Source organism: Rhizobium sp. TH135 (genome assembly GCF_002855515.1).
GTDB lineage: Bacteria > Pseudomonadota > Alphaproteobacteria > Rhizobiales > Rhizobiaceae > Allorhizobium.
Genome location: NZ_PKRP01000009.1, coordinates 1 through 56299 on the forward strand (window position 1 = coordinate 1; position 56299 = coordinate 56299).

The following is a 56299-nucleotide window of genomic DNA, read 5'->3' on the forward strand; positions in this document are numbered from 1 at the left end:
GGGGACCTCGACACCTATCACCGACTGCTGAAACCGACGGTACCGCTCAGCCGCGAAATCTTCCGCGCCCCAACAAGGTTCTACAAGGCAGGCATCGCCTTCCTTGCCTGGCTGAATGGCCACCAGCGGCATTTCATCATGCCCGCGGGTTTCCAGTCGAGCCGGGACATCGTCCACTATGCCGAGGTCTTCCGGCTGGCCGATCAGGCAAATCTGCTTGCCGATCCGGAGCTTGCCGTGAGAAGGATGCGGGTCTTGCTGGAACTACACGGAGTAAAATGACGGGCATGGAACGGCGGCCGACGATCATCGACGTGGCGCGCGTGGCGGGGATTTCCAAATCCACCGTCAGCCTCGTCCTGCAGAACAGTCCGCTGGTCAAGGAGGAGACGCGCCGCCTGGTCCGTGAGGCCATGGACAAGGTCGGCTATGTCTATAACCGCGCTGCCGCGAACCTCCGGTCTTCGAATGTCGGGCTGATCGGCCTGGTCATCAACGATCTGCGCAACCCGTTCTTCACGGAATTTGCGACCTCTCTGCAGATGGCCCTGTCTGCGCGCGGCTATGCAACGGTTGTCGCCAATACCGACGAAGATCCTGCCGTCCAGGCTCAGGTGGTTGGTGCCATGATCGAGCATGGCGTTTCCGCGCTGGTCCTGTCTCCCGCCTATGGCGATGAAGGCGGCACGTTTGACGCCATCGCGCGTGGCGGCATTCCGACCATGCAGGTGCTGCGCAAGGTCGATCCCCGCGTCGAGCAGTTTCCCTTTGCCGCCCCCGATTATCGCCTCGGCAGCCTGCTCGCTGCCCGACATCTTCTCTCGTCTTCGCCACGCCGAATCGCTTTTGTTGGTGGACTTGCCGACCGCGCCGTTACGCGCGAGCGCATGACGGGTTACTTCGAAGCGCTGGCCGAAGCCGGAATGGAGCCCTTCGTCCTGTCGGGCCGGGCAAGCCGCAGCTTCGGCCGCGAGGCCGCCGAGGACCTGACACGCAGCCATCCGGAGATCGATGCCGCCATCTGTTTCAACGATCTCGTCGCACTCGGCATGCTCTCAGGCTTCGCCAAGCTGAAGCGCAATGTCGGGAAAGATTTCCGCATGGTCGGTTTCGACGATATCGAGGAGTGCAGCCAGGTTTATCCGGCACTCTCCACCGTCCATTGCAGCATCGCCGAGTTCGGCCGCAGCATTGCCGCCACGATCCTGGTCTGGCTGGAGGAGGGCAAGCGCCCCGAGCCTGAAACGCTCACGGCGGTGGAGCTCGTCGTCCGCGACACCAGCGGCCTGCAGGAGATCCCATGATCGATCGACCGGACCTTTTCCTTCGGCGCCTGTTTGATCGGGCCGTCGAAGTCGCCGACCCCATGCGTTCGCTGAAGGATTTTCTGCCAGAAAAGCCGGAGGGGCGCGTCATCGTGATCGGTGCCGGCAAGGCGAGCGCGCGCATGGCCGAAGCCGTTGAAGTGGCCTGGGGGCCCTGCGAGGGCCTCGTCATCACGCGCTATGGCTATGCCCGGCCCTGTCAGGGAATCGAGATTGTCGAGGCCGCCCACCCGGTGCCTGATGAGGCGGGCCTCAAAGCGACAGCCCGCATGCTCTCCCTGATCGAAGGTGCAGGCGAAGGCGATTTCGTCCTCGCCCTGATATCAGGCGGCGCTTCCGCGTTGCTGGTCCAGCCGGTGCCGGGCGTCTCGCTTGCCGAAAAGCAGGCCGTCAACCAGGCGCTTCTCGCCTCCGGCGCGCCGATCGACCGTATGAACACGGTGCGCAAGCATCTGAGCCGGGTCAAGGGTGGACAACTCACAGCCGCAGCGTGGCCTGCTGAGCTTCTGGCTTTGATCATTTCGGATGTGCCCGGCGACGATCCTGCCTTTATCGGTTCCGGCCCGACGGTCGGCGATCCCTCGAGACCGGACGATGCTCTTGCAGTGATCGACCGATGGAAGGTCGCTGTGCCCCAGTCTGTCCGCGAGGCGCTCTCCCGTGGCTCGGGTGTCGTGCAGCCCGACGATCCTCGCCTGGCCCGCACCCGAAACGTGATCTATGCCGCACCGCGTCAGTCGCTGGAGGCGGCCGCAGCGCTCGCGAGAGAAGCCGGTTGCGACGTGCGCCTGCTCGGGGATGCACTGGAAGGCGAGGCGCGGGAGGTGGCCGCAGCACAGGCGAAAGAGGCGCTGGACGCACGATCAGCAATGAAACCGGGCGATCCTCCGATCCTCTTGCTCTCGGGCGGGGAACTCACTGTCACTCGGCGAGATGATGGCATCGGCGGTCCCAATGCAGAGTTCTGTCTTGCCCTTGCTCTGGCGCTGGACGGGGCCGAAGGCATTCATGCGTTGGCCTGTGATACAGACGGTGTCGACGGCGCGGCCGAGGTGGCCGGCGCCGTCATTGGTCCGAACGTGCTGAAGGATGCGGACGACTGCGGTCGCGATCCACGTCTGGCGCTTGAGTGCAACGACGCCCATTCCTTTTTCGCCGCTCTGGACGCGCAGGTCGTCACCGGCCCGACGCTGACCAACGTTAATGACTTTCGCGCCATCCTCATTCAGGTTTAGTTCCATAATTCTGCTTATGCGATGTTGGTTAAAACGTTGATTCATATCGCAAAATTACGAGGTTTTGCGTGCCTCCATCGTTATGGACAGTGGTTGCGGCGGAGCTGGCAGGAGCCGTGGCATTCGCTCATATCGGACTTTTCAGGCCGAGCACTGCATCCAAACTGTCCTTAGGCCCAGGAAACGAGAACTGCCTGAATAGAACTTCGGCAGCGAAGAAGCTGGTATAGGTACTCATGCGACGGCTCTCTCCGGCCCCTCGGAAGAAGACGGCTGAGCACGCGAATAGCCGACGCCGAAGACGCACCAAACCGCGAGCGCTACGCGTGGGACTGAACGAAAGACATCGCGGCCAGTACGCCACCAGCGTGGGTTCTTTAATATTGCGTGCCGCACGCGCGGCCGGATGCGCCTGTGCCGCAAGGCCGCTAGAAGTCAAAACCTCCGCCATGTTACGGGTTTGCCCGGATGTCCGCGTCCGGCCACGTGTGGCGTGCAGCGTCGCGAAGGGCGGCAAGGCCCGCCTTTGCTTCTTCTAGTCGCATGTCAAGCGTCTCGACGGCATAACGGATCGGGTCGGGATCCTGCAGCTTGTTCAACACCCAGGCGGCGCTCCTCGAAACGAGGCTGCCATACGCTGCTTCCGCAGTTTGCACTGCCACGTGAGGGATTTCCCCCTTCTGGAGAACAAGGAAGCCAAGGTCGATGGCGTCACGGTAGGCAACGGAATTGTCCTGGCAACGGTCGGCGTTTGCGAGCAGCTTCTCTGCGAACATTGATTCGATCGCGAGGGTGGGGACGCCGAGGTCGGGGTCGAGATTTCCCGAGAGGGGGATGCGGCTCTCCCGGACAATTTCGAACTTGATTGCCTGGCCCTGGTATTCGACAAAAGTTCTGATGCCGTACTGGTCGGTTCTAACCTGGCGTAGCTCTTTCGCTCCGTCCGGCAGCACGGCAGCGACGCCATGGTCGAAGAACGCGACCCGCAGTTTCCGGTAGCCTTCCATGTCCGCGCATAAGAAGTCGACGTCGAGCGACCTGCGGTACTCGTTGTTCTTCAGGACGATCGCGGTTCCGCCCCCGAAGTAGCACTGGCATTCCGCTAGGAATGGTGCATCCATTCCGGCAAGCAGCTCTCCGATGATCTCGTGCTCGGGTTTAAGATAAGCCACTATCGCCTCGCGTTCATGGATGCTCGGATGAGATGGCAGCACAGCGCTTTTTTGAAGCGAGGAAGCTAGACGAGCATCACGCCGTGGCCGCATTCGTCGGTCAGCTCTCTAATAAGCAGCTGTTCCCGCGGCGTCAGGTTGTCTGCGTCTACGAGGCGCCAGTTCCGCTCATAAAGAGCGAATGCCTCGTCCGGTGCGATAGGGCGCACGGGATTGCGGTTCCACGCGAGCAACTTAAGCTCCGGGAATTCGGCGGGAACGATCTTGTCGCCAAAGTGCATCATGATGACAATCTAACTCATTGAACACGGTCGATCAACACGACAACGTGTCGCCTCATCCACGAGTTCCTCGCATATGGTCCCCCGCGGAGCAAACGTCAACGTCAGTAGTCGTCGATCTTGCTAGGCTACGCAGTCCCCTGCTCTGGGTCCGAACCGACAGCCGCTGCATCGGATGTGATGTCGGCACCCCCGCTTTCTTTTGGAGGTGTCACACGGGCGAGGACTCCGCCTCCCCTGCCTCCTGCTTTAGGATCCAGCCTCCGACCGAAATTCGCATGGACGAACAGGAAAATGGTTTCGACGAAGACCTGTCGCATCTGTGGACCATGACCCTAGTGCTGCCGCATGTGGAGCGTCTCGACGACGACCAGATGCTTGTCTACTTCCCCGATTATGAAGCCATAGCCAAGTTGCAGGTAAGGAGCCCTGAACTGAACGCAAACAGGGCACTCTTAAGGCGTGACCGGTCGTGTCCCGGCTGCGGGAGATCGAAGAGCGAGATCTTCCGCAGGTCTGAAACGGCAGGCTCGGGTCGGAGTGAGCGGCAATGCCGGGCTTGATAGAAAGCGGCTCATCGCCGAACAATATCGGCTGTTCAGGGAGCATTCTGATCAATATCACTGGCAAATGTGCATTTCTAGTGCTGCGGGCAACAGTTCATCGGGAGGAGCTTAGATCGAATGGCGGCTGTGGTTTTGGAATTCGATGACGACGGCGCGCGGTTTCGGCATGGTGCCGAGGAGCGAGAGGCTGACGGTCAGCTCGACACTCTTCTCGATCAGCGCGCTAGCGGAAGCCTGTCGGAGAAGAAGTTCCATCTGGCATTGGCTGATCTGGTGGAGCACTATCCGAATTATATTGATGGTCATGCGCATCTCGGCTTCGTGATGCTTGAGCGAGGCAAAGCCAAACAGGCGCTCGACGCCTGCGAACGAGGGCTAGGAATTGGCCTAGCGGCTATCCCGCGGACTTACCGGGGCCGCATCGAATGGTCCTGGTTGGAAAACCGGCCTTTCTTGCGCGCAGCTCATGGTGTCGCTCTTTGCTACCAGAAACTTGGTCTACGGTATCAGGCAATCGAAATAATGGAGCATATGTTGCGCTGGAATCCCAGCGACAACCAGGGCATCCGCTACCTGATCGGCTCGGAGTATTTGCGCACGGGCAACGAGAAGAAGGCCCAGAAGATCTTCAAGCAAGAAGCGGACAGCTACCCTCCTTATCGCTACGAGGCTGCCTTGGTTGAAATCATGTCTGGGAAAATGGTCGAGGCCGCAACGATCCTGCGCCGGGCCTTTATCGAGAATCCATACATTGCCGAGATCTTAACGGGCATGCCGAGCCCCTTGCCAATGGCCATCTGGCATGGATCGAACCTGTCGGAGCCCGAAACCGCAGAGGCCTATGCCGAACACTACGACGCTCTGTGGCGCTCGACTCCGGAAGCGGTTGCATTTCTGCGCTGGCTCCATACCCATCCGAAGGTGATGCGTGAGCGCGGGGACATTTTTGCAATCAAGGAAGCGCTGCTCTGGGAACAAGAGTTCGAAAAGCGCAGTGCATTGGGCGCCCAGGAGGAAGTCTTGATGGCCGCAATCGACGACAAGCTCTCGAAAGCGATCGTTATCGAAAGGCGCGATCGCCGGGGCCAACCCGTCAAACCCTGGCTCTATCCTCAACTGCAGCCGCGTTACGGGGTGTGAGACTGACGGCCGGCGCTCGACCGCGCTGCTTTGGTTCCACTAAATGTTTGGCCTAGCCATCGAACCCAAACCGTCGGAGCTGCTACCACTCCCTCCCCTCACCCGGCGGGACTCGATCCGCCACCGCAGCGCGCTCCATCGGCATGCGAGCGACCGGCTCGGAGCGCTCTAGAGACTTATCGATCGCCGGAAGGATCCGTGCGCCTGGGAGCGTCCATTTCTACTCCCCGGTGTCGCTCCCATCTTTTCGGGCTACATTGCTCCTAACAGGGCCTGTAGGCGGTCACTTGATGCATTCATGGTGCGATAATGATCTATGCTGGAATTGAGCGAGCTTCGGACGCCCACCCTCACAGGCCACCCTACCCCCGTCTTGAAATATACCCCGGGTGGTGAGACATGAATAATCAGCTACGGACAGCGGGGCTTCTACTTTGGTAGTCGCCGTCAGCATGTGCGCCCTCGAGGCCGGTACACCACGGTAAGGCACACCCGCATTCCTTTCAAAAGGCTCCTGCTCTGCGGAAGCCTTTTTTCATTCAGGGAATTCGCTTCGCTTCATGCAAGCATTTGCGCAGAATAGTGTGGATGTTGAAACGCTGCTTGATACGGCTGAACGCCACCTCGCGCGAATGGCAGCTGGTGATGACTAGATAAACGTCCGCGGTGATACCAGATGCCGGGTAAAGGTAGAAAAACACGACCTGATGGCCACCTACCACTTCACGCTGTGGCGTAGGCAGACATGTCCTTTTTGACAGCCGGCATACCTGGCGTCCACGTTTCCTGTGCCCGGGCTGCTCCCAGCGAGACCTGAGGTTGCTATACAAGTGCCGCAAGCCTCCAGTTTCGCATTCGCCGACGTCTTACCCGATCTGTTACGACCGCCGAGAATAATGCAGGTGGGCTGGAGCAAAGAGTTCAGACCTCAGGCGGCAGAGACGCGCTTGCTCTGCGCATGTTTCGCCTGATCTTCGGCTTCGTTTTGAAGGTCACGAGCGGAGAGCGGCAGGCCCAAACGACGGCTCTCGGCCATCGCTTCGCGGCCGATCTGCTTCAGGGCTTTCTTGTTTTCGTCAAACTTCTTCAAGAGCATTTGCGGTCGCCTACAGAAAGGATATAGCGCAGAGCAACCCCGTCCGCAAATCATGGCTTTGCCGTTTGAAGGGACGCTCCCAAAGAGCACAAATCAGGCGCCAAATGAAGGCGCCAGGCGACGCCATCGAAAGTTGCAGGTCTGCTCTTTGCGCGTGTACAACGAGGACGGTACCTTTTTGAATCCGTCGCACCGGAAGGATGATCACGCCATGACAGACGAAGTTGTCGACCTTTCGAAAACGCTGGTTTGGACTGTTGGAATGATCACGCAAGCCGGTCCTGATGAACGTGAGAGAGTAGCCAATGCTTATCGCGAAGCGCGGGACCTGGTTGAGCAGATCCCCAAATCCGAGGAAGGCGCACGGCCTCGTATTGTCGCTTGCTTCCATCGCTCGGATAAATACCGCGCTGTCGAAGATATAGCCTGCGTTGGCTGGATCCTGACGGCGATCGAGGAACGCGTCAATGAAGGCGACCTTCCCGATTGGCGAAAGCTTCGTAAGGTCGTGAAGAACGCGGTGAAGCTCCTGTCGGCCCCTGCCCCGACACTGCACTGAATGCAGTCAGGTCCGGCACACATCCGATGGTTAGACATCGCTTTTGGCTTGGTGATGCGGAACGGTCTTGGCGGGGTAAGTCGGTCCCGGCTTCCGCTTCGCGGCGCTATGCTAAGCCTCCTGCGGCTTCCCTTCTTCCGTCAAAACCGTGTCGAGAATTCCCGCTTTCCCGCCCCTGAAGGAGGGGCGGCGCTATGCTGAAAGCTCCGATGTTCTTCATTGTCTTCCTCGGATCTCGGACTGGCGCCGATCGATCCGAGCGGTGTCTTCGCCAGATGGGGGGAAGGACGCCGCATGAGCGCCAGCTGTTCGCCAAAGGCGGCCGGCGCGCGGTGGAAACCAGAGCCAACCCATTGAGTGCAAGTTATGGCGCGGCTTTCGCCGCGCCATTCCCTTTCTGCTTCTCGATCGTCCGGGGCTCCATGGCAAGCACAAGATCATGCACCATCTTCAAGGTCGTATCGTCGAGCTTTTTCAGGTGGTCGACCGTTTCCTCCATCAGCTGGTCTCTCAGGGCTTCGCGTGACTCGGCTTTGGAGTGAGAGGGCTGTTCGTTGACTAGAGGATCGAAGAACTCTTCCGGAGTAACATCGAGGACCTCGAACACGTGGAGCAGGCGTCCGACTGTCATCAAGGAGGAGGCGTTTTCGTAGCGGGCGTAGGTAGCCTCCTTCACCCCTAGCAGCATAGCCACTTTGGCTTGCGCAAGTTGTCGATCGGTTCGCAGGTCACGCAGCCTTTGCGCGACAAGCAGATCCAGTTGCCTGAGATCGATGATCTTTCCGTCGAGCCGTTTGCGATAAACCGGATGATCTTTGTTTGGATCGTCAACGCGTTCAAGTCCGAGATAGTTTACCCACTGCTCGAGTCCGAAACCTGCCATTGCCACCAACCACACTGGAAAATAATCGTTATTCCTCCGGGACAATTAAAGATGGTGCCTCGAAAGTCTACCCCGGATCGCTGCTTTGGCGCATCGCTTTGCGACCCCGCTCTATGCCTTCGGCACGGAGCCAGCAGGCACTGTCTCCGCCCATTCGGGTGACGATCGGTTGCGCTGCGGCTTCGCCTTCCATCACATGCATCTTGGGCAAAAATCGGTTCGGAACATTTACAGCTTCGCCCGATCGACCGATATTGCCGGCTGATCAGGTCAGGTCGTGGCAGATCTCTAGCCCTTTTCTGTCATGTGCCTGCGGAGGCCGCCCTGCCTCGTATCTGGGCGGTCTCCACTCTCCCAAAGCCTCCTTCACATTCATCAGCATCAGGAGGATTTGTCCGGTCCACGTCACGATGAAGCAGTGACGCCGGAGGCGTCCTGTCTGTCTCCTCGATGAGGGAAAGAGGAGCGCCGCCCCCTCTCCCTCACAAGGGGAAAAAACGGTCTCCCCGTCCTTCCTTCGCGCAGCCTTGCGGCCGCGCTTACGTGCAGGAGCGCCGCTGACGCGCCGCCCCTTCGGCTTTGCCTCGGGCGGGCGAACCCCCTCCGTTTTTATCCCCTTGCCACCCTCTCCCCCGCTGCTCCGCGCGAACTCGGGAACAGGAGCGGGGCTCCTGCCCACGAGGGGCATGAGAAGACCGCTTCGCGGAATTGGAGAAAGGGTGAGAACTATGGCCACAAACGCAAACGTTTACCTGCTGGACCCGGAAGTCGGGACCATTCAAGCTGCCGAGGTCGCAGCACCTAGCGCATTCTCTCAGACCTACGGGCTGATTGGATGCCAGCTTGTCGAGGTGGTGCCATTCGACACGAACCACGTTCTTATCGTCGATGAGGAGGGTTTGCGGGACGGCTTGACCGCCTTCACCGTCTTTGACGGCTACCCGCAGCCATTGGCTGGAAAGATCGTTCTTGCCAGCCTGGACGGCGCGCATGTCCTACCGCCGCAGATCAGCATTGAGGAAGCAGCGGCCCGCCTGAACGTCTGCAAGCCGGTTCTTGATCCGGTCTTTGCCAATGCAGACGAGCATTCCCCCAATGGGGTCATTCTGGGCGGCGCCTTGATCGGGTTCCAGACCCGTATCACCCGCACTCACCCAACCGTCATGGCGGGGGTAGTCCGATGATCATCGCTGTTGTCGAGGACCGCACCCTGTCCATTCTCGCCGGAACCTTTGCCGCGACCATCGCGGCGAAGGACATCGAACATAGCTTCCATGCCCTTACTCATTTTCCGGAGCGGCGCACCCTTTCCGAACTCGAAGGGCTGGCAGAGCGTCTGAACGGCTTTGCCGCCTACATGGTGGAGCTGTGGGAGCAAGCAAAACTCCCCCTGCCGGATGCTGAACTAGAGGCCTTTGCCCGTCGTCATGTCGAGATCACCGCCAAGTATTGGGCAGCGGAAGGCCGTTGCATGAACTGGTTCATCACCGGACCTGCCCGCTTTCCCGTCGCCCGCAATGAAAAGCGGATGCGAGTTTCAGACGCCCGCCGTGCTGACATCTCAGCCCATATCGCGACTGCGAAAAAAGCAGTGAAGCGCAAGGCGTTCCCCCACGGGAGCGATGACGAGCCGATCCGAGCCAGTGACCCGGCAGCCATGCAGCGCATCGCCTCGCGGATCGAAGACCTGGCACTGTCCATCGACCGGATGAAACGGGCGAATGTCATCATTCGCCGGATGGAGAAGGATCAGGCGAGCGAAGCCGACATTCTGGCCCGTGTGGTGGCCGAAACCGGCATGGACGAGGAGAGGGCATCGCGTGGCGTTACCCTTGCCCCGTGGCAGAACCGACGCGGCTTTTCCACCACCAACACCCGCGCCGAACTGCGCCGTATGCAAACCCGCCATGCATCGCTTGCTGCGATGAAGAAGCGCGGCGACCGCGCCGAGGACGTCGAGACGGAGGCAGGAGCCGTCACGGTCAAGGAAAATACCGACATGGCCCGCATTCAGTTGCTCTTTCCTGGCAAGCCGGACGAACAGACGCGGCGCACCCTGAAATCTCACGGGTTCCGCTGGTCCCCTTCGCAGGGGGCTTGGCAGCGCAACTTGAACGAGGCCGGGCGCTATGCGGCCAAGTGCGTCTTGAAATCGATCAGCGGCGACAGCGCCGCTTGATCAGCTCCGGAGAACAGAGGATCCCCACATGAATGAGCAGATTTTTACAGTCATGGAGTTTTCCGGCCGAGGCGACGCCATGTTCGGCGGCAGTGCCGCCGACTGGAGCCTATACACCCAAGAAGACGGCTCAAACGCTTTCATGAGTGCCGCCGACGCGCAGCGCCGCCAGCTGGTGAAAGCCTATTTCCCGACCAAGAAGGAGGCAAGTGAGGCCGGAGAGGCAGCCAGTCAGCGCAAGGCCCTGATTTCGGCCTTGCCTGTTCGGCGCGTTGACGAGATCCCCTATGCGCAATTGCGCTGGATTGTCGGAAACATGCACGTTGGGACCAGCGATGACGACTTGAAAGCCGACATCAAGGGACGCGCGAAGTCGGGCATGACCGAGAATCCCGACCTTCTGGCGCAGGCGTGCGCCTATGCACTGGCAAGCCACCGAGCCAATCAGGGCTTGGTTGCTCATTTCCGGCTTTAGGAGGCGAGGCATAAAAAGCAACGGCCAGCGCCGAAGCGTTGAGGTCTTCGACACGCCCTCCGGTCTAGGAGGGAGCCACACGGTTGAGGTGGTCGAGGACCTTGGAAACAATAAGGTCAAGGTGCGGGTCTGGTATGGACGCGCCACCGCGACAGGTTGGGAAGCGTGGAAGGATTGGGACGGCTACCGCTTTGAGACCGACCGCGCCAGGCTAACCAACAAGCGGTCAATGCCGCTGTTCAAATAGGACCTGGGCCGCATTTCGATGCGGCCCGACATCAGGAGGGACACCATTGAGCCGCTACACCGTGACCGTGAAAACCGAGGAAGAGACCGACGAGAACGCCGTAATCGGCTATGATCCGCCGTTGCGCACCTTCTTTCTGCAGGCATTTCCCGACGAGGAAACCGACGAATATGCCCTGTGGTTCGGGACGCTTCTTGAGCAGCACCCAAGCCTTGAATCGATCATCGAGAGCGCGCGCCGGTTTGGCTATGAGATCGAAGGGCTGTCACAGAACGCCATCGTCGCGATGACAAAGGAAGCAGGAAGGCCGCCGCCGCCAAGCCTTGGCGAGCGGTTAGGGCTGGTACGCTGACAATTGTTGGATGCATTTTTGCGGGGCTGGTTCGGAAGAACTGGCCCCGTAGCCATTTTGGCCGTTGCGAACCTGGCCGCATCGAGCGGGCTGCGGTCCGCCCGAAGGGAGCCCATGCCCCTCCCCTCGGCTCCCCTCCCGCCCGATTGCTGCCGCTGAAGCGAGGCCGGGATCGGAACGTCAGGGGCGTCCACGAGCGCCAGAGTTCTCAGAAATCGACTTCAGCTCTTGGAAAGATAATGAGCTCCTGGTCGCGATCAGATAACCGGCCAGATAGGTCAGCTTCAGATATGCTTCACCGTCGCCTCTTGGCTCATAATTGATGATTGCCAAGCGGCTCGCCTTCGCCTTTTTTCCCCCTTGAACTGCCGCTGAATGCTGATCAATCAGCTCACGAAGCGAGGGTTTTTCTCCTGTCGCACCAGCTGCGATCTCCGTTCCCACTTTGTTTGACGTGGACAATGCCGGAGCCGTTTTGGTGCATCGAGCGGCAATTGCTTCACGGGACGAACGCGAACTGGATGACGACAGTAGCATGGCGGATGCCTCACCGATCTAGTTGCATTGGGGATCGTCTCAGACCATCAAATCGTCCACAACGCACGATAGGATACGAAACAAGACGAAATCTTGGGCTGTAAGTCATTGGAAAAAAACGGTAAGATTTTTGTTCCACCGCCGGCGGATGGAAGCGATTTCAAGGAACTGTTCAAGAAAATGGCTGCTGCGGGTGCCGGACGCCTGTTGGGTGAAGACGGTTTTCCCCAAGGCCCGTGGACGCCGGAGCTGCTGGCGGATGCCATCTCAAAGATCGACGCCAACCGTGTCGGAGTGGATCTTCGCACCGTCCAGCTCTGGTTTCAGGAGAATGACAAAGGCATCAGCCCGGCCAACATTCGCTGGCTGGCACGCATCTTCGGTTGCGACGATCGCGAGGCGACGAAAGATTGGCTGAATGAGCTCAGCTCGGCCCAAGCGCGCCTGACCGCCAGGCGGCGAGATCAAAAGAAGACCGGTGGCTCGACTGCGACTGCCCTGCGTGTGCCTGACACGTCAGCGCCAGAAAAAAACCAGGTTCCTCTAACGCCCGTCGTCTCGGTGGACCTTCAAACCATGCCAGCGGAGCGGCCAAGGGGTTTGGCAATCAAGACCGAGGCGATTTTCTCGCATGGATCACATCTGAACTTGCCGGCCTGGATCTTCGCCGGTTCGTCCGCCCTCGGATTCCTCTCTTACATTTTGGGGATCCACAGCATCACCTATGTGCGCTCGGATGGTATCGAGAAGCAGGTTGGCTTCCTCTGGGCACCGAATTGGACCTTCCTGTTCATGGTGCTGTTGCCACTGTTTTTCGCCGTCGTCATCGAGCTTCTGGGTTTCTGGAAGCATGATGGCCGGCTCAGGCTACTGGCGGAGGCTGATCGTGTTAGAAGCGGCGACGCCTGGACGCTACATTTGCAGGCCAACTCACAGACCTATTGGGCAGTTTTCCTGATCTGCATATTATTCGCGGGCGTGGTGCAATGGATCGGCGTGCAGCTTATCCCTCTGCTTGAGCAAGCGCAGGATTTTGCCCCAAGCTGGGGGACGATCGGTATCATCAGGCCGGATATCCTATCGACGCCGGCGGCAATCGTATTTACCGCCCTTGCCTATCTCTACATGTCCACAAGCTTCTACCTGCTGTTCGCTGGCCTGATCCTGCTGCATACGATCATCCATGATCTATGGAAGCTTAAACGCGGAACTGAACTCCTTGGCGAGCAGAGAGCCTGGCCGGACACCAGTGAAATCGGTCTGCGGATCATGCGCGGGGTCTTCAGATGTTCCGTGCTCGTCGTCCTTGCTGCCATCTGCATGAAGGCACAAAGTGCCTATCTTGCATCGCAGGGCCCGGATTTCGTGACATGGCTGGTCCGCGATGTCTGGGCTGCGCTGGCAGATTACGACGATGGAGATAGGACCTTCGATTACATCATGCCCACACACTACAGCAGCTTGCTCGTCGTGCTTTCGACCTGCAGCGTCTTTGTGTATGGAGCAATCCGCTTGGGGGATGATAGGCGGCTTCGTTCCCCCCTGTGGAAGATGTCTGCGGTGATCGGTTTGCTTTTCGTCTCATACATGTTGATCGACGCGTTCGATGGTTTCTCTGTTTTGCTAATCGTTACCGCACTCATTGCGACCTATGGTCTATTCGATCCGGCGTTTGAGCCAGCTTGGCGTGCCCGTGAGATAAGAGGCGACAGCCGTGTTTCATAATTGGCTGGATCGTTGGGACGAGGGTCGCGCACAGCGCGGCGAAGAGGCCAAGAAGATCACGGACTTCATTCTGGACGCCGATCGTGCATTTCCCGGCATGGGGGCGGCTGAAACGGTAGAGGAGTTTTGCGTTCTCGCGGAAACGGCCGCCGCTGACCCGGACTTTTTTGAGCCGCCTGATGCGAGCGATCATAGCTTCGAGCTGCGGAATGGCTGGCTGACATTCCCTTCGGACGTTTCAACCGATGTTGCTGAAAACAACATCGTGTGGGCCAGGATCACGGAGAGCGGAAAACGCGATCAGGCAGTCGTGATCTTCCATCACTGGAACGCGACCAGTCGGAACCGGCAGATCGCCGGGTTCCTTTCCTGGCAGGGGATCACGGTTATTGAGATCGCCATGCCCTACCACTTGGAACGCAAGCGGCCCGGATCGCTCTATGCCGATTACATGCTCAGCGCCAATCTCGGCCGCACGATGCAAGCCGTCAAACAGGCGGTATGGGACGGGCGTAAGCTTATCGGCTGGCTAAAGCGCCAAGGCTATCGGGATGTTTCCGTTCTCGGGATGAGCCTTGGATCTTGGGTTGCAGGATTGGTCGCGGCGTATGAACCCGCCGTCTCGCGGGCGTCTATGTTCCTCACGGCAGGGAGCCTTGCTGAAATGGTATGGACCGGGCGCGCAACCCGCTCGATCCGGACAAGCCTCGAGCCGCATCTTACGCTTGCCCAACTGCAAAGAGCGTGGGCACCGCTCAATCTCGAAAACCAGCCAGACAGGCTGGCGCGGCCAGGCCTCGAACTTCTGGTGATTCTGGCGTCGAGGGATTCGGTTGTTCTGCCGGACCTGTCCGAACGGCTGCTCGGAAGGCTGGAGAACGCCGGAGCCAGAGTGAGCGTGCTGCGGCTGAATTGCGGGCACTACTCTCTTGGGCGGCCACCCTACATCTTGCGAGCCGGATGGAGCTTGAAGCGGTTTCTGTTACGCAAGCGCGGCGCCACTCAGGCTTAGGAGCGATTGAGCGCCGCATCAAGCGGCACCCAACCGCAATGAGGGGAGCCCCCTTCGGCCCCTCCCCTCAAACTTCCCTTCCCCCTCACGACGGAAGCGCCCCGCAAGCTGGGCGGCTCCCTGAGACTTGTTGTCGTTTCCAGCCAGAGCGTCGATGTCAGCTCCCCACCGCTGCAGCATCACGGCGATGGAGATCCGACCTGGCGGCCGGATGGCGATTTGCCGGTTGAAGGCGAAGGCGACGGCCGGGGCTACGAAGGCCGCGTTTTCAGGCCGCTCCTTAGTGGCCGTACGCAATCTAATCCTGCGCACGATACGGCAGGCCCCGCCTTAGCGTGCAACCCTAAAGGGTTCTCCCCTCCGCTTCGCTCTGTTGCGATCGCTACGCGATGCACTCGGCGGTTCCAGCCGTATTCGAGCTTCGCGATTACGCACAACCACTAAGGAGGAACCTCTGATGAAAACGCTCGTAACCTTCTGCCAGAAAACCGGCCGTCGCCTTCGCCAGTTTATCAACCGGCAAATCGCGAAGTTGTCCCATAAGGCCCAACTTCGGTTCTCCATCGCCGTGATGCTTCCGCTCCTCGCCAAGGTCGAGTTCAGCTATCAAGTCGAGTTCAACGGCAAGGCCGGAAACGACAACAAGCCTCAGTGAGGTACGGCCGCACCCTGCCCCGCAGGGTACGGCCTATCATGGAATAGAACGCCCGGCGCAGACGCATGGAAGTGCAGCGCTCAAGCAGGACGAGTGGCAGGAGTTCCGATATTGCGCTATGAGGCCTTTATGTCCGGTGTCGAGGATCTGCCTCTGGGCAGGCGTAATGGTCCGAAAGCCGGGTCTGCGGTCTGATCCCCAAAAAAGACCCGCCGTAAGTGGCGGGTCAAAAGCCGCTCCTGGGAGTCCCAAGCGGCGGGGGCTGCATCAGTTTCGGTCCAAGCTCGGCTCGCCTCTGCCTCCCAAAGCTTGGCATGGCCAGACACACCATAGCGAGCAGTCTGCTTGATGCAATGCTCAAATACAATGGATCGTCCAAGAGCAAGGTACTGGCAGGGGTGGCGATATTCCGCAGCAGTTGTTGGATGCTCGCGGCTATTAAGGCTAGTACGCTTGCTGAGGAAGAACCAGATGGCCAGCAAGTCCACTGTTGCCGTGATCCCGGGGTAAGGCGCTGCGAGCCTTACCTCGTGCTAGTTGTGTCCGGCGGTGATGTGAGAGGTGTCCTCGACAATCTTTACGTCTGCATCGGGCTCATCAAACACAACCAAACCGAGTTTGAGCAGCTGAATACAGCAAACTACCGACAATCCACACAAAAAGACGGTTCGCCACTTCATGCTCAGCCCCACCAGAGATGGAATCCCCTCAGAAACCGACGGCCGCTACAGGCTCTGTAGGCCTGCTGGCCTCGGCAATTAGGTCAATAAACGGCACTGGGATTCCCAAATAGTATCCCTGCAACGTATCGCAGCCGAGCAGCCGCAAGATCTCTAGCTGCGTTGCGGTCTCGACGCCTTCGGCAACAACGGTGTGCCCAAGGCCGTGAGCCATCGAAACTATCGCCGACACAATGATCCGGCTATCGTGATTCGTCACAATGTCAGAGATGAGCGAACGATCGATCTTGAGGCTGTCATAGGGGAGCTTGGACAGCTGGGCCAGGTTGGAAAATCCCATCCCGAAGTCATCGATGGACAGTTTGAAACCGGCGCTTTTCAGAGCGAGCAGATGTTTTCTCGCCTTCTCAACATCTAACATCGCGACAGCTTCCGTGACCTCCAGCTCGAAATTACTAGGCGCGACACCGAGCGACTTCACATAGTCGGTGAGCCGATCGGCAAACTCATCATCCGCGAATTGAGTTGGACACACGTTGACTGCAACGCGGCACGAAATTCCCGATGCACGAAGTTTTGGGATATCGGTCGCGACAATCGACATCACCTTGCGTCCAATCCGCTCCAGCCCATCACCCGTCCCTACGACATCAAGGAAGCTTCCGGGATACAACAGGCCCCGCGTTGGATGCGCCCACCTCACCAGCGCTTCATAACCTTCGACACTATTTGAGGCGAGATTGATCTTGGGTTGATAGTGGACAATGATTTCGTCGTTGGCGATCGCATGGAGGAAGTCACGTTCAAGCTCGCAGCGATCAGTCGCCCTATCTCGCATTTGATCATCAAAAAACGCGTAGGTTCCTCGACCGCGGCTCTTCGCCTCGTACATAGCCATGTCGGCGTACTTGAGGGTGTCAGCAGCATCAACGGCTTCGTCGCCAAGCACGGCAATACCAACACTCGCGCCAATCTGAACTTGTCGTTCGCCGATCACAAACGGCTCAGCGAGTGATCGAATGATCTGCTGAGCTATGTCCGTAACGTCTTTGTCCCCTGCGCTACCTGTCACCAGCACAACGAATTCGTCACCGGCAAATCGAAACAGAAGTCGACATCCGGCCGATTCCAAATTGACACTCTCTGGAGTGAGACATCGGTTCATCCCATCCAGAGTGATTTCAAGGCCGTCCACCATCATTCTGGTCGCAGCCATCTGAAGCAAAGTGTCACCGACCTGATGACCATAGAGGTCATTGACTTGTTTGAACCGGTCGAGGTCGATGAACAGCACATGACCCTTGAGATCAGGATTCCGGTCGATGATCTCGCTCAGTACTGCGCGGTTGGGAAGACCGGTAACACCGTCTTCATAGGCCAATGTGTTGATCTTGGACACATTATCATTGAGGCGCGCCACCATCTTGCGAAAGCTCTCGGCCAAGCCGCCGACTTCACAGTTGCAGTCCACAGTGACAACAGCGCTATAGTCGCCTGAGGCAATAGCCTCCGTACTGGCTTTCAGGTTCTGAATTGGCCGAGTGAGCCGACCAGTCATATAATATGTAAACCCCGAAGCGGCAGCTATCGAAGCTACCAGCTTAATGTAGCCCAAAGTCGTCAACGTGTGGGTGAAATCGCTTCCGGCTTCCAGCAAGTAGAACACGAGTGCTGCAACAATCGAGCAAAAAGTCCCAATCATCAGGGTGAACCGTACGCGTAGGCTGTTCAAGCCACGACCAAGAATGCGTCCTGTGATCAGCTCGGTATCAACTTCCATGACTGCAACCTTCATTGCCGGAATGCGGACGCGGACCAGATCGAGCTGGCCCGCGACTATTATGAACGGAGGACTTTAAAAATCCTCCCACGCCTCGGATTTCACTGCAGCATTCCCTCTGACGGCGGTGGCAACACGATTCATTAGTCGGCGTGCAGGTGATGTGTTTGCCGGGGGCATCGAGGAACGTTCCGCTGGCATGGACTTGTTTTGCGAGTTTCCGATTTCGAAAAGTCCGATGAGCTGGAATAAAGCTTCTGCTTCCTTGGCCAACGAATGGCTGGCTGCAGTCGATTCCTCGACCATCGCAGCATTCTGCTGCGTGCCTTGGTCCATTGTATTGACGGCTGTATTGATTTCCTTCAGCCCCGTCGCTTGCTCCTTGGCGCCCTCGACGATTGCGGTAACATTGACGCTGACCGCCTGAACCTGAGACACGATATGCTCAAGCGCCCTGCCCGTTTCTGTGACGAGATGTACGCCGTTCTCCACCTGCTCGCCAGACTTCGAGATCAAAGTCTTGATTTCTTTCGCCGCGGAGGCGGATCGCTGAGCAAGTTCTCGCACCTCCTGGGCGACGACAGCAAAGCCCTTGCCAGCCTCACCAGCGCGCGCCGCCTCGACCCCAGCGTTGAGCGCCAGCAGGTTCGTCTGGAAGGCGATCTCGTCGATTACACCGATAATGCTTGAGATTTCGCGCGACGAGGATTCAATCTCCTGCATTGCATGAACAGCACGATTGACGATCTCTCCGGAGCGCTCGGCAGACTGCCGTGTTTCTTGGACCTGCTTTCCAGCTTCTTCGGCGCGGCGACTGGAATCGGAGACCGTTGTGGTGATCTGCTCAAGCGCTGCTGCAGTTTCCTCTACAGATGCCGCTTGCTGTTCCGTTCGCTTTGAAAGGTCGTCGGCCGCCGCGCGGATCTGATTGGAGCCGGCCGCGATGGCTTGCGCATTTTGGCCGACCCGGCGCATCGCATCCTCGAGCTTAGCAACGGCTTCGTTGAAGTCTAAGCGAACCTGATCCAGTCGCTCTGAAAAGACGGCATCTATCCGGTAATTCAGTTTGCCATTTGAGAGCTCGTTGAGGGCGTGGCCGATGCTCTCAACGGCGAACCGCACTTCTGCGGCTTCGCGAGCCTGCTGCTGCTCACGCTCGAGACGCTCCTGCTCGCTGAGTGAACGATTTGCCTCAGCTTCCTGTTCAAGGCGCACACGTTCTTGGGCATTGTCTCGGAATATGGCAACGGTGGAGGCCATCTTGCCGATTTCGTCCCGACGGCCCTGGCCGTAGATTTGGACTTGAAGGTTTCCATTCGCGAGATCGGACATCGCCGCGGTGATGGAGTTCACGGGGCGAATTACGCCTCTCAATACGGTCCAAGTGGAGAATGCGGCAACAGCGGCCCCGAAGACCGTGAGTATCGTCATGCCGGCTGTCAAAAGCGATGCCAGCTCATTGCCTTTAGCGAGGTCCTGCTTTGAGACCTCGATCTGCAGATCGATCAGTTTCGAGATATCGGTGCCGAGGGGATCAATAGTCGGGTAGAGCCTCTGCTCAACGAATTCTGAGAGCGCAGCACTGTCGCGGGAAACCAGAATCTGTCTCAGCAACTGCACTCCGTCGTTTGCCTCTCCCTTGACCTGCACGAAGTGATCGGCAATTTGCTTCTCTTCTGCGGTCAGCACCGTCGATGTGTACTCCTTCCAGTGCGTATCGATGGAGGCCAGCGCCGCGTCTATATTACTCAAGCCATCTTGAGGAGAGAGCGCGCCAGATCTCACCTTGTGAGCGCTATCAACAATATTGACGGCATAGCCATCGCCGATCCGCTTCAGTTGCTCCATTGGCAACACCCTGTCGGCAACGATCGAGTTGGCGATTTCCGCTTCCTTTTTAAGGGCGTAAAAGCTGAAACCCGTGATGGTTATCAATGCTGCGGTGAGCAACGAAATGCATGCAAGAAGCTTGACCCTGATGGTCATAATGATCCCTTCCCAACGAATGTCCCCGTCGACATTTCAAATGCGGCAAGCCGCATTTGAGGTGAGGCCCATCGAAGAAGCGTTTTTAACGACTTCGGACGGAGCACAGTCACCGAATGCGATATTTAAGGGCCACTTGTTTACGCTTCGCTAATTTCGTGGTTTCTTTTGCACGAAGCGTGGGCAAACGCCCAAAAAAAAGCCAAGCGCGTCTATGCCGTACACCGCACTGCTGCGTCCGCACTGGGATGCCTTGTCCAGCCTTCGGAGTTCTAGCGAAACGCCAGCCGGTCAGATATCCCTGCAAAAGCTCGTAGCCAGCATCGCGCCCAAGACTTGCCTGTCGCTCTGTCTCTCTATCTTCGTCAGGGACTGGGATAGCGGCCGCTATCGACATGTTGAATCAAGTTGAAATGGAGAGCTGCTCGAGGAGCGGAGCGCTCATCACTCGGAGCGCAGCGGGCAGATCCGTCGTGTTATAACCTGTATCAGAAGACGGAGAACCGGCGTCGCCGGTTCGCATCCGAAAGGAGCGGCCAGGGTCGGCCGCCCATCTACCCTGCCCTGTACCGCTCTTACGATAGGTCGCCGATCGCGCCAATGGGCAAGCGCGCAAGCGCTGTCGCTCGTCAGGAAAAACGGCTTTCGCCGTCAGGCCGGCAAACCTTCCGTTTTTCCTTCCTCCCGCCCCATGACCCGATCCGCGTCCTAACGGGAGCGGGCTCAAGCCCTCCCCCTTCGTTCCGCCGGATGTGGGGGCACATCCTTCGAAAACGAAGGCAGAGGCTTCGCCCACTAGCGGGGCTTGCTCCCAAGGGAAACGGGAAAAACTGGAGCAAGGAACCATGAGCGACATCATCGCGGTAGCACTGAACAAGCTGAACGCAGACCCCAAAAACGTCCGCAAGACCTACACCAAGGAGAGCATCGAGAGCCTGTCGGCGTCCATTCTCGCCAATGGCATTATTCAAAACCTTGTGGTGCGCAAAGCTCCCAAAGGCCGATACCTCGTGACGGCCGGCGGTCGCCGCCTCGCAGCCCTCAATCTTCTCGCCGAACGCGGCGAGATCGGGGCCGACTACGCCGTGAACGTCATTGTCCGGGAGGCGGGTGACGCAACGGAGTTAAGCCTGACCGAGAACGTCATGCGGGAGGCCATGCACCCGGCGGACCAGTTCGAGGCATTCAAAGCGTTGTTCGATGAGGGCAAGTCCATCAAGGACATCGCCGCCCGTTTCGGGACAACCGAAATCATCGTCAACCGCCGCCTTGCGCTGGCGAAGGTTTCCCCGGTCCTGTTCGCGGCGTTCCGCGCCGAGAATATGACCTTTGAGCAGCTTGCCGCCTTTACCATCACCGACGATCACGCTCGACAGGAAGAGGTTTGGAATGCCCTCCCCTCATGGGATCGCAGCGCCAACACAATCAAGCGCCGTCTCGTCGTGGATGAAGTCCCCGCAAGCGACAAGCGGCTCGCGCTGATCGGCGGATTAGAGGTTTATGAGGCGGCTGGCGGTCCAGTGCGCCGCGACCTGTTTGCCGAGCAGGGAGGGGGCTTTGCATGCGATAGCGGCTTGCTTGAAAAGCTGGTTGCCGAGAAGTTGGAGGCCGAGGCCGAAACCGTGAAGGCCGAAGGCTGGAAATGGGTAGAGTGGTGCCCTCAGCAGCCGGATAACATCTACCAGATGGCTCGGGTTTACCCGCAGCGCATAGACCTCAACGACGAGGATCAAGCCAAGCTTGACGCGCTGACTGAGCGCTATGACGAATTGGCGGCGCAGATCGATGCGGATCAGGAGGATGAAGGTGCAGAGGCCGCCTTGTCCGCCGTCGAGCAGGAAATCGCCGTCCTGCAGAAGCGTGAAGAAGCCTATCGGAGCGAAGACCTTGCGATTGCAGGGGCAATTGTTACCATCGACCATTGGGGCAAGTTATCGGTGTTGAGAGGCCTTGTCCGAGACGAGGACAAGAAGAAGGCCGAAGCCACAGAACGAAAGCAAGGCGGGGCGACCGAGGACGCTGACGGCGCTTTGAAATCTGCGGCGCTTACTCACTCAGCGGCTTTGATCGAGGACCTGACCGCTCAGAAGACGGCGGCACTTCGTGTCGAGCTGGCGAACAATCCCGAAATCGCGCTTGTGGCAGTCGTCCATGCGATGTTGCTCAAAGTGCAGTATCGGACCGCATGGGGCATTCCCGGCCACCAGAGCGCGCTTGAAATCTCTGTCACTCATGAAGTGCTCGACGGTTCGATGAAGCGTCCCGCCGAGAACAAGGCCCTTGAGGCGTGGGGAAGCCTTGAGGAAAACTACGGGCACCGGCTTCCCGGCGATCCTGCTGACCTTTGGGAATGGCTGATGGATCAATCGCAGAGCGAGTTGTTGCAGCTTCTGGCCTATGCCGCCGCCCATTCCGTCAATGCAGTTGAGAAGAAGTTCAGCAGTCGCAGCCAAGCGCTGGCACATGCCGACCAGATGGGCCGCGCATTGAATGTCGATATGCGGGATTGGTTCGAGACCACGGCGGAAAGCTATTTCAGCCACGTCAACAGGCCGACCATTCAAGCCGTTGTTGCCGAGGTGCGCGGCGAGGATATCGCCGCTGGTGTCGGCAACATGAAGAAGGGCGAGGCTGCGGAGTATGCCGCCAAGTCCATCAAGGACAGCGGGTGGCTTCCGCCTCACGTTCGGATCGCGTCTGACCCCGACGCAGAGGGTGAGGCTGAAACCTCTGAGGAAAAGAGCGAACACTCGTTCCCGATGGCAGCGGAATAATCCCGCCGCTGCTTGTCCCCGGTCACGTCCTCCAGTGTGACCGGCTCCCCTATTCCCGAGGATAAGCCGTGCTCGCTTCCGATCCTGATCCGACCCTTGCCGCCGAAAGCTGCTGTCAGCTAATCAACGCCTACCTGAGCGACCCGGAGCATGTTGATTGGGATGAAGTGCAAAAAGCACTCGATACAGCGCTAAAGGCCTTCGATCTACCGCCGACCTATCTTGAGGATGCTGCTCAGCGCGGCTGAGCCTGCTTCAAGATCGCACTTTAGCGCCCGCCTTGGCATCGAGCCAATGCGGGCGCTTTTGCAGGTGCGTGGGAGGCAGAAACGTATCGGGGGACGGCAGATCAGGCCGCTTGTTGAGAGGAGGCCCTCGCCCCCTCCTCTCAAACTCTCCTCCCCACCCTGTTGAATTTCCCCAACAATAAAGGGGGCTAATTCATACTCTGGAAACGTTCCAATTTTAGGCGCGAAGAGAGGGAAGGCGCGGACAAGCGCGCTAAAAAATTGAAATTTAGGCGCTATTTCAGATGTCAGCTGAACCGGCAAAGCAACGCGGAAATGTGACAACTTGCATCAATTCGGTATCTCAGGTTACTAATCGCAATCGGGCGGAACCTAAACCGATTCCGACTCGCGCATTTTAACAGTTTTTTGGAGATCGCACCCGGCCCAGAAAAGAAAAACCGCTCCCGAATAATCCGGAAGCGGTCTGCAGTTCGAAATATAAAAGCACCATCATTCTCGCAGACCTCCCCTCCGATGTCAACAATCAAAACACCTTTTCGGTGAACGGCGGAGCTTTGTCTGGCCTCTGACAGGAGACGGACGATGGGGGAACCCAGACAACACAAGCGGCCGACAGGTCGCAGAATGACGAAGGAGCGAGCCGAATTCCGGCGACTGGCGCAGTCAACGGAAATCGGATCTGTTACCCGCGGACAGCTTGCTGTGCTCGCTAAGAATCTGATGACGATCGGAATGATCACGACCTCAGAATATGCGTTGCTCGAGGCTATCATAACGACCGCTAAGGCCGATACCTTTGACAAAGGCGGGCGCCCGATTGTCTACAAGTCGAACCGACAGCTGGGGTATGACATCAACAAGTCACCGGGACGCGTAAGCCGAATTCTTTCCCGATTGTACGACCTCGGCCTTGTCACCATGCAGGACAGTGCGAATTTCAAGCGCTACCCGATCCGGGACAGCGAAGGAGATATTGCCGACGCCTGCGGCATTGATCTGCGCGTCCTGATCGCTCGGCACCATGAACTTGATCAGCTGGTGCGCCAGAAGCGGGAAGAGATTCGAGTTCGCGACAACGCAGCGCGTCGCTTCCGGGACGCTCTGCGTGCCGCGAGGTATGCTCTCGCGTCCTCAACCGAACGAGGCGAAGTCATTCTCGGGCGGATCGGGTCCCGTGTTGAGAAGATCGCGGCCTTCATCGGATCAGCTAGGCACGAGCCGGCCCACGCCCTTCGGAAGGCCACAATGCTTTTGGAGTGGCTTGCCGACCGATTGCGCAACGTGAATCGGACCCCTCAAGCTTCCGACATAGATGCAAATATGACATGCACGGATGTCGAAAACGACATGCACATACAGATTACAACCCCGAAGCCTTTTGAAGCTCGTAATGATGAACGGCGTTCGGCTGACGCCGAACAAATCAGTTCGTTAGGGGCTGGCTCCGCCAGCAAGAGGGCTTTTGAAGAAAGCCTGGGGAGCCCTTCGCGCCAAAGCAATAGGCAACTGCAAGTGCGGCCTTCACTTGTGGCGCTGGAAGATGTGTGGCGGGCTACGCCAAGCCTTGCCGAATATGGCTACCAGCCCCCGCGTAGTTGGGCGGACCTGGACCGGATCGCTCCCAAACTTTGCCGCATCGCCGGAGTCTCCGAGGATGCGCGCCAGCGGGCCGTGGAGCGAATGGGGCAGCAGGCGGCCGCTGTTGCTATCGCTCTGACGTTTGAGAAATACACGCGGGCCGAGATCAGCTCGCCGGGCGGGTATTTGCGGGCCATGACCGACCGCGCCGCGAGCGGAGACCTTCATCTGAACCGCTCCGTATTTGGGCTGGCAGCCCGCAACTCAATGGAGGCACACTCGTGATAGAAAATCGCTTGGTTGGAGCCGCGCTGGCCGCGCTTCTGTTCACCGCGTCTTCTGCAGCGGCCGACTATTCAGGCCGAGCGCGGGTGATTGATGCAGACACCTTCAGCATCCGCCAACAGAGGATCCGTATCGCGGCCATTGACGCCTGTGAGCGGGATCAGATGGGCTCCAAAAACGGTGTGATATGGAATTGTGGGATTGAGGCACGTCGCTTCCTCGCCCGCATGATCGATGGCAAGCATGTCCGTTGCGTTGAAATTGATCGAGACCAGTACAAGCGCCTTGTCGGCCAGTGCTTCATCGACAACTCGGATATTGGCCTTGAAATGGTGAAGGCGGGCCAAGCCAGCCTCCTGTTGCGTTATCTGCCAAGATCCCACCCGATCGATCTGGACCAGTATCGCCGCGCCGAGGCAAGAGCCCGAGAGCGAGGCCAAGGCTTGTGGGGCGCTCAGGTTGAATCGCCGTCCTCCTATCGCCGCAGCCATTCCGGCAACTGAACGACTGGCGGCGCTCATATGGGCAAAAGATGGCGAGATCGCATGTTTTGGCGAAACCATCGGTTACCCCAGCCTCTTGTTTCAGGCTGCTGGTTCGGCTGCATTCAGCACAATCCCGCCCTTGACCTGTGCCGATGTCCCATTTGTCGAGGTGACGTATTGCTGCAAGCGCTCAGGCCCCACACCTCCAAAGTGGTTGCTCTTGATGCCCGTTCGCACGGCGACGCGGTTGGCGCAAAGCCGTTCGTCTCCAAATTTTCCCCGCCTTCGGCTTCCTCGCGAAACAAAATTTGTCCCCGTCCAGCCTCCTTCGCTGCGCTCCGGCCTACGGTGCGCACCGCTTTTCGCCGTGCCTTATGAACGATCATCGCAACCACCATAGAGGAGTGATTAACATGAGCATGACCAACTTCATCCAGTTCGACAAAGACGACATCGACAACGCCAAGGGAACCGGCCTCATCTCCACCATCGACCGGGACCTGGACATCAAGGTTACACCTTTCGACTCCACCAACGAAAAGGCTCCGACGCATCGCGTCTATGCCAAGTCACCTCGCGGCCACGATATCGAAGTTGGCGGCATCTGGAAGAAGACCAGCGGAGAAGGGAAGCCGTACTACACCCTCTCCATCAAGCGCCTCGGCTTCAACGCCAACTTGGGCCGTTACCCCGGCCAAGATGACGTGGCACTGCAGGCCATCATCGAATGGGAACCCCGCGATTGATCGCTCTGGGAGGCCCGATCTCTGATCGGGCTCCCACCATAAAAGAGCCGCTTACCCCGCATTCGCTGGATATCCGGCTCTTATTGTGCTAAGTGGAACAGTAACTGGAGGCTCTGCCAATGAACGTTCATGCCCCTCGCCCCGATCGCTCTCCGGAAGCTGTTGCAGCACGGAAGAAGGCTTCAGATCAGGCACGCGCTGCGAATATGCGGCAGGGTTACACCGGTGACCCGGTCTTGGAAGAAGCGAAGGCCCGCTACGTCGCGGGGGACATCACTTCCGAGGAAATGCGCCAAGAGATGCTGGCCCGATTCAAGCGGCCTTGATCATCACCTAGACATTTGTAGCGGCCGCCTGTGAACTCAGGCGGCCTTTTTGCATGAGGTTTCGCTTGGCCCGCGATGATGAAGCCAAAGGCTCCTACACCTATCCCAACACGTCAGGGGATGAGGATTACAAGGATGTTCTGAAGAACAAGCTCAATATCAGGAGCTATTCAGAACTGCGCGAAGCCGAGTACGCGATTACGGACTCAAGGATTACGGAGCTGGCCGAGGGAAAAGGCCCTACCGGTAATCACGACGCAGCGCATCTGAAGGCTCTGCACGGCTACATCTTTCAAGATATCTATGAATGGGCAGGACACACGCGCAATGAAAGTCCTGTCGTCGATGGGCATCGGGTAGAGCCGGTAGGCGGGCTTTCGAAGGGCGATACGACTTTCCTCCCCGGCTCGCGCATCGAAATGGGTCTCAACGAGGCGCTGAGGCCTGCTAGAGACGTTCAGGGCTTGCGAGCCGCGACACCCGAGCAATTCGCCGAGAAGGCCGCTCACGTCCTATCTGAGTTGAACTATGTTCATGCCTTTCGCGAAGGCAATGGAAGGGCAAACGAAGCTCTGGTGGTCTCATTGGGCCGCACCTATGGGCATGATATCGATCTGACCGTCATCACCAAACCTCGCATGATCGAGGCATCCATTGAGACCACGAATGATCCGTCCAGTCCGGCGATGAAGCACCTCATCCAGGATGCAATGGATCCTAACCGCCGCGAGGCGATCCGCAGTGCCATGTCCGATCTTGAGCAGGCTGGCGAGAAACCGTTCGAGCACAATATCCGCACGGCCCGCCAGGGCGAAGTGATCGAAGGCCAGGTTCTCGGCCATGACAATCGAGTTGCGAGCCTCGTGACCGAAAAGGGGATTGTGGCCGTAGATCGTGCTGATCTCCCCGAGCAAATACCTGCTGACGACGAGGAAGTTAGGTTCACCGCAAGATCTGATTTCAAGACTCTGGGTCGGCCGGAACAGGTCCAAGATGCCCATTCGCAGCCAGGTCAGCAAAAGGCCCAAGAGCCTCAGTCGCAGCACATCAATGCCGAGCTTAAGGCTATCGAAGCGCAGCAGCTTGCCGATCGCCAGCGAAACCGCGACCAAGACGACCGAGAGCGCTGATCTGCGGCCCTGTCGCTGCAGTGAGGGCCCGTATCGTCGGCCGGGGTGCCTACGCTCAGCGCCCTCTCCTGTCCGTTGGATGGTTTGACGGACAAACTACGATAGCCCCTCACCCATTCAACCGCTTGCGCGGTCCTACACTCCGTTGCGGCCCTACGGGTGCATGGGCTCGTTTCGCTATCTTCGGATCTTTGCCGTCAACCAACGAACAGGAGACGGCAATGCAGAGCGTAAAGGACACCTACCAGCGGATCACCGACACCATCATCCAGCAGCTCGAGGCCGGCACCAAGCCTTGGATTCGGCCATGGCGCGGAAATGTTCGCAGGTCGGCTACGCCGCTGCGTGCCTCCGGCGAAGCCTATCGCGGCATCAACGTGGTCATGCTTTGGCTCTCCGGGCAACTCGCCGGCTACGACGAAAACACATGGATGACTTACCGGCAGGCTCAGGAGCTTGGCGCTCAGGTCCGCAAGGGCGAACAAGGAACCCTCGTCGTCAAGTACGGCACCTTCACGCCGAAGGATCAGGAGGCGGACGATCGCGCAGTCCCCTATCTCAAGGGCTACGCTGTCTTCAACGTCGAGCAGATCGATAACCTGCCTGACCGCTTCAAGAGCCCGGCCGATGATGTGCCAATGGATGCCGTTCCAGTCCTCGAAAACGTCGAATCCTTCATAGATCGCACTGGCGCGAAGATCACCTACGGCGGCAAGCAGGCTTGTTATCGCCCTGGTCTCGATGACATTCTGATTCCGGATCGGGGGCGGTTCCTCAGCGAGATTCACCTTTACAGCACTGTTCTTCATGAAATTTCTCATTGGAGTGGTGCAAAGGCACGTTTGGGCCGTGACCTGAGTGGGCGGTTCGGCAGTGAGGCCTACGCCATGGAGGAGCTTGTTGCCGAGATCTCAGCCGCGTTCGTCTGCGCCGATCTTGGCATCGAGCATGATCCGCGAGACAACACCGCGACCTACGTTGAAAACTGGCTCAAGGTGCTCAAGCAGGATTCACGTGCAGTCATCACTGCCGCCGCAAAGGCTCAGGCAGCCGCTGACTATCTGCGACAGTTCAGCTCTTCTACAGGCTAGGGGCACTGGCATAACTGTCGGGCCTCATGCGCATCGACCTAAAACTTTACAACTGTAAAGTCGGGCATCCTTGATGCGTTAACTTCTTGTTAACGAAAAACGCCTTGAAGAATCGGAGTCAGTCTGGCATCCCTGACGGAAATGATCTCGTAAAGTGGTCAGAACCGTCAAGAGGATTGAATGTTGCAGCCAGCTTCTCAGAGCGTCAGAGACACTGCGTCGAAGATCGGGGTCTACACCTCGAAACTCTCTGCGGAGCTGAACGATATGCGTGAGGCTGTTTATCCACCCTCTGCGCAGAAAACATTTGGTCGGACATTCTCAACCCTTGACCTAGTGAGGCTACTCAAGGTTCCGGAAAGTACTCTTCGCCAGTTGACGCTGGAAGGGAAGGGGCCTTTGCCCGAGCGTGCAGAAAATAACAGGCGAACCTACACGATAGAACAGGTCAAGGAACTGAGGGCATTCCTGGCCGAACTTCGTCCGGACGAAGCTGGCGAGCTGCTTCCGCATCGTCGCAAAGGGGAAAAGCTTCAGGTAATTGCTACGGCGAATTTTAAAGGTGGTAGTTCCAAGACAACCACTTCTATCCATCTCGCACATTTTCTAGGGCTTCAGGGTTATCGGGTCCTGTGTCTGGATCTTGATCCGCAAGCATCGATGACTGCGCTATTTGGTATTCAGCCCGAGTTCGATCTCGGCGAGAACCAAACAGCCTATGCAGCCATTCGATATGACAATGAGAGGCGGCCGCTCGCTGAAGTGATCCGGCCAACCTATTTCCCGGGTGTCGATCTAGTTCCTGGCAATCTGGAGCTAATGGACTTTGAGTTTGATACCCCGTCCTATCTGACCTCGAAAACCAGAGATGACTTGGGTTTGTTTTTCGAGCGGTTAAGCAGTGCCCTGGCCCGCGTCGATGATCGATACGATATCGTTATCATCGACACCCCACCGTCCCTTGGATACTCGACGCTCGCCGCTCTTTACGCAGCCACGTCCTTAATCATTACCGTTCACCCGGCGATGCTCGACGTTGCATCGTGCAATCAGTTCCTGATCATGATCTCCGATCTATCGGAGGTGCTGGGGCAGTTTGGAGCAAAATTTGAGCATGACTTTTTCCGTTTCCTGCTCACCCGCGTGAACCCGAATGACGGGCCTCAAAAGTATATGTCTGGAGTCATGCGCCGATTGTTTGGTGATGATGTACTGGTTGCGGAGGCGCTCGAATCGACGGCAATCGCCGGTGCAGCGGTAGCGAAGAAGACCCTTTACGAGCTCGAGTCGGGCGAGGTCGGTCGTGAAGCGTTGAAGCGTGCAATTGAGAGCGCTGATCGAGTTAACTCCGAAATCCTCGACCTCGTTCACAAAGTTTGGGGGCGTAGCACATGAAGAAAAGCATCCTTCAGCGAATGGCGGCTGCCGAAAACCGGACAGAATCTACTGTGGTGTCGGACGCGTCTGACAAGCCCTCGCTGGCGCGGCGGCACTCTTCACCGGTCATTTCCAATGTGGGTCGAGCACTGACACAGCTCACCGAAGATAGTGTCATTTCACTCGATCCTGACCGTATCGACCGCTCGCCCTATAGAGATCGCTTTGGCAACGACGAAGATGCGGCCAAAGAGCTCGAGGCGCTTAAGGTTTCTATCGCAAGCGAAGGCCAAAAAATTCCGGTTCTCGTTCGGCCGCATCCGACGAAACCGGATCATTACCAGCTTGCCTACGGTTACCGTCGATGGGCGGCGATCAAGGCCATAATGGCAGAAGCGGATCGCCCGGAGACCATAAAGATTCGAGCGTATGTTCGAGAGCTTTCCGATCGGCAATTGATTGAAGAGCAATCGCTTGAGAATGGTGTTCGGGAAAACTTGACCTGGATCGAGCAGGCAATGTGGGCAGTACAGCTCAAAAGTGCTGGCCTTTCCCATCGCGCCATGTGCCCAATCTTGGGAGCTTCAGAAGCGGCAATATCGCATCTGTTTCGAGTGACGGAGGCGGTTCCCGAAGACATCATTCTTGCGATCGGCAGAGCAAAAGGAGTTGGTCGCCCGAAATGGACCGCATTTGCCGAGTTGCTGAAAGATCCGAGCAGCGCAGCACGTGTTCGCAAGATAATCGACACGGTCGAGTTTCGAGGCGCTGACAGCTCCAGCCGTATTGCCCAAGCGATACGAGCTGCAAGTGCTGCAGCCGACAAAGTGACTGCGGAACCAGCTGAAGAGATTGTTGACTTCGCCGTGGGTGACCGAGTTTTTGGCCGCATGAAGAGTAATTCGGCTGGAACTACGGTCTCAATCCCGAAGCAGGAACGCGCTTTCGCGCGCTGGCTGGCGGACCGAATGCCTGATCTTCTAAGCGAATACAACAATCATTCCGATCCAACTCACCAAGAGGTGTGATCGAGACACTCGTTAATTGGTCAAGAGGAGAGACCGCGACAAAAGAAAAAGGCCCCCAAAACGTTTCCGTCATGGAAGCCTCTCTCAATTCCTAGCAAGATCGAGAATCGCATTTCCATGAATCCCAGTCAAGAGTCTTTGGCATCGTTTTGGTGAGCGGATTTCTTTTGCCTGAAGAAAGGTGAAGGAATATGCAGACGGGAAATGTCACGACGCCCTTTGGGCGGCGGCCGGTTGTGCTTGCTCTTGTAAAGAGGCAGCTTCAGACGTCCGAGACGAAACCAAACCGCCCGGTCGAAAAATGGAAGGTGTTTCGCGACGCCTGTGAGGCCCGTGAACGCCTCGGCCTCCAGGACAGGGCGCTGACTGTGCTGGACGCATTGCTGACATTTTATCCGGAAAGCGAGCTCAACTGCGATAGCGGATTGGTGGTCTTCCCTTCGAACGCCCAGCTTTCTGTCAGAGCGCACGGCATCACTGGAACGACCTTGCGGCGCCATTTGGCTGCCCTGGTCGAAGCCGGGCTCATCCAGCGCAAGGATAGTCCGAACGGCAAGCGCTACGCTCACCGGGACAAGGGTGGCGATATCGAGCAAGCCTTTGGGTTCGATCTTTCTCCACTTTTGGCTCGTGTTGCGGAACTTGCAGCACTGGCACAGGAAGTCGCTGCCGAACGCCTGCAGTTCAGGCGAGCCAAAGAGGCACTGACTATCTGCCGGCGTGATGTGCGCAAGCTGATTTCAGCAGCGATGGAGGAGGGGGCCGACGGCGACTGGGAAGCCATCGAAGACATGTATGTCGGCATTGTCAGCCGACTTCCCCGCAATCCTGACCGTCACCAGGTGGAGGCAATCCTCGACGAGATGCAGCTTTTGCGCACCGAAATCCTCAACCTTCTGGAAAATCAGTTAGATTCTCAAAATATGGACGGCAATGCTGTTCAAAATGGCTGCCACATACAGAATTCAAAACCCGAATCCATCTATGAACTTGAACCTAGCTCTGGAAAAGAGCAGGGCGGAGCCGTCGAGCTGGAAGTAGCACCCAAAGCGGTTGCTCAGCCGTTGGCAAAGCCGGAACAGATGAAGGCGTTCCCGCTGTCGATGGTCCTGAAAGCCTGCCCGCAGATTTCGGACTACGGGCCCGGCGGCACGATCTCCCATTGGCGCGAGCTGATGGGCGCCGCGGTGGTGGTACGATCAATGCTTGGTGTTAGCCCGTCGGCTTACCAGGAGGCTTGCGAGGTGATGGGGCCGGAGAACGCGGCGGTTGCCATGGCTGCAATCTTGGAGAGGGCAGGGCATATCAATTCGGCAGGTGGATATCTCCGCGATCTCACGCGCCGGGCGAGGGGAGGGGAGTTCGGACTGGGACCGATGCTGATGTCGCTGATGCGTGCAAATGCGAACAGCGATCGGAAAACGGGGTGAGGGACGACGCGTTCCTAAATGGCCATCACTTGACGGCCCTTTCCGTTCTTCAATCGTCTGTCGGGGTATCGACCTTGGATGATTTTCGACCTGGTGGCCGGCCAGGGGGACGGCCTTTCCTGCTGACTCTCGCCGCTTTTCTAGTCAGTCGTTGGCGTTCGGCCTCAGCTTTTGCTTCGGCCTCCGCTTCCGCTTTTTGCCGAGCTTCAAGAACATCCTTAGGCGTCAGTTGGCCAACTATACCGATCAAACTGCGTATGGTGTCATGCGGGAGGTCATGAATGAGTCTGAAGAGTTCAACACGATCATCGGCCTCTTCAGGATTTTTACCGTAGAGATGAGGTGCTGCGGCATGAATCATCTGCATCGGCAGGAACCCAAGGAGCTCGGAAAGGTGAATCATTCGAGAGACAGTCAGTCGCGAAATGTTCAGTTCGTAGCGGCTGTAGACCACTCGAGCGAGACCAGCCAGGGTCGCGAAATCACTCTGGGTCAGACCAGTTTTCGCGCGTTCGTCGAGTAGGAATGCGGAAAGTTTTGCGTCGATCTCGCCGAAGCTGACTATGCCGTCGAATCCCTCCTTGCGGTACAAGGGTCTCTGGAAATCTGGATCTGTAGTCTCAACCAGTTCCCTTGATTTGATATAGTCGGATAGATTCCGCACAGTCGGTATTCCCTCAGTCCCCAAATCCGCCTGTGGCAGATATCACGCACCATAACGTGCCATTAAGGCACTGTCATCCTGCGCGCCAGTTACAAAGCCCTAACAAAAGTGGGGGGAATGAATGCCAGGATGCTGATCTCCTCGATATAAAATCCGCAACTCAGGGCGCGTTGTCCATCACCTCAAGATCCAGTGGGAGCATTCCTGTTCACGGCTTTCGCAGCGATCAGGTTCCAGCTGTGGGCGCTGGATTGAAAAACGCCTTCGACCGTTCTTTCTTCGGAGATCCAGCTCAGCTTCACGCGCATTTCGCATGCCAATGAAAGCTGGTCGATGCTGATGCACCTTGTGATCAAAATCTCAGACTTCGGCCCAAATGTCTCAAAGTCCCACATCGCAAACCGGAACAGCTCCCGTTTCGCGTGTTCGTTGGTTGGCCAATCAGCTTGTTTGACCGGCTCGGCTGGAGAAGAACCAATAACAGGCATAGTCCTCTTTATGGACTGAATGTCGATCCCTGCCTTCTCCGCTGTTTCAGGGTTGATCAAGAAGCCAAGGGTGGTGCCCACGGCCACCCCGGCCAGAAATCGAAGGTCGAGGATCAATAACCATTATCCTTCAGGAACTGGTCGATTGCGGCCTTGACGATTACCGTCATTTTTAAGTCGTTGTCAGAGGCTGCTCGCTCCAGGCGCTTCTTGGTGTCGTAATCAAGGGGGCAGTTGACGAAGTGTTTGCTCTCCCGCGCTTTGTTCTGCTTCAGCTCCTGCAGTCGTATTCTGGACGCCTCACGCTCCAATGATTTGTTCGTCGCTCTTTCCCGGCGAGCCTCCGGTGAGGGCAAAATCAAACTTGATCTTGGGGGCACCTGAACGGCTGGTACCTGAGCGGGAGCTTCTTCGACAGCGACCTCGTCCGGTTGATGGCTGACGACCGCGTTTTCTGCTTCGTTGTCTATAGCCGGCTGCGACATTGGATTGGGTACATTCCCCCGGGACCGTCGCGGTGCAACGGGAAAATCAGATATGCTGGAAGTCCCTTTAGCCATCTTACGACCTCTTCTGCTCGTTCGGCAGGAAACGTTCAATTTCTTGCATCAAGGTCATGACCTCGCTCCGGGCCTTTTTGACTGAGTCGCTCAGCTCCAGCATTTGCAGCGTCCCATATCCAAGTCTGATGTCGCGGTATGGGTTTCGCTCATAAAGCTCAGTGTCCAAGAGGTATGAATCATATCCCTGTTCCTGCAAGTTTGCGATGAAGGGGCGTATCAGGCGGTAGGCTTCCAGTGAACGTCCCGGGAGAGTAATCCGGGTTCTGAAGTTGAGATGTGGAATGTTTCGCCCGGTACGATCGCAGGTGTCAGCCACGTCCATTGCTGCCTGGCCGGCAGCAAGGATCTCGTCTTGGTTTGGCTGGATCGGCGTCATAACGATCTGCGAGCCGGCGATGATCGTGTCCCGTAGCACGGTGTCTTGACCGGGCGAGTCGATCAACACGACGTCAAACCCGGCGGTTTCGTTCTCCAGAATATGCTGAAGTGATGCGTTGGTTACCGCCGTGCGAAGCTCAATGCCGTCTGGCCTGTTGTCTTTAGCCTCGGAACGCGACCACCACTCATTCAGGTTTTGCCGGCCATCGGCATCGACCAAGAGCACTTGCTTACCATGAAGCGCATATTCTCCAGCGACCAGGATTACGGCGGTTGTCTTGCCCGCTCCACCCTTGCCGCTTACCAGCGATATGCAGATTGTCATTGCGCGATCCTCTCAGTCTAACGGTTCCCCCGCCCCCTAGCGATCCGACGTGGGTTCAATCGGCACATCAGTATCGTCGTTAAGATCTTCACATCGAAGCAAACCTAACATGCGTTCACACGCAGGTTAAGATCAAAACATGCGTGTGAACGCACGTTTTAGGACATCGATTAAACCACACGAGTTAGTCGTGTGGTTTTAACAAGTGTCTGTGTCGAGTGGTGAACCCCGGAGCCGCGTGAGGCCTCACTTGGCGCTCGCACGGAGGGTGCCAAGGGCGAAGAGCGAAGCGTCCCTTTCGCCTGAGTACGAGGGACAGACAAAGGCCTTCAGAAGCGGTTTTGGCGGTGAACCCTGGTGAGCGTTCCAACGGAAAGAGTGCGAAGCGAAGTGGAGCCAGTCGAGAGGTGGAATTTGGTTGAAATTATAAGATAGTGCTTTAGGTTTAGAGTGGCAGGATACGCAAATATGTTTTACATTTTGCATTGCGATCGTGGGACAAGCCCACGATGACGGTCGCAAGGCTCCGGGAAGGCTTAATTGACTGATGGGTGAGGACACGATCGAAGTGCCGACAGCCAAGCAACGCAAGGGGCGTCTCATCAACGTCCGCGTCAGCGATGCAGAGCATTCGGCTATCGAAGAAGTGGCCAAGTCGGCCGGCATGAGTGTGTCTGCTTTTTTCCGTTCGCTGCTCCTCGAGGGTGCTGGCGTTCGACCCATTTTGACTGCTGAAGACAGGTTGATCATGGCCGCGTTGCTCGAAGACATGCGGATGATCGGCATCAATTTGAATCAGGTCGCCCGCTCCCTGAATGCAGGAAAGGGTGTCCATCCGTCAGAGCTGGACATCAACCTTGGCAACGTCCAGCGGATTCAGGCAGCTGTAATGAGTGAGCTGCGGACACTTTCGCGCCGTGCCGGGCATGAGCGCCGAGGCGAGGTGTAGGCCGTGGAGTTCTTTTTCGGCACTTTCACAAGCGAATGGGAGCAAAGGCGCGCGGCGCTATTGCATGAAATGACGCTCGGCGGCCGTGGGAGCGCTGTCGAGGAAGAGCTTGAGAAGAGACTGAAGAATCTGCAGCACCAGGTTGGGATGTCTAAAGGCGGGTCGGGATCTAGGGGAGGGGTAAGGACTTCGGCATTCAACATGTCATCGCCTTCGAGGACGATAACTGCCGGTTCGGGTGCTATGCGATCAATGGACGTTCGTCTTGCGAGCGTTGCCAAAGGGAGCCAGCCCGCCGTGGTCAAACTGGCTTCTTACGGTGGTGGCGCCCGCGTCGGCTCGATGCTCAACTATGTTTCCAGAGGGGGGGAGCTGAAGGTTGAGAACGAGAACGGCGAGACGTTGCGTGGCCGTGAGGAGCTGGCGCGTCTCCGTGGCGATTGGGATCACCTTTTCCAAAACAGGACCGAGAGCCGCGATATCGGCGCGTTTAGCGTCGAGGTGAGCGTTTCCGGCGGCTCGAACCCGCATGAGCAGGTGCGGGACATTCTCAGCAGTGGCTTTGGTGATCGACGGTACGCTTACTCTGTCGAAACCCGAAACGATGGATCGCTGAAGGTCGAGGGCTATGTTGTGTTGCGCAGCGGGCAGGGCGAGCGGCTGACGGCTGACGCGAAGGCGGCCGCCATCGTTCAGGAGCGTTTCCACGCCAGCGCCGTTGCGAAAGAGGCCCCCGCGGCTTTCTCGTTCACAGGCTATGGCAACGGCGTGGAATTTGGCGCTGCCAAGTTGCGAGACCTGATCGCGCAGCGGAACGACGTTCGAGACGAACAGGGACGTTCGATTGCCGATGACAAGGCTGCGGGCGACCTGGTGCAAAAGGAATGGCGGGATGAGCTGCACAGCCGCAAGAGCCGTGACGTGATGCACGTGATCATGTCGGCGCGTGCCGGCACGGATGCTGTCGCTTTCGAAGGAGCTGTTCGCGACTTCCTGGCTGAGCAGTTTGCGGGCCATCGGTACGTTTTCGCTATGCACGATCCGGAGAGCGATCCGAAAGAAGCAGGGGAGGGGGGCAAGCGGCCCCATGTTCATGCTCATGCCATCGTTACCATGCGTTCGGAATCGGGCGACCGGATCGAGACGACTCCGGCCACCTTCCGGCAATGGCGTGTGGTCATGGCCGAGAAGGCGCGTGACCACGGCATCAATATGGAAATGACCGATCGGCGAGAGTTCGCCACGCCGCCAGCCTTTACGCGGAATCAGGTGCGCGCCGTCAAGCATGACGGTCGAACCGAGCATGTCGGCACCAGCGATCCGGCGCAGGCGCGATATGACGCAAAGCGAGCTGGTCGGCGCGTGGTGGCGACGAGCCAGAGAAGCCGCCAATACATCCTAAAGGCGCAGGAGACCTGGCAGAAGATTGCAGTCAACGCCGGCGACACAGTGGTTGCGGCCTACGCCGCTCAGCATCGCTCCTATCTGGAAAACGGCCTTGCCCAAACGGATCAATCGCCTGCTGGTGCAGTCATTCATGCAGATTTCGGCGGTGATTACCGCTCCAATATGGTAGCAATCAGAGACATGTTGTCGGAGGCAAAGGACATGCGCGAGCAGACACGCCCAGAGTTCGAAGCGTACGAGAAGACGGTTGAAACGGCTCTATTCAACCTTCAGCGCAGCGCTCTCCCAGAGGACCGGTCAGGCTTCGAAGAGGTTTCCTCCCTCGCTCGCGAGATCGTCGATCTGCGCAGGCAGATGCTCGAAATGAAGGAGCGTGGGCTTGATGAGCAGGATGGTCGAAACGCTGCTGGCGACGTCTCCAGAGAAAGTGGTGCCGCGCCGGAAAGAACGGCATCTGAGGTGCAAGAGCAGACGAATGCTAACCTCCAGTGGGAGGCAGCTGTTGCCAAGCATGGAGAGGCTGTCGTTGAGGCTGGTCACGATGCGATGGCAAATGTGGAACACTATCGCTCCGGCCTCGCCCATATCGAAGCTGGCGAGCTCGGAGACGAAAACCGGGAGCAGTATGAGAAGGGCCTTGAGGCTTCGCTTCATCATGCAGCTCAACTCGCCGCTACCGGAAACGGCTATCTCCGGGATGTTGCCAACGAAGATCCGGAACTGCGCGCGGAGATCGAGACCATTGAACGCAATGAAGAGCGAGGGGACGAAAACAAGTCAAACAAGCAGCCGATAACAGCGGATACTGCCGACGATCGCCAACGCGATCTCAGGGTGGATCTGGAAGAGGAACGTCCGATCGGGCAAGCGGAGCGTGAGGCTCACCAGCTCGCTGAGACGGTGGACGCTACTCAGAGGCAGCAGAAAAGTGTAAACAGAGACAGGGAAGCGGCCAAGCAGGGCGGCGAGACCACGCGGACTGATCCCGCGCAACAGCACATTCCTCGTCTCGAGGAGTTGGAGCGTGAACAGGTTGAACAGAGGGAGCGTAATCGGGACGACCGTGATCGCTAAAGTGTCATGCAGGACGGTAATCAGAACACCTACCTGGTGGAAGTAAACGACCCCAAGTCTGCCGATATCGTCGGCAAGATGATGGTGTGGGGCATGGTCTGCGTTGGGATCCTCGCGATCCTGATCAAGGTCTACGGGACCGTGATCGGCTGGTATCATGCTTCTATGGCTTGGCTAACAGAGGCGGGTCAGTACGCGTCGAGCTTCTGGCCCTTCTGAACCTGAATTAGCGACCGGCCTGTTCCATGATTGGATCAGGAACGGTCGCTGCGAATAGCTCTTCCAAGCTCTTCCTCTTGCGCGGTGATTTGCCTTCGGCTTCCCGTTCGACGACCTCCCTAAGGCGACTAACCCGATCATTGTGCGCTTTTTCGATGTCGTTCTCTGAGACAGGTGTTGTGCGCTTTTGGGGAGCGGGCACAGCTGCCTTTGCAGGTTCCGGAGTGCCCCCGGCGCTGACCTTCTTACTGGCCAAGGCGGAGGGATTCACAACGCGAGCGGGCGAGGTGGAGGGCGCTGGCTCTTGCGGAGCCTCCTCCTGGACAGGCGCCCGCGGCTCCTCCGCTTTCGCCTCAGACGCAGGCTTTATCGCTTCCGCTTGTTCAGCCTGCTCCTGGCCTGCGTTGGCATATGCTGGCGTGGTCGCTGGAACAAGTTTAGGTGGCAGGTAATCGACAGTTGGAACGGTCGGTATGTGCGTCTGAGAATAGGCCTCCGCCTCCTTGAAGGGCTGCGTCTTAAAGAAGCGCAGCTTCTCTCCAAAGATTGGCCGCTGCCCCTCCACCAGCAAGATCATCTTGTTCTCGGGCATCTGGCGCACTTCCTGCGGCATCATCAGGTCCCGATCGCGAATTTGCTCGACCTTTGTTCGGCGCGGGAGGCCCATAAGCTCGATAGTGCGCGATTCAGACTGATATCGGATGGTTCTCTTGCCAAGCGCGCGGGAAGCATACTCTGCCGTGGCCTGATCATTGGCACCAAGGATGAGCTGATAGCCGCAGTTGCCAAGGAGCGAATGTCGGGACGTCTCACCATAGATCTCATCCAGGTTCTTCAGGTCCTGGATGATGAAGGCGAGCTTGATCTTATAGCCGGCCACATAGGGCAGCTTCGTCATGATCTCGTCCATGCGCTTCAGCTGGCGAAACTCATCCAGCAGAAAATAGACCGGCACGGAGTTGGGATCATGCTCAAGTGTGAGTATGTCCATCACCTGTTGAACGAATAGCGTCAGCAGCGGCCTAAGAAGCGTGATGTCGGTGATGTTCGGGGCAAGGTAGATTGTGATGGGGCGACGCTTCATGGATCGAAGGTCCATGTCGGTCATGTTCGTTGCGGCCACAACGCGTTCGTTCTTGAACGGCCTCATCGCCTTCTGGATATCAAGCAGTGCCGAGGCCGCGGCCCGATCCGAGAGAGACAGGTAGGAATTGAAACTCTCCATCGTGAACTTCGACAGGTATGGCTCCTTCTCCTTGATGTACTTCATCAAGGCCTGCAGATCGGTCCCGCTGTTGAAGAAGGAGTTGATCTCGCCGAGGTTCCTGCGCCCTTTGTAGAAGGGGCTTTCGAGAACATAGCTGATGGCGCCGGCGAGAACCTGTTGAGCTGTGGCCTGCCAAACTGAATTCTCGGATTCGGTGTTTTCCGGTACAAGAATGCTGGCGATATTTTGAATGTCAGTCGTGCGATTGCCTCGCTCCGGACGAACGAAATCCAAGGGATTATAGCTGTTGGTCGTCTCGGAACCCGGCGCGAACAGGAAGACCTGGCTGCCGTTGCGCTTCCGATAGCCGGCGGTTGCCTTGTAGACCTCGCCCTTCAGATCCGTGACGATCATAGAGCCTTCGTGCATGAGAGCGTTGGGGATGACGTAGCCCGCGCCCTTACCGGATCGCGTCGGGCCAATAATGAGGTGGTGGCGATCGTCATACGCGCGGAGGACGTTGCTCCCGATGCGGCCGAATATGTGACCTCGTCTGCCAAACCACTTCCCGCGCCGAAGGGTTGCGAGGTCCTGAAAGGCTGCATCCCCCAATGGATTGCTGGTAGGTTTGAGCCCAAGATAAGCAATGAGGCCTGATACGAGCAGCGCGGGCACTACAGAGCCGAGCGCGACTTTTTGAAGGGAAGGGGAGGAGCTATAGGCCCAGAACTGCTGAATTGGCGCGAATGGGTTTGAGGTGATTGTCGCCTCGAGGATCCTACCGTCACCGTAGAAGAGCTGAAGCCCCGCCCCGTACGCCAGCATCCAGACTGCAAATGCGATCAACAGGCAGAAGAACAGATAGAAGGCCTGTAGCCCCTTACTCATGATGCATCCCGTGCGAAGTAGATTTCGGAAACCCCGCGCTTGCCGCCTTCCCGCCTGAGCTGGATCACGATCGGAATGACCATTTGGATGTAGGACATCAGATCCTGCTTGGAGTAGCCGGCGGACATGCCGGACTGCTGCATCATCATGGCGAGCTGTTCATAGGCGCCGAGCGGCGTATCGGCGTGTACTGTCGACATGCTGCCCGGGTGGCCTGTGTTGATGGCGCGAAGGAATGAAAAGGCCTCAGCTCCACGAATTTCGCCAACAAAGAGGCGATCCGGCCGCATTCGAAGCGCCGATTCAAGGAGGTTCTGAATCGTCACGTTTGCGGTACCTTGCCCACCCTTGGATGCGATCAGGTGGACCGCGTTCTTCTGTGGTGGGAATAGCTCACGAGTATCTTCAAGCGTCAGGATCCGCTCATTCACGTCTACAGAGTTGAGGCAAGCGTTCAGAAACGTGGTTTTTCCCGACGACGTGCCGCCACTGATCAGGATCGAAACTCGCTTCGTGATGGCCGTATGGATGAAGTCGTAGATCTTCTCTGCGCGCAGATAGGCGACCAGCTCCCGATCCACGTCGCTTAGGCCCCCGACAGCAACCGAGACTTTGTCGAGAGAACCGTTGTCTCGATAGTCCTGCAGAGAGAAATTCTGCACAACCTGCTTACGGATCGTGATCGACCCACCGTCGGGTGCCGCGGGCGGCAAGACGACCTGGATACGTTCGCCGGTCGGCAGTGCTGCGCTAAGGATCGGATTAGCGGCGTTGAGGAACTGCTTTGTCGCTGCGGCAACCCGCTCGCCAATGTTCTCGATCTCCCGTGCCGTCAGAGCATCGATTTCATGATGCTCCATGTGATCAGCGCCGAAGCGCTCAACATAGACTTGGCCTGGCCGGTTCACCGCAATCTCAACCACCTTCGGGTCATCGAGAAATTGCCTGATGGGCTCCAGAGACCGGTTCAGGAAATAATGAGGATCATGAGCGGTCGTGTTACCTACCATAACGTTCACGTTTGATCTCCTTCATCGCTTCCGTGACAGGATCGTCGTACATGGCGCTGAAATCGAGGTCCTGGCGAACATAGACAAAGATCCGCTCGCCCTGCGGTACGCTGATCGTTGGCGGGATCCTCAGGTTTTCGGCAAGGACCGTGTTCGCCATGTCGCTGAAGGTCTGCGCGATCGTTTCTCGCGCCAATTCAGCACCTCGCTCAGTGTCATCGTTTCCGGAGCTGGAGTCGCTACCGTATCCGGTTAGATAGCTTGCACCGCCTCCGACGATCGACAGCAGGATTGATGCGCCAAAGCGCTCACGGAACTTGTTGTCGACATGACCCGTCAGGCCCGATCGCCCGAGGCTGTCCGTGCCAATGGAGTTCAAGCGCACCGACACGCCGTCATCCCGGATCAGCCTCGTCCACACGACAAAGACCCGCTTCTGCCCCCGCGTAACTTCGGACTGATATTCCCCGATCAGGCGTGTTCCTGTTGGGATCAGGACACGCCGCCCATCGAAGGAGTACACATCCTTGGATGTGATGGCCCGGACCTGGCCCGGAAGGTCGCTGACGATCGCCGTTTCCAAGATGCCGGGGATCAGCGTGCCCTCTGGGATCATGGCGTCGATGCGCTCAATCTGCCGGGCCTTGGCGGAACGGTCACCGATCGCACTCGCTGAGGACAGGTACTGGCTGTTGCGATCCTCGCCAGCGACGGTCAAAGGCGTGCCGCTGTTCGAGCCATCGAGCGAACCATTCGCGGATCCTCCCAGGTTCTGGTCAAGCGTGATTAGCTTTGACCGAAATCGCTCCGGAAACACCTCTTCGGCGGGCGGGGGGGCGCTCGCCGGTTGAGCTACTTCGGGCGGGGGAGGCACGTTGAATTCAGTGACGTCCACCGGCGGAGCTAGCGGCGGAGGAGGCGGAGGTGGAAGTTCCAAGACAGGCTGTTCGGGTGGTGGGGGAGTGGGTTCTCCATCGCGCACGAAACCGGGCGGCCGGAAGGTCGTGGTACGGAACTCCTCCTCACTTTGCGGGCTTTCAGGCGGGCTTTCTCCGGACGTCGCGAGCACCAGGTACGCGGCGAAGACGCCAGCCAGCAAAAGGGCGGCCATGCCGACCGTTTGATTGCGCTTCACGTTTCGATTGCTGATTTCGGCCTCGTCGGCCGCCGCCATTGCGTCGAGTTCAGGGCTGCGCTTCATTAGTTGCCGCTCCTCCTGCGTTTGCTGGCATCAGGATCCGGTTTCGGAGCCATGATGTCAGGATCAGGTGCTGCAAAGTCCGGCTTGCGGAGGTTGAAAATGCACGTCCACTGGTTTCCGTCCCGGAGCGTGTATTGCGTGGCTACGCCGTCAACGACGATGTATTCGCCTTCCTTGCGGAAGTTTCGCAGGGTCTCGGAGAAGTCGGATTGAACGGCAAAAATGGCCGGCACGGTCCCTCGGCCGAACTTGAAAAAGGTCTTCTTTCCGTCATCGAAGACCATTGTCGGCTTCAGCGCCGCGTCGCCCGAGAAAGAGTAGTCAATATTGACGTTCGCTTTGTCGATGCTCGAAATGTTCGGGTTGGCTGCCCGAAACTCAGCCTCCTTCCGCAGAGACTCGTTCAGGTTCTTCTCCGGATAAACGAAGCGAATGCCGAAGACCTTTTTCCCTGCTTCTGGTGCATAGTCGTTGAGCTCAAGGAAGTAGATCCTCTTTGAGGTCACCACGTTCATGTTTGTGGAAACGTCCTTGGCTATCGGCTTGACGAAAAGGATGTTGCCCTTTTCGGACGGGGCAACCTGCCAACTGTCGGTGTCGCCAAGCGAGATCGTCTCAAACTTCTCATCTTCGTCGAAGATGATCATCGTTGAGATGCCGTAGGTCGCAGACACCTTCACGACGTTGTTCGGCTGATAGACGACACTGGTCACACGCGCATCCAGACTGCCGGGGCGCGGCTGTTGCGCCGCATAGGCGTGAGTCATCGTGAGAGCGGCGATCGACGCCGCCAGAGGCAAGCCATATTTCACTGCTGGCCTCCCGAGGTCACCGTTTCCTGATCACGGCGGTAGTCATACACCTGGAAGCCCAACGGGTTTTCGAAGCGCCATTCGTTGCGCTCAGGCGTATCCGTGTAGCGATAGCGAACGATAGAGATGAAATGGCGCGTGATGACGTCTGAATCAGAGCGCTCATGCGTCGAGAACCGGACGAGCGCCGTTGTCGTGTTCGGGAAGGTGACAGACTTTATGTCGACGGTGATCGACTTATTTTTGCCGAGCCGGCGAGCTGGATTGTCAGGGTTCGCGGCACTCCATTGGGCCTGGAGGTCGCGCGCTGCGTCGCCGGTGGAGAGCAAAGCAGCAATTCCAAAGTTCTGCTCGATGGCAAAAGGATCATAGCCCTCGCGGGATCGAATGTAACGGACGACATTCGCCTGAGTGACCGCCTGCTGATCGGTGATGTTCGATGTTCGGGTCAGCCCTGTCTTGACCTCAATATAGCCAGTGTTCTTGTCGACCTCGACAATGTACGGCTCGAAGCTCTTGAGGGGCACGAGCATCACCAATGCGGAGAGCGACAGGATCGTGATGCCGCCGAAGATCAGCGTAATCAGCCAAGCGAACGCCTTGGACCGTTTGGCCTTTTTGACGATCTCTTGTTCCCAACGGTCCCCATCCTGAAAATAGCTCCGGAGAGCATCGTTATTCTCTGCCATGTATCCTAGCCCTTAATTCCCGCCACCAGTTGCCTAGTTGGGCAGACTGTTGTTGGTAATTCTGTTTTGCATCGCTTCTGCTGCACCGGCGTTTTGGATGTTTTCCCTCATGCCGGCATGGGTTCTGGCGCGTGCGGCCATTCCTATTTCTCCAGCCCTCCCGGCTACAGAACGTGTCGCGGTCAAAGCTCGTGCCGGCAGTGCAACACCGGTCGCGTAGCCAACCGATCGAGCGATCTGCCCAACGCCCGTTGCCACGCCCCCGGTAATTCCCTGGGCGAGAGTTTGAATGTTGAAGAGGACAAAAGCGCCAGCCGCACAGATCAGGACGAAAGCCGAGATATCGTCTAGCTGGATCTCGTTCGCGGATGCTGCCGCTGCGACCTTCTGCAGTTCAGCGTCCATGGTCGTGATGAGAAAGGCGGCGACGACGTAAACGAAGAGCGGAATGATCGCGTACGTCAAAACCTGCTGGAACCAAGCCATTCCGTACTGGCGTGTGGAATCAAACAATAGGCAGGCGATAAAGATCGGTGCAGTGCCAAGCAGCACCCACATCATCACCTTCGCGAGCACGAGGATGGCAAGCGCAACGGCAATGAACAGCCCAACCGCCAGCATGATCAGGAACCCTACAAGGCCCGGGAGAATGGCGAAGTAGCCTGACTGCTCCGCGAATGCGGCTGCTGCCTCATTGGCCGTCTCCCAAATCATGGAGAGGCCGTCTGTCGGCTCAGTTATCCCGGTACTGCTAGCCGTCAGGAGCGCCCGCCCCACGTCTTCCGGCGTGTTGTTCAGCCAGTCGTAAAAGAAGAGTTGGAAGTTGCCCCACTGATCGATGAAGGCGACGATAAGCATCATCCGCACGACCCGGCCGACGATCTCGGCGACGCTCACTCGCGCGGTCCCCAAGACGAGTTGAAGTCCGTAATAGGCGACGTAGGCAATAAGCATGAGCGTCAGCAAGGGCATGATCTCGTCGCCAACGACCTCATAAGCCCGCTCCGAGAAATTCCGCCCTGCATCTTCAAGAGCCTCAAGCAGGCCGCCTAGAAAGTTCATGGGGTCACTGCTTTCCGCTTGCAGCGAAGGCGTCGATCGCCGTTAGCGCTTCCGATGGGTTGCCATTCACGCTGGTCATTGGGCCACATTCCTGTCGCGGATCCTCGGCGTAGGATGTGAGGTTTGCCGGCCTCTTGCATGGTGCAGTCTTCTCTTTCGGAGTACCGGCGCAGCCAGTTACGCCGGCAGCAACCAGAACGGAGAGGAGCACAAAGCCTTTCACTCGAAATGTCTTAGTCACCGTAGGTCAGCGCCTTCTTGGTATTGGAGATGTCGACAAGGCGGCGCTGGTTTTGAGCCTGCAGGGAGCCGACCGCCCCATTCATCACGCCAATCATCTCGTTGATCGTCAGACCGGTTTGAACCTGCAGCTGCGTGTTCTGATCGATGGACCCTTTGATGTCTTGGGCCTGGCCGATCTGCTGACCTGCCTGCTGGAATGCCTGTGTTCGCGACTGAACGGCCTGTTGCGAGCCGGTGACTAGGGCAGCAACTCCAAGGACGGTCTTCATCATCTCTTCGTAGGACTTGTCGCCGGAGAACGTGCTGTCCGCCTTGCCAGACAAGTTCTTTACCAGCTGAAGACCGTTGATGAAGGTGGTGGCAATCTGGCCGATGTCACCGCTCATGCTGCCGAAGTTCGGGACTCCGCCCTGCATGAGGCTGTCGAGTGACGGCATCTGAGAAACGCTGAACCCTTGACCAACGGCGAGGTTCTGCATCGGATTTGAAACGCTCCCGCGATCCCCCGTGACGGCTTTAAGCGTCTCTTCTACCGTCTTCAGAACCTCCTTGTTCGTATCCAGGATCTGATCGGTCGTCTGAGAGGTTTCCGTTGCAATCTTCAGGTTGGCGCTGTCGATCACGGGAACCTGTGCATGCGCAGTAGACGCCATCGCTAGCGAAAACGCAGTCAGAAATGCTCTTTTCATGGCCGTTCTCCTTGTCATTCGGCGCTCAACATCAGCTTCATGTCAGCCTCTGGTTCGAGTTTTCGAACGCAGGCCTGTTCCTCCGGATTCCACTCAAGCTGCAGTTCCTTGTCGCAGAGGTCAGCTACCTCGCGATCGTCTTCCTCCTCGTCTCGCTTGTAGTCGCTGGACCGCGAAGACCCCGAGAGCCCGCCCACATCAAGTGCATTTTGAGAATTCATAAGCTCCGCCATCGTTGTTCCGAGGCGGATAACCTGGTTCATCATTTCGAGGTTCGCATTGCGTGCGCCGGAATTGTGGTCCCAGCTGTCTTGGATCGTGCCGCTTTCCATCTGGCCGAGTTGCTGAAGCCATGACGCGACGTTCCCGCTGTTTTCGGAAATCGACTGGCTGGTTGCCATTGAGTTGATCGTTGCGTCTCTCGCACCTGAAAAGCCCGACGTGCCTCCGCCGAAGTTTTCGGGGATGTTCGAAACATCAGAGCCTCCAAACTGAGGCATCCATTTGCCTTTGATCGCGGCGACATAGCCCTGCGTCTCCTTGAACGGAGGGATGCCGCCATACTTGCGGACGTTGCCTGGCCCCGCGTTGTACGCGGCGAGCGCAAGGTTGGTATTGCCGTTGAAGGTGCGGAGCTGCTGCTTCAGGTAGCGTGCGCCGCCGCGAAGGTTATCCTCGATATCGTGAGGATTCACGCCAAGATCCTTGGCTGTGCCCGGCATCAGTTGCGACAAGCCCATAGCGCCGACAGGCGACTTTGCGCAGGGATTGAACCGGCTCTCCTGGTAGACGAGAGACATGAAGAGGGTTTCGTCTACCCCTTCCTCACGCGCCACTCGCTTCACGAGCCCGACAATCTCCGGATTGGCTTGTGCTGCCGAGGGGGCGTCACCTCCGCGCCCCGGCCGGTACATCGAGCAGGTGACGCTCTTGCTCACGGAGTGCCGGCGACTGTCTGTTTCCTCGATCTGCTTCGTCGTTTCATTGCGCACCGCATCTGTTGAAGTGAGGGCGCCATCCGTAACAGGAACCTGCGAGGAGGCGGGGGGCGCTGTTCCACAAGCCAAGGCTGCAACCAGCAGCGTTAGAGTCCGACTGTTTCTCATTCGGCCTTCTCCCATCCGCAGAATTTCGCCAACCAGTTTTCGGGTTCGTCTCCGTACTGCTCGCGAAGTGCCGCGCACTCCTCGATCGTCTCCTTGCGTCCTGAAAGCACCTTCACGAGATCCGGCATTGTCGACAGATCGAGACGCGCAATGACAGAGTCGTTGCCATGCTTAATCAGGAAGGTTCTCTTTTCAGGAGGCGTGTTCTTGATGAACTTGAACTCCTTCACCGTCAGGCCGAAGCGCTTGATGTAGCTCTCTTCGTCAGCCCGTGGGTTCGGGAAGTGGATGTTGGTCGCCGATTGTTCAATGAGCGTGTGCGACGCTTTGGATTTGGTAATGTCAGCAGCCGACTGCGTACCAAAGCCCACGATGCCGTTGAGCTTTCGGATCGTCTTCATCTTGTCGACAATGAAGGCGCTGAAAGTGTCATCCATCAACAGCTGCCAGCCTTCATCCATGAAGAACATGACGGGGTTACCGTCCAGCAGCTCATCCAGCCGATGGTAAAGATACATCAGCGCAGGGGTTCTTAGCTCCTCGTTTCCGAGGATGTTGGTCATATCAAAGCCAAAGACGCTGTGACCCGAGAAGGACAGGACGTCATGGGGCGCGTTGAACAGCCAGGCTTTTTCGCCTTCGATCCAAGGGCGAAGCCGCGAGTATAGATCGTTGGCATCGGCCTTGGACCGCCCCATCAAGAGGCCGGCAAGATTCGGGAGGTTCCGCTGAGCTGCCGGCTCCTGCATGATCCGGACGATTGCCTTTTCCAGCGTGTCCTCGTCCTCTTGGCCGAAGTCGGTGCGACGATCGCCGCGCAGCATGGCCTTGAGCAGACGGACCAGAAATTCCCGGTTCTCGCCGGTGTTTTCCAGTTGCAGCGGGTTAAAGCCCGTGGGTGTTCCTGGAGACAGAACCTCGTAGGCTCCGCCAATCGCCCTGACGAAGATCTCAGCCCCCCGGTCCTTGTCGAAGAACACGGCGCGAGGCGTGGGTGAAACCCGCATCGCCTGAGCCAGCAGGAAGGTCAAACCTACGGTTTTGCCGGATCCTGTCGGACCAGTCACCGTGAAGTGCCCGATATCGCGACGGTGGAAGTTGAACCAGTAGGGGGTTTGTGAGGTCGTTTCCAGAATGGTGATCGGCAGGCCCCAATGGGTGCGATCCGCTTGTCCAGTCGCGAAATTATGCATCGAGGAAAGGCCGGAGAAGTTGGCGCTTGACAGCATGGCGATGCGGGAGATGTAGGAGCGGTTTCCCGGCAGCTGCGCCCAGAACGCCGCTTCAAGATTGAGATCCTCCCGGAGCCAGTTGATGTTCATGTCGGTGAGGCAAGCGCCAAGTTCCGACACGCAACGGCTCAATCCGTCGAGGTCCCGCGAAATGCACAGCAGCGAGAAGTGATGAAATCCAAAAACAGCCTCCTGATTAAGAAGGCTGTTGAGCGCATAGTCGATGTCGGACTCGACAGAGCTACCCGCTTCGTCGGAGGCCTTGATTTGGCGTTGAAGGCGACTGATCCGCTCTTGTGCAATCGGCTTGTCTGCAAGGGTGAAGGACTGCGTCAGGATGAACTCGTGGTTCACCTGCAGCAACCCGTCCAACATGCCGGGACCAGTGAATGGGGGATATTCTTTGATCGAGAGTAGAGCGGCATAGCGGCTGTCTTCTTCCACCGCCGCTTGTGCCTGCATAGTCCGCTTTGAAAAGTGAAGCCGTGAAGTGCCGACGTAATTGCGAATTCCCATGCGCGGAAGCCGCATCTTTCGCGGCACACCGCAGGTCAGGATCGTGTTGAAGAACTCGCAGGGCTCCGAATACGGATCGCCCTTAGCGTCTTCTCCATCGATGTCCTTTTTCGCGGTATCGTCCGATTTCTTGCGATACGTGATGCCAAGCGGCTTTGCGCCGTACTTGTGCAACTCTTTCACGATGTTCCCAACCAGCTCTTCAAGGTCGGTCACGTCTTCACGGGTCGCTTGGGCCCTGGCCTCCTTGTTCGAGCGTTCAAAGATCCGCTTCAGCGAGTCGCCGAGGCCAAGCGCCCCTTTCATGCCCGAACGCACGATCGTCAGGTAGATTTCGTTCGTGAACATCCGCTTCTTGCGAAGTTGGTCCATATAGCGATCGTTCAGGATCTCGCAGAAGGAGGAATCGAACGAACCGCCGGTTTCGGTCTCGACCTCACGACGGATTACAGTCGACCAAAGAGAATAGCGGCTCGAACCTAGTGCTCGGATCATGGTGTTCTGCACAACAGAACGCATGTTCAATTCGGCCTGGTCCTCCGTCTGGAAGAACAGTCCATCAAGCTTGATGACGCTGATCAGGGTTCCATTCTCGAGCCCGATGACCGTGTCAGACACATGCCGCATATAGGGGATGTGAACGGACATAGGCCGCTCGTTGCCGGCGACCTTCCCAAACCCAAGCTCTTCCTTGACGACTTTCAGCATCTACTATGGTCCGTATGAGTTGGTGCCCCAAAAGCGCTTGTTGGGGGTCCTTGGCGTCTTGCGGGACGTGACCTGCAGGACGTCGAGAATCTTGCTGTCCCAGGCACAAAGCGAGAAAAGGACAAGGTAGGCGGCTGGCGCGATCAGCAGTGCCGCCAGATGGTTCGTCACCAGCCACCCAATGATTGTCACGCCGATGATCAGGACGACCGCCATGTAGGGCACGCCCCATAGCGTCGGAGAACGGGTCAAGCCGATCACCAACGGCGTCAAAGCTGGCTTCTCGTCCTGAAAATCGCTCATCAGCTGCCGCCTACCGACGAAATCATCTGGTCAACGATGGCAGGGGCGCCGAACACGAGACCGATGCCAATGACAACGGCTCCGGCCGTGAACCACGAAAGCCTGCCGGCAAAGGCAAGGAAGCCGAGGCCAATCACGGCGATGATTGCCATCAGACGTCCGAAGGGGCCGGTGATGAAGTCAACGATCATCTGTACGGCTGTCTGAAGGGGGGCGAATGCACCGCCGCCGCCACCGCCAGCCTGTGCAAGCGCTTGATCAGCGCCTGCAACCTGCTGGGCTGCCACCAAGCCAATGACGGCTACTGCCTTCAATGCCCCGGAATGCCGGGAAACGACGTTCTTCATAGTTCTCTCCTTAAAAATGCATCACGCCGCCGACGAACTTGCCGGTCTTCTCCACAGCGATGACACCGGCATCGCTGGTGTTCTTTGCCGCCATGTCTCGGACGATCCCGCTCGCCTTCCGTTTGCCGGTTGGCATCGGTAGGCCAAGCTGGAAATTCACGACCTTTGCGACATAGCCGACGGTTTCTTGGAATGGCGGAACGCCGCCATATTCGTAGATGCGCCCCTCCCCGCTGTTGTAAGCGGCCGCGACCAGAAGCGGGTTCTGAAACTCATCGAGCAGGAAGCGGAGGTACTTCATCCCGCCCTCGATGTTTTGAGCGGGATCGCAAATGTCCTGAACACCGAAGCGAGCCGCCGTTTCGGGGATAAGCTGCATAGGTCCGCGTGCGCCTTTCGGTGAATTGCGGATCTCATCGAAGCGGCTTTCGGCCCAGGCAATCGCAACCGCGAAGCCCTCATCGACGCTGTATCGGCGCGCAGTGGATGCAACCAACGCTTTAATCTTGTCAGGTGACAGGGGCGACGGCCCGCACTCTTCAACGGGAGTTCCTGCCCCTAGATTTTCGGGGGTATCACTAGATCTAGTATCTAGAGTGGGAGTTTGGACAGGCTCAATGCGGCCGGTGGCGCGCTCCGAGACATCAAAATATGCGCTGACAGACGCATCAATGTGATGCCCTTTGGCGCCCGCGTCTTTCGACGCCGTTGCGCCCAATACTTCAGCTCCGCCCTTCGTGACAACACCGTTTGCACCAAGGACAAATTCCTTCTCCGATGTCTCGACACCGCTCCAGCGATCTTCGAAGTTCGTGACAAGAGATTCCTCGTTGATTGTCACAGAATCGTTGTAATCGCTGGAAATACGCCCTGTTGTGGCTAAGTCTTGTGACGCAGCAGTATTGGCCGCGAGCAGCACGGATAATGCTGCGCTAGTCAGGGTTCGCGGGCCTAGATACCCTGCATAGACAGTGTTTTTATCCATCGCACCCGCCCGTCAAACGGTGTTGTGATCGCCATGAAAACCGACTAGAGTTAATGCACGCATGATACCGATTTGATTCACTCTTACAAGTTTTCTGATCGGTGTTAAACCCTATTTTGCAGGGTCAACAATCGCACTACGGATGGTTAGGGCTAGAATATGAAACAGGCCATCATTCCTGCGCTTGTAAGTTGCGCATTGGCAACACAAGCGCTTGCCGCTCCTGCGGTGAACAAGGACTACATCAGGTCACTGGCGGCGCCGGGCAAGACGGTTCTTGTCGTCGAGTATTACGACGGGACCGGCAAAGTCGCTGATCGCAAAGGGTACGCCACTGCCAATGGCTTCAAGGCTATCTCGGCGACTGAGTTTCGCGTCGATGAAGCGACAACGTTGCATCTGTATGGCGTTCAGCCCTGCAGCGGCGATCTGGTCAATCGCGCAGAGGACTATTCCGGGACTTGCGAGGAGTTTGGTACGCAGCAGCTGCAAACGATGCTGCAGAGCCCCAAGGTTCTGTTCTGCAGGGCCTTCATCAGCGAGCAGACTGCCCCCGTTCAGGATGTCACTTGCTACGGCTACTATAACTATCCTGGAGCAATGGACACGGTTGATAATCTTGAGGAGCAGCTTCTGTCGTTAGGAGCGGTTCGCCTGACTAAGAAAGCTGATGGTTCATTCGAACGTCCTGATCTCACGGAGGCTCAGGAAATCGGCCAGAAGGGTTCCTACGGCATGTGGGCAGATCCTCGGGTGAAGGCGCAATGAAGCTTGCTGCTGCACTCGTCGCGACTCTACTGCCCTTTGCAGCCAATGCCGCACCTGAAGGGTACTTCGATCTTGCTCCCGGCATCACCCTGGAAACGGGGGACACCTGGATCTCGAACGGAGAACGGTTTCGTCTCTATGGCATCCAGTCCTGCTTGCGCGGCACTGCCTACACGGATGGTCAGGGCAACAAGAAGGATTGCGGCGAGGCATCGCTTGCGATGTTGGCTGCCTACATCAAGGACACCAAACCGATCTGTGCCCCCGTGGCGAAGCTTAACGGCATCTCATATGTCGTTTGTTACGCCACGGTTGGCAGCCAAAGGCTCGACCTCGCGCAGATCATGGTGACAAGCGGCTATGCATTCGCCGCCTTGAAGACCGATGGTCTCCCTTATCATGCCCCCTACGCCATAGCCGAGCAGCTTGCTCAGCAAAAGAAGGCCGGCCTTTGGCAATTCTCCGACGTTCAGCACCCTTCCATCCTGCTTAGTCGTGAGGCGAACCAGCGATCGAGGAGCGCCCAGCCATGAGAAACCGCCTTATCGTTGCTATCGCCGCAAGCTCTTTGGCCCTGCCGGCGTTTGCCGCCGATCCGATCTATCAGAACTGGCACGCCCTACGCGGTCAGGCTGCGCCTCCCGTTGCTGCTGCTGTTCGGTTGCCGACGTTCAAAGGGCCGGTAACCGTTCTCGACGGCCGAACGCTATGGTTCGGCACGCTTGGCAATGGCTATAAAGTAAGGTTGGCTGGCATCGACACCTGTGAGCTTCCTCAATGGGCTTTGAACCCAAAGTGGATCAACCGCGACAAGCAACAGGCTCCAACCCCCGTTCCATGCGGTCCCTTCGCCAAGGCCTGGCTGAAAAGGACTGTCGGAAACAGACCCACGACTTGCGTCGGTCTGGCCTACGCGAACGATGGGATACCCGTCGCACAATGCACGGCTAACGGTGTGGATCTCGCCGCCGAAATGCTGCGCGTCGGTTGGGCTCGTCTCGATTCCCCTTACATCAACGCCCAATATTACGCTTATCAGACCAACGCGATGGCCGCCCGGTATGGGATGTGGGGAACCTACGTGTTGGACATGAACGAATGGCGCCGCAAAGCTGTCGACAAGACGCTAGATCGGCATCCGATCGCCGACTTCAATCTATTGGCCGAGAGGAAAAGCGAGATCTCTCCTCCTTTTGCTGATGCGCGAAACAAGCCGAAGAGGACAGACCGATAGTTGCCAGACCTCGCACATATTGCGACCTCTCTCGCAACGGATCCCTTGGCTGGCTTGCTGCTTGCCATCTCCCTCTCGATCGCCCTCATAATCCCGGCGCAGAGACTCTGGTGGATCCACGCGCTACTTGCGGCCTTCCTTCTCATCCTGTCGCTGGCTTTCCACGAAAAGCGTCACTTGTCCTTCGACAGCTACCTGGTCGGGCTCTTCGCCTTCGCCGCGGTTTCTCGGGACATTCCCAATCAGCCACTGCTCTATCGCATCGGCATTTCCTGGTTTGCGTGCTTCGCGTTGATTTCGGCCGTCATCTACGCTGCAGGCGAACGCATCCAAGACAGGACTCCGCTCGAAGAACCTTTTTCAGAGCCGGCAATTTCAGCAGCATTGATCAAGAGGGACACCTGATATGAAACCAGTGTTTTTTGCCGTAGCCGGTCTCGCGGCTCTTGCCATCTCTCCAGCATCTGCCAAGGCCGAGGATGCCTCATGGGGTTGCCAGATTCTCTTGTGCGCAGCCTCACAAAGCCCCTCCTGGCGTGGCGTCCCCTACTGCGTTCCCCCGATGAAAAGGCTCATATCAGCTATGGCGAAGCCCGGCTTCTCCTGGCCGATCTGCCATGAAGCAAAAGCCGGAAAACCGGGCTATGAACCTTACGAGGAATGCCCTGCCGGCATGACCGCCGTTTCCTCCCGCACCGATGGGGATCGGTCGTTCTTGGGACGAGACGACAAGGATCAGTGCACGAAGACCGTCAACCAGTGCAGCAACCGTGCCGCCTTCCGTACCCAATTTGGTGACAAGCGCGAAAACGAGCGCAAGGGTGTCACGATCCGGCAGATCAACCAGAACAACGACAATGATGTCTTCAACCGAGACAATGGCTGCATGGTGCAGATCACTCAGCCCCGCCCTCGCCGCGCGGATCCTTATTATTTCGACATTCCGAACGATAAGGGCGTCAAGCAGCGCGCTTGGTTCAACCTGAATGACTGAGTGGATGACATGAACAGCAACATTCTCATCGTAGCAGCCGCAGGTATCGGCATTCTCGCCGGTGCTGGAGGTACTTATCTCATCATGCCGGAGCCAGAGCCGGTTGTTCGGGCCCCTACTGATGCGGAGATCGCGGCCCTTATCGCAGCCAATCCCTCCCTAATTCCCGAACCTCCGGCCCCTGTGCTTGAAATACCGACAGAAGAGGAAGCCCTAGCCGCATACCGCAAGGCTTATGCCCGCAATCCTCTGAGGACCGGCCGCGGTGAAGCCGATGTAACCCTTGCTTTGGGAGAGTGTGACGAGAACGCCAGCGGTCCAGGCGTATCATGCGTTGCGGCCATCAAGAGGAATCCGAACGCAGCTCCTCTCGATCGCGTCATTCGATTTGCCAAGTCTGCATCCGGCGAATGGGTTGCCACCAACTACTGATTTCAGGGCCAGATGCCTGTTGATCATCAATGCCCCGATAGTGAGATGGAGCCTGAAAGAAGAAGCTCCATTTCCTCAGGGTTTAGGCTCCCCTTAGAGGCAATTAGGTACCCCGCTACGTAAAGTAGCTTCTGATCTCTCTCATCCTGATCTGACGGCGCGTGCCTGATGATTTCCATACGTGCATTCGCTTCTTGATCCATGTCAGCGCCGCCCTCGCCGTTGACGGCTGCCAGGTAGACGGCTCGGTGACGTTCGACCTTCACGGACAATGGCTCGTTGGGTTGCAGCTCAAGCTTTTCTGTCATCTTTCCCTCTCCACAAGCGCACGCGATCACTCCTTGGCCTCCCGAAATCGAAGGGAGGGCAGGAGCCTCGCTCCTGCTCCCGAGCTCGTGCGGAACAGCTGGAGAGAGGGGGACAAGCGCTAAACCGGAGGGGGATCACCCACCCGGAGGGCCGAGACGGATTTCATGGAAATGCGACCGGTGCTGCAGGCCGCAAGCCGAAGCATGGGGAGACCGGTTTAGTGCTTGTGGGGGAGAGAGGACAGAGCGCCTTTCTCCCCTGTCAGTGCGTTGAATAAATTCGCCTTTCGGTCCCTTACTGGACGTTCTAACTAAACTAAATTATTTATCTGCCTCGGTTATCCTCCGGCATGCATGCGACGTAAAGCCGGGTCGACGGTACGGTTTGAGGCCGCTCAATAGTGACTACCTGGAATTTGTTGGTCGCAGGTCTACTTCCGTCAACCGCAAACGATAGCCAACCTTGTGGCGCCAGTTGCGGGCCGCGAAAGGTTTTACGGACGTTCGCGTGCGGTCGACGGTGGGAGCGGCGCCTTTAGGTCACAACAGATTCAGTACATGCACTGCCGAGGCTGTCTCTGACCGAAAGCAACTCGTCCAGGCCGCAGTTGCCTTTGGTCAGATCGGCAAGCGTGACCATGTCCAACTCGTGGTAAAACGCTTCCACGGCTCGCGACACGAAATTGCGCAGCCGACATGAGGCGGTTAGGGGACAGGTATTCGTGTCAGGCGAGAAGCACTCCGCGAAGGGCACACCTGCCTCGAAGACCCTGAAAACCTCGCCTATCGAAATCTTAGCCGGCGCGCGGGCCAAGCGAAGCCCGCCGTTGCGGCCGCGGATCGTCTCGACAAAACCATGGGCCTGCAGAGCCCCGACGACTAGCAGAAGATGATTGAGAGAGGCATTACAGGCATCGGCAATCTCAACACTGCGCAGCGTTCTACCGTCGTTGACCGCGCAAGCCATAAGCACACGTGCTGCCAAATTGGTTTTGGTGGTGAGCCGCATCTGTGCCATTTCCTCGGGAGTTACATTCCGAAAGTATACAGCGCCCATTTGCGGTCCTTGATTTAGATCACAGTCGGAGAGCAAAACCTGCTTTAAGTCGCAT

60 protein-coding genes are annotated in these 56299 nt (G+C 57.7%); 34 read left to right on the plus strand and 26 right to left on the minus strand.

Going from position 1 to position 56299, the window contains the following annotated elements:
- From C0V73_RS21895 to C0V73_RS21905, 3 genes are all read left to right on the plus strand, one after another.
- The coding region (locus C0V73_RS21895; RefSeq protein ID WP_143708366.1) for a DUF993 family protein at positions 1–282 on the plus strand (282 nt) is incomplete at its 5' end.
- Positions 279–1304, plus strand: coding sequence for a LacI family DNA-binding transcriptional regulator (locus C0V73_RS21900; protein WP_210200180.1), 1026 nt, complete (start codon positions 279–281; stop codon positions 1302–1304). The genes C0V73_RS21895 and C0V73_RS21900, both read left to right, overlap by 4 nt.
- Positions 1301–2560 carry a glycerate kinase gene (locus C0V73_RS21905; protein WP_102022149.1) on the plus strand — a complete coding sequence of 420 codons (1260 nt, stop codon included), beginning with the start codon at positions 1301–1303 and terminating at the stop codon, positions 2558–2560. Before C0V73_RS21900 ends, C0V73_RS21905 begins: the two co-directional genes overlap by 4 nt.
- Before the next feature lie 452 nt (positions 2561–3012).
- Here C0V73_RS21905 and C0V73_RS21910 read toward each other — a convergent pair whose 3' ends face one another.
- Positions 3013–3774, minus strand: a complete 762-nt coding sequence (locus C0V73_RS21910) for a nucleotidyl transferase AbiEii/AbiGii toxin family protein (protein ID WP_245408068.1) — start codon at positions 3772–3774, stop codon at positions 3013–3015.
- Positions 3775–3797: 23 nt separating this feature from the next.
- Entirely contained in the window at positions 3798–4016 is a 219-nt protein-coding gene (locus C0V73_RS21915) for a hypothetical protein (protein ID WP_102022151.1), read from the minus strand.
- A gap of 275 nt (positions 4017–4291) precedes the next feature.
- On the opposite strand from C0V73_RS21915, the gene C0V73_RS21920 reads away from it, so the two are divergent.
- Positions 4292–4576, plus strand: coding sequence for a hypothetical protein (locus C0V73_RS21920; protein WP_102022152.1), 285 nt, complete (start codon positions 4292–4294; stop codon positions 4574–4576).
- A 120-nt stretch (positions 4577–4696) separates the two neighbouring features.
- On the plus strand, positions 4697–5719 hold the full coding sequence (locus C0V73_RS21925; RefSeq protein WP_102022153.1) for a hypothetical protein: 1023 nt from the start codon (positions 4697–4699) through the stop codon (positions 5717–5719).
- Positions 5720–6647: 928 nt separating this feature from the next.
- On the opposite strand, the gene C0V73_RS23165 is transcribed toward C0V73_RS21925, so the two are convergent.
- Positions 6648–6815: a hypothetical protein gene (locus C0V73_RS23165; protein WP_172450267.1), complete on the minus strand. Its 168-nt coding sequence runs from the start codon at positions 6813–6815 to the stop codon at positions 6648–6650.
- Positions 6816–6969: 154 nt separating this feature from the next.
- On the opposite strand from C0V73_RS23165, the gene C0V73_RS21930 reads away from it, so the two are divergent.
- Complete coding sequence (locus C0V73_RS21930; protein ID WP_245408076.1) at positions 6970–7374, plus strand: hypothetical protein; 405 nt, start codon at positions 6970–6972, stop codon at positions 7372–7374.
- 364 nt (positions 7375–7738) lie between these two features.
- On the opposite strand, the gene C0V73_RS21935 is transcribed toward C0V73_RS21930, so the two are convergent.
- Positions 7739–8257, minus strand: coding sequence for a helix-turn-helix transcriptional regulator (locus C0V73_RS21935; protein WP_102022154.1), 519 nt, complete (start codon positions 8255–8257; stop codon positions 7739–7741).
- Positions 8258–8342: 85 nt separating this feature from the next.
- Between C0V73_RS21935 and C0V73_RS21940 the strand changes: the two genes are divergently transcribed.
- From C0V73_RS21940 to C0V73_RS21970, 5 genes are all read left to right on the plus strand, one after another.
- On the plus strand, positions 8343–8522 hold the full coding sequence (locus C0V73_RS21940; RefSeq protein ID WP_102022155.1) for a hypothetical protein: 180 nt from the start codon (positions 8343–8345) through the stop codon (positions 8520–8522).
- Positions 8523–8985: 463 nt separating this feature from the next.
- Positions 8986–9441 (plus strand): protein psiB, encoded by a 456-nt coding sequence (locus C0V73_RS21950; protein ID WP_102022157.1) that lies wholly within the window; start codon positions 8986–8988, stop codon positions 9439–9441.
- Positions 9438–10436: a hypothetical protein gene (locus C0V73_RS21955; protein ID WP_245408069.1), complete on the plus strand. Its 999-nt coding sequence runs from the start codon at positions 9438–9440 to the stop codon at positions 10434–10436. The genes C0V73_RS21950 and C0V73_RS21955 overlap by 4 nt, the downstream gene beginning before the upstream one ends.
- 28 nt (positions 10437–10464) lie before the next feature.
- Positions 10465–10911, plus strand: coding sequence for a hypothetical protein (locus tag C0V73_RS21960; protein ID WP_102022158.1), 447 nt, complete (start codon positions 10465–10467; stop codon positions 10909–10911).
- A 293-nt stretch (positions 10912–11204) separates the two neighbouring features.
- Complete coding sequence (locus tag C0V73_RS21970) at positions 11205–11510, plus strand: hypothetical protein (RefSeq protein ID WP_102022160.1); 306 nt, start codon at positions 11205–11207, stop codon at positions 11508–11510.
- 180 nt (positions 11511–11690) lie between these two features.
- Here C0V73_RS21970 and C0V73_RS22990 read toward each other — a convergent pair whose 3' ends face one another.
- Positions 11691–12047, minus strand: a complete 357-nt coding sequence (locus C0V73_RS22990; RefSeq protein ID WP_143708367.1) for a hypothetical protein — start codon at positions 12045–12047, stop codon at positions 11691–11693.
- 108 nt (positions 12048–12155) lie between these two features.
- On the opposite strand from C0V73_RS22990, the gene C0V73_RS21975 reads away from it, so the two are divergent.
- The 3 genes from C0V73_RS21975 to C0V73_RS23170 all read left to right on the plus strand — a co-directional run bounded on the left by C0V73_RS21975 (position 12156) and on the right by C0V73_RS23170 (position 15439).
- A complete protein-coding gene (locus tag C0V73_RS21975; RefSeq protein ID WP_102022161.1) occupies positions 12156–13772 on the plus strand; it encodes a hypothetical protein in 1617 nt (538 codons plus the stop codon).
- Positions 13762–14784, plus strand: coding sequence for a dienelactone hydrolase-related enzyme (locus C0V73_RS21980; RefSeq protein ID WP_102022162.1), 1023 nt, complete (start codon positions 13762–13764; stop codon positions 14782–14784). Before C0V73_RS21975 ends, C0V73_RS21980 begins: the two co-directional genes overlap by 11 nt.
- Positions 14785–15241: 457 nt before the next feature.
- Complete coding sequence (locus C0V73_RS23170) at positions 15242–15439, plus strand: hypothetical protein (RefSeq protein ID WP_172450268.1); 198 nt, start codon at positions 15242–15244, stop codon at positions 15437–15439.
- A gap of 708 nt (positions 15440–16147) precedes the next feature.
- Here C0V73_RS23170 and C0V73_RS21995 read toward each other — a convergent pair.
- Both C0V73_RS21995 and C0V73_RS22000 read right to left on the minus strand, forming a co-directional pair.
- Entirely contained in the window at positions 16148–17899 is a 1752-nt protein-coding gene (locus C0V73_RS21995; protein ID WP_172450269.1) for an EAL domain-containing protein, read from the minus strand.
- A gap of 75 nt (positions 17900–17974) precedes the next feature.
- Positions 17975–19885 (minus strand): methyl-accepting chemotaxis protein, encoded by a 1911-nt coding sequence (locus C0V73_RS22000; RefSeq protein WP_102022165.1) that lies wholly within the window; start codon positions 19883–19885, stop codon positions 17975–17977.
- A gap of 845 nt (positions 19886–20730) precedes the next feature.
- Between C0V73_RS22000 and C0V73_RS22015 the strand changes: the two genes are divergently transcribed.
- The 11 genes from C0V73_RS22015 (at position 20731) to repC (C0V73_RS22065) (ending at position 32386) form a co-directional block, all read left to right on the plus strand.
- The gene (locus C0V73_RS22015; RefSeq protein WP_102022168.1) at positions 20731–22659 is read left to right on the plus strand and encodes a ParB/RepB/Spo0J family partition protein; all 1929 of its coding nucleotides are present in this window, start codon (positions 20731–20733) and stop codon (positions 22657–22659) included.
- Between the two features lie 68 nt (positions 22660–22727).
- A complete protein-coding gene (locus C0V73_RS22020; RefSeq protein ID WP_102022169.1) occupies positions 22728–22907 on the plus strand; it encodes a hypothetical protein in 180 nt (59 codons plus the stop codon).
- 627 nt (positions 22908–23534) lie between these two features.
- Positions 23535–24773, plus strand: a complete 1239-nt coding sequence (gene repC / locus C0V73_RS22025; RefSeq protein WP_245408070.1) for a plasmid replication protein RepC — start codon at positions 23535–23537, stop codon at positions 24771–24773.
- A complete protein-coding gene (locus C0V73_RS22030; RefSeq protein ID WP_234614158.1) occupies positions 24773–25276 on the plus strand; it encodes a thermonuclease family protein in 504 nt (167 codons plus the stop codon). The genes repC (C0V73_RS22025) and C0V73_RS22030 overlap by 1 nt, the downstream gene beginning before the upstream one ends.
- A gap of 395 nt (positions 25277–25671) precedes the next feature.
- The gene (locus tag C0V73_RS22035; protein WP_102022171.1) at positions 25672–26004 is read left to right on the plus strand and encodes a DUF736 family protein; all 333 of its coding nucleotides are present in this window, start codon (positions 25672–25674) and stop codon (positions 26002–26004) included.
- A 119-nt stretch (positions 26005–26123) separates the two neighbouring features.
- Entirely contained in the window at positions 26124–26330 is a 207-nt protein-coding gene (locus tag C0V73_RS22040; protein WP_102022172.1) for an antitoxin VbhA family protein, read from the plus strand.
- Between the two features lie 65 nt (positions 26331–26395).
- Positions 26396–27460: a Fic family protein gene (locus C0V73_RS22045; RefSeq protein WP_244712684.1), complete on the plus strand. Its 1065-nt coding sequence runs from the start codon at positions 26396–26398 to the stop codon at positions 27458–27460.
- Positions 27461–27681: 221 nt separating this feature from the next.
- Positions 27682–28551, plus strand: coding sequence for a zincin-like metallopeptidase domain-containing protein (locus C0V73_RS22050; RefSeq protein ID WP_102022174.1), 870 nt, complete (start codon positions 27682–27684; stop codon positions 28549–28551).
- A 180-nt stretch (positions 28552–28731) separates the two neighbouring features.
- Positions 28732–29946, plus strand: coding sequence for a plasmid partitioning protein RepA (gene repA / locus C0V73_RS22055; RefSeq protein ID WP_102022175.1), 1215 nt, complete (start codon positions 28732–28734; stop codon positions 29944–29946).
- Positions 29943–30956, plus strand: coding sequence for a plasmid partitioning protein RepB (gene repB, locus C0V73_RS22060; RefSeq protein WP_102022176.1), 1014 nt, complete (start codon positions 29943–29945; stop codon positions 30954–30956). Before repA ends, repB begins: the two co-directional genes overlap by 4 nt.
- A 191-nt stretch (positions 30957–31147) precedes the next feature.
- Positions 31148–32386 (plus strand): plasmid replication protein RepC, encoded by a 1239-nt coding sequence (gene repC, locus C0V73_RS22065; RefSeq protein WP_102022177.1) that lies wholly within the window; start codon positions 31148–31150, stop codon positions 32384–32386.
- 49 nt (positions 32387–32435) lie between these two features.
- Here the strand turns inward: repC (C0V73_RS22065) and C0V73_RS22070 are convergent, their stop codons facing one another.
- The 4 genes from C0V73_RS22070 to C0V73_RS22085 form a co-directional block, all read right to left on the minus strand.
- The gene (locus C0V73_RS22070) at positions 32436–32978 is read right to left on the minus strand and encodes a helix-turn-helix transcriptional regulator (RefSeq protein WP_245408071.1); all 543 of its coding nucleotides are present in this window, start codon (positions 32976–32978) and stop codon (positions 32436–32438) included.
- A gap of 254 nt (positions 32979–33232) precedes the next feature.
- Positions 33233–33655: a hypothetical protein gene (locus C0V73_RS22075; RefSeq protein WP_102022178.1), complete on the minus strand. Its 423-nt coding sequence runs from the start codon at positions 33653–33655 to the stop codon at positions 33233–33235.
- Positions 33652–34023 carry a hypothetical protein gene (locus C0V73_RS23355; protein ID WP_245408072.1) on the minus strand — a complete coding sequence of 124 codons (372 nt, stop codon included), beginning with the start codon at positions 34021–34023 and terminating at the stop codon, positions 33652–33654. The genes C0V73_RS22075 and C0V73_RS23355 overlap by 4 nt, the downstream gene beginning before the upstream one ends.
- Before the next feature lie 76 nt (positions 34024–34099).
- Complete coding sequence (locus C0V73_RS22085; RefSeq protein ID WP_102022179.1) at positions 34100–34804, minus strand: ParA family protein; 705 nt, start codon at positions 34802–34804, stop codon at positions 34100–34102.
- A 547-nt stretch (positions 34805–35351) separates the two neighbouring features.
- Between C0V73_RS22085 and C0V73_RS22090 the strand changes: the two genes are divergently transcribed.
- From C0V73_RS22090 to C0V73_RS22100, 3 genes are read left to right on the plus strand one after another with little or no spacing between them, the layout of a single operon-like run.
- A complete protein-coding gene (locus tag C0V73_RS22090; protein ID WP_102022180.1) occupies positions 35352–35753 on the plus strand; it encodes a DUF6290 family protein in 402 nt (133 codons plus the stop codon).
- A 3-nt stretch (positions 35754–35756) separates the two neighbouring features.
- Entirely contained in the window at positions 35757–38234 is a 2478-nt protein-coding gene (locus tag C0V73_RS22095) for a conjugal transfer protein TraA (protein ID WP_102022181.1), read from the plus strand.
- Positions 38235–38240: 6 nt separating this feature from the next.
- On the plus strand, positions 38241–38453 hold the full coding sequence (locus C0V73_RS22100; RefSeq protein ID WP_102022182.1) for a hypothetical protein: 213 nt from the start codon (positions 38241–38243) through the stop codon (positions 38451–38453).
- Positions 38454–38460: 7 nt separating this feature from the next.
- Here the strand turns inward: C0V73_RS22100 and C0V73_RS22105 are convergent, their stop codons facing one another.
- Genes C0V73_RS22105 through C0V73_RS22165 form a run of 13 tightly spaced genes read right to left on the minus strand, consistent with a single transcriptional unit; the run spans position 38461 to position 51451 of the window.
- Positions 38461–40548 carry a type IV secretory system conjugative DNA transfer family protein gene (locus C0V73_RS22105; protein ID WP_102022183.1) on the minus strand — a complete coding sequence of 696 codons (2088 nt, stop codon included), beginning with the start codon at positions 40546–40548 and terminating at the stop codon, positions 38461–38463.
- Positions 40545–41567: a P-type DNA transfer ATPase VirB11 gene (gene virB11, locus C0V73_RS22110; RefSeq protein ID WP_102022184.1), complete on the minus strand. Its 1023-nt coding sequence runs from the start codon at positions 41565–41567 to the stop codon at positions 40545–40547. The genes C0V73_RS22105 and virB11 overlap by 4 nt, the downstream gene beginning before the upstream one ends.
- Positions 41548–42759: a type IV secretion system protein VirB10 gene (gene virB10 / locus C0V73_RS22115; protein ID WP_102022185.1), complete on the minus strand. Its 1212-nt coding sequence runs from the start codon at positions 42757–42759 to the stop codon at positions 41548–41550. Before virB10 ends, virB11 begins: the two co-directional genes overlap by 20 nt.
- Complete coding sequence (gene virB9, locus C0V73_RS22120; protein ID WP_127625913.1) at positions 42759–43571, minus strand: P-type conjugative transfer protein VirB9; 813 nt, start codon at positions 43569–43571, stop codon at positions 42759–42761. The genes virB10 and virB9 overlap by 1 nt, the downstream gene beginning before the upstream one ends.
- Positions 43568–44260: a type IV secretion system protein gene (locus tag C0V73_RS22125; RefSeq protein ID WP_037093755.1), complete on the minus strand. Its 693-nt coding sequence runs from the start codon at positions 44258–44260 to the stop codon at positions 43568–43570. The genes virB9 and C0V73_RS22125 overlap by 4 nt, the downstream gene beginning before the upstream one ends.
- Before the next feature lie 33 nt (positions 44261–44293).
- Positions 44294–45322, minus strand: coding sequence for a type IV secretion system protein (locus tag C0V73_RS22130; protein ID WP_102022186.1), 1029 nt, complete (start codon positions 45320–45322; stop codon positions 44294–44296).
- A 4-nt stretch (positions 45323–45326) separates the two neighbouring features.
- Positions 45327–45563, minus strand: coding sequence for a hypothetical protein (locus C0V73_RS23360; RefSeq protein ID WP_102022187.1), 237 nt, complete (start codon positions 45561–45563; stop codon positions 45327–45329).
- Positions 45556–46254: a type IV secretion system protein gene (locus C0V73_RS22140; protein ID WP_102022188.1), complete on the minus strand. Its 699-nt coding sequence runs from the start codon at positions 46252–46254 to the stop codon at positions 45556–45558. The genes C0V73_RS23360 and C0V73_RS22140 overlap by 8 nt, the downstream gene beginning before the upstream one ends.
- A 14-nt stretch (positions 46255–46268) precedes the next feature.
- Entirely contained in the window at positions 46269–47360 is a 1092-nt protein-coding gene (locus C0V73_RS22145; RefSeq protein ID WP_102022189.1) for a lytic transglycosylase domain-containing protein, read from the minus strand.
- Positions 47357–49816 (minus strand): VirB4 family type IV secretion/conjugal transfer ATPase, encoded by a 2460-nt coding sequence (locus C0V73_RS22150; protein ID WP_102022190.1) that lies wholly within the window; start codon positions 49814–49816, stop codon positions 47357–47359. The genes C0V73_RS22145 and C0V73_RS22150 overlap by 4 nt, the downstream gene beginning before the upstream one ends.
- 3 nt (positions 49817–49819) lie before the next feature.
- The gene (locus tag C0V73_RS22155; protein ID WP_081950740.1) at positions 49820–50119 is read right to left on the minus strand and encodes a VirB3 family type IV secretion system protein; all 300 of its coding nucleotides are present in this window, start codon (positions 50117–50119) and stop codon (positions 49820–49822) included.
- Positions 50119–50466, minus strand: a complete 348-nt coding sequence (locus tag C0V73_RS22160; RefSeq protein WP_102022191.1) for a TrbC/VirB2 family protein — start codon at positions 50464–50466, stop codon at positions 50119–50121. Before C0V73_RS22160 ends, C0V73_RS22155 begins: the two co-directional genes overlap by 1 nt.
- A 10-nt stretch (positions 50467–50476) precedes the next feature.
- A complete protein-coding gene (locus C0V73_RS22165; RefSeq protein WP_102022192.1) occupies positions 50477–51451 on the minus strand; it encodes a lytic transglycosylase domain-containing protein in 975 nt (324 codons plus the stop codon).
- Between the two features lie 159 nt (positions 51452–51610).
- Here C0V73_RS22165 and C0V73_RS22170 point away from each other — a divergent pair, with 159 nt between their 5' ends.
- The 6 genes from C0V73_RS22170 (at position 51611) to C0V73_RS22190 (ending at position 54879) form a co-directional block, all read left to right on the plus strand.
- The gene (locus C0V73_RS22170; RefSeq protein ID WP_102022193.1) at positions 51611–52219 is read left to right on the plus strand and encodes a hypothetical protein; all 609 of its coding nucleotides are present in this window, start codon (positions 51611–51613) and stop codon (positions 52217–52219) included.
- Positions 52216–52752 (plus strand): thermonuclease family protein, encoded by a 537-nt coding sequence (locus C0V73_RS22175; RefSeq protein WP_102022194.1) that lies wholly within the window; start codon positions 52216–52218, stop codon positions 52750–52752. The genes C0V73_RS22170 and C0V73_RS22175 overlap by 4 nt, the downstream gene beginning before the upstream one ends.
- A complete protein-coding gene (locus C0V73_RS22180; RefSeq protein WP_102022195.1) occupies positions 52749–53453 on the plus strand; it encodes a thermonuclease family protein in 705 nt (234 codons plus the stop codon). The genes C0V73_RS22175 and C0V73_RS22180 overlap by 4 nt, the downstream gene beginning before the upstream one ends.
- A 54-nt stretch (positions 53454–53507) precedes the next feature.
- Positions 53508–53858: a hypothetical protein gene (locus tag C0V73_RS23175; protein ID WP_245408073.1), complete on the plus strand. Its 351-nt coding sequence runs from the start codon at positions 53508–53510 to the stop codon at positions 53856–53858.
- Between the two features lie 178 nt (positions 53859–54036).
- Complete coding sequence (locus C0V73_RS23180) at positions 54037–54447, plus strand: hypothetical protein (RefSeq protein ID WP_348627206.1); 411 nt, start codon at positions 54037–54039, stop codon at positions 54445–54447.
- A 9-nt stretch (positions 54448–54456) separates the two neighbouring features.
- The gene (locus tag C0V73_RS22190; protein ID WP_102022287.1) at positions 54457–54879 is read left to right on the plus strand and encodes a hypothetical protein; all 423 of its coding nucleotides are present in this window, start codon (positions 54457–54459) and stop codon (positions 54877–54879) included.
- A gap of 26 nt (positions 54880–54905) precedes the next feature.
- On the opposite strand, the gene C0V73_RS22195 is transcribed toward C0V73_RS22190, so the two are convergent.
- Both C0V73_RS22195 and C0V73_RS22200 read right to left on the minus strand, forming a co-directional pair.
- Entirely contained in the window at positions 54906–55187 is a 282-nt protein-coding gene (locus tag C0V73_RS22195) for a hypothetical protein (RefSeq protein WP_102022196.1), read from the minus strand.
- 535 nt (positions 55188–55722) lie between these two features.
- A complete protein-coding gene (locus C0V73_RS22200) occupies positions 55723–56196 on the minus strand; it encodes an Rrf2 family transcriptional regulator (RefSeq protein ID WP_102022288.1) in 474 nt (157 codons plus the stop codon).
- Between the last annotated feature and the right edge of the window lie 103 nt (positions 56197–56299).

Coding starts and splice junctions, on each gene's coding strand:
- C0V73_RS21925 (WP_102022153.1), top strand. CDS start 4,697: ATGGCGGCTGTGGTTTTGGAATTCGATGACGACGGCGCGCGGTTTCGG.
- C0V73_RS22180 (WP_102022195.1), top strand. CDS start 52,749: ATGAGAAACCGCCTTATCGTTGCTATCGCCGCAAGCTCTTTGGCCCTG.
- C0V73_RS21950 (WP_102022157.1), top strand. CDS start 8,986: ATGGCCACAAACGCAAACGTTTACCTGCTGGACCCGGAAGTCGGGACC.
- C0V73_RS22125 (WP_037093755.1), bottom strand. CDS start 44,260: ATGGCAGAGAATAACGATGCTCTCCGGAGCTATTTTCAGGATGGGGAC.
- repC (WP_245408070.1), top strand. CDS start 23,535: ATGACGAAGGAGCGAGCCGAATTCCGGCGACTGGCGCAGTCAACGGAA.
- C0V73_RS21995 (WP_172450269.1), bottom strand. CDS start 17,899: ATGGAAGTTGATACCGAGCTGATCACAGGACGCATTCTTGGTCGTGGC.
- C0V73_RS22190 (WP_102022287.1), top strand. CDS start 54,457: ATGAACAGCAACATTCTCATCGTAGCAGCCGCAGGTATCGGCATTCTC.
- C0V73_RS21960 (WP_102022158.1), top strand. CDS start 10,465: ATGAATGAGCAGATTTTTACAGTCATGGAGTTTTCCGGCCGAGGCGAC.
- C0V73_RS22000 (WP_102022165.1), bottom strand. CDS start 19,885: ATGACCATCAGGGTCAAGCTTCTTGCATGCATTTCGTTGCTCACCGCA.
- C0V73_RS22050 (WP_102022174.1), top strand. CDS start 27,682: ATGCAGAGCGTAAAGGACACCTACCAGCGGATCACCGACACCATCATC.
- C0V73_RS21955 (WP_245408069.1), top strand. CDS start 9,438: ATGATCATCGCTGTTGTCGAGGACCGCACCCTGTCCATTCTCGCCGGA.
- C0V73_RS22085 (WP_102022179.1), bottom strand. CDS start 34,804: ATGACAATCTGCATATCGCTGGTAAGCGGCAAGGGTGGAGCGGGCAAG.
- C0V73_RS21905 (WP_102022149.1), top strand. CDS start 1,301: ATGATCGATCGACCGGACCTTTTCCTTCGGCGCCTGTTTGATCGGGCC.
- C0V73_RS22130 (WP_102022186.1), bottom strand. CDS start 45,322: ATGAACTTTCTAGGCGGCCTGCTTGAGGCTCTTGAAGATGCAGGGCGG.
- C0V73_RS23165 (WP_172450267.1), bottom strand. CDS start 6,815: ATGCTCTTGAAGAAGTTTGACGAAAACAAGAAAGCCCTGAAGCAGATC.
- C0V73_RS22140 (WP_102022188.1), bottom strand. CDS start 46,254: ATGAAAAGAGCATTTCTGACTGCGTTTTCGCTAGCGATGGCGTCTACT.
- C0V73_RS22150 (WP_102022190.1), bottom strand. CDS start 49,816: ATGCTGAAAGTCGTCAAGGAAGAGCTTGGGTTTGGGAAGGTCGCCGGC.
- repA (WP_102022175.1), top strand. CDS start 28,732: ATGTTGCAGCCAGCTTCTCAGAGCGTCAGAGACACTGCGTCGAAGATC.
- repC (WP_102022177.1), top strand. CDS start 31,148: ATGCAGACGGGAAATGTCACGACGCCCTTTGGGCGGCGGCCGGTTGTG.
- C0V73_RS22195 (WP_102022196.1), bottom strand. CDS start 55,187: ATGACAGAAAAGCTTGAGCTGCAACCCAACGAGCCATTGTCCGTGAAG.
- C0V73_RS22105 (WP_102022183.1), bottom strand. CDS start 40,548: ATGAGTAAGGGGCTACAGGCCTTCTATCTGTTCTTCTGCCTGTTGATC.
- C0V73_RS22990 (WP_143708367.1), bottom strand. CDS start 12,047: ATGCTACTGTCGTCATCCAGTTCGCGTTCGTCCCGTGAAGCAATTGCC.
- C0V73_RS22155 (WP_081950740.1), bottom strand. CDS start 50,119: ATGAGCGATTTTCAGGACGAGAAGCCAGCTTTGACGCCGTTGGTGATC.
- C0V73_RS21915 (WP_102022151.1), bottom strand. CDS start 4,016: ATGATGCACTTTGGCGACAAGATCGTTCCCGCCGAATTCCCGGAGCTT.
- C0V73_RS22090 (WP_102022180.1), top strand. CDS start 35,352: ATGGGTGAGGACACGATCGAAGTGCCGACAGCCAAGCAACGCAAGGGG.
- C0V73_RS23170 (WP_172450268.1), top strand. CDS start 15,242: ATGAAAACGCTCGTAACCTTCTGCCAGAAAACCGGCCGTCGCCTTCGC.
- C0V73_RS22100 (WP_102022182.1), top strand. CDS start 38,241: ATGCAGGACGGTAATCAGAACACCTACCTGGTGGAAGTAAACGACCCC.
- C0V73_RS22040 (WP_102022172.1), top strand. CDS start 26,124: ATGAACGTTCATGCCCCTCGCCCCGATCGCTCTCCGGAAGCTGTTGCA.
- C0V73_RS21900 (WP_210200180.1), top strand. CDS start 279: ATGACGGGCATGGAACGGCGGCCGACGATCATCGACGTGGCGCGCGTG.
- C0V73_RS22160 (WP_102022191.1), bottom strand. CDS start 50,466: ATGAAGAACGTCGTTTCCCGGCATTCCGGGGCATTGAAGGCAGTAGCC.
- virB10 (WP_102022185.1), bottom strand. CDS start 42,759: ATGAAGCGCAGCCCTGAACTCGACGCAATGGCGGCGGCCGACGAGGCC.
- C0V73_RS21920 (WP_102022152.1), top strand. CDS start 4,292: ATGGACGAACAGGAAAATGGTTTCGACGAAGACCTGTCGCATCTGTGG.
- C0V73_RS22035 (WP_102022171.1), top strand. CDS start 25,672: ATGAGCATGACCAACTTCATCCAGTTCGACAAAGACGACATCGACAAC.
- C0V73_RS22165 (WP_102022192.1), bottom strand. CDS start 51,451: ATGGATAAAAACACTGTCTATGCAGGGTATCTAGGCCCGCGAACCCTG.
- C0V73_RS21935 (WP_102022154.1), bottom strand. CDS start 8,257: ATGGCAGGTTTCGGACTCGAGCAGTGGGTAAACTATCTCGGACTTGAA.
- C0V73_RS22145 (WP_102022189.1), bottom strand. CDS start 47,360: ATGAGAAACAGTCGGACTCTAACGCTGCTGGTTGCAGCCTTGGCTTGT.
- C0V73_RS23355 (WP_245408072.1), bottom strand. CDS start 34,023: ATGTCGCAGCCGGCTATAGACAACGAAGCAGAAAACGCGGTCGTCAGC.
- C0V73_RS22175 (WP_102022194.1), top strand. CDS start 52,216: ATGAAGCTTGCTGCTGCACTCGTCGCGACTCTACTGCCCTTTGCAGCC.
- repB (WP_102022176.1), top strand. CDS start 29,943: ATGAAGAAAAGCATCCTTCAGCGAATGGCGGCTGCCGAAAACCGGACA.
- C0V73_RS22015 (WP_102022168.1), top strand. CDS start 20,731: ATGAGCGACATCATCGCGGTAGCACTGAACAAGCTGAACGCAGACCCC.
- C0V73_RS23180 (WP_348627206.1), top strand. CDS start 54,037: ATGGCGAAGCCCGGCTTCTCCTGGCCGATCTGCCATGAAGCAAAAGCC.
- C0V73_RS22170 (WP_102022193.1), top strand. CDS start 51,611: ATGAAACAGGCCATCATTCCTGCGCTTGTAAGTTGCGCATTGGCAACA.
- C0V73_RS22200 (WP_102022288.1), bottom strand. CDS start 56,196: ATGCGGCTCACCACCAAAACCAATTTGGCAGCACGTGTGCTTATGGCT.